The organism is Paenibacillus rhizovicinus (genome assembly GCF_010365285.1).
GTDB lineage: Bacteria > Bacillota > Bacilli > Paenibacillales > Paenibacillaceae > Paenibacillus_Z > Paenibacillus_Z rhizovicinus.
In genome coordinates this window covers 5,320,001-5,377,671 of sequence record NZ_CP048286.1, presented here as the reverse complement: position 1 = coordinate 5,377,671, position 57,671 = coordinate 5,320,001, and the positions used below count along the sequence as shown (strand labels likewise).

48 protein-coding genes, 2 tRNA genes and 1 rRNA gene (1 of these 51 cut by a window edge) are annotated in these 57,671 nt (G+C 55.7%); 16 read left to right on the top strand and 35 right to left on the bottom strand.

What is annotated here, in order from left to right:
- From GZH47_RS24050 to GZH47_RS33885, 3 genes are all read left to right on the top strand, one after another.
- Positions 1-933, top strand: partial view of a cytochrome d ubiquinol oxidase subunit II gene (locus GZH47_RS24050; RefSeq protein WP_162643562.1) — the 3' portion only. 93 nt of this gene lie to the left of the window's left edge; 933 of the gene's 1,026 nt are visible here — the last part of the coding sequence; the start codon falls outside the window, past its left edge; its stop codon occupies positions 931-933.
- Between the two features lie 29 nt (positions 934-962).
- The gene (gene cydS, locus GZH47_RS34680; RefSeq protein ID WP_404823715.1) at positions 963-1,073 is read left to right on the top strand and encodes a cytochrome bd oxidase small subunit CydS family protein; all 111 of its coding nucleotides are present in this window, start codon (positions 963-965) and stop codon (positions 1,071-1,073) included.
- A 104-nt stretch (positions 1,074-1,177) separates the two neighbouring features.
- Positions 1,178-1,330: a DUF6254 family protein gene (locus tag GZH47_RS33885; RefSeq protein ID WP_192043540.1), complete on the top strand. Its 153-nt coding sequence runs from the start codon at positions 1,178-1,180 to the stop codon at positions 1,328-1,330.
- 187 nt (positions 1,331-1,517) lie between these two features.
- Here the strand turns inward: GZH47_RS33885 and GZH47_RS24045 are convergent, their stop codons facing one another.
- Positions 1,518-3,554 carry a beta-galactosidase gene (locus GZH47_RS24045; RefSeq protein WP_162643561.1) on the bottom strand — a complete coding sequence of 679 codons (2,037 nt, stop codon included), beginning with the start codon at positions 3,552-3,554 and terminating at the stop codon, positions 1,518-1,520.
- 228 nt (positions 3,555-3,782) lie between these two features.
- On the opposite strand from GZH47_RS24045, the gene GZH47_RS24040 reads away from it, so the two are divergent.
- Positions 3,783-5,147: a TrkH family potassium uptake protein gene (locus tag GZH47_RS24040; protein ID WP_162643560.1), complete on the top strand. Its 1,365-nt coding sequence runs from the start codon at positions 3,783-3,785 to the stop codon at positions 5,145-5,147.
- A 187-nt stretch (positions 5,148-5,334) separates the two neighbouring features.
- Here GZH47_RS24040 and GZH47_RS24035 read toward each other — a convergent pair whose 3' ends face one another.
- The gene (locus GZH47_RS24035) at positions 5,335-5,970 is read right to left on the bottom strand and encodes a prolyl hydroxylase family protein (RefSeq protein ID WP_162643559.1); all 636 of its coding nucleotides are present in this window, start codon (positions 5,968-5,970) and stop codon (positions 5,335-5,337) included.
- 245 nt (positions 5,971-6,215) lie between these two features.
- On the opposite strand from GZH47_RS24035, the gene GZH47_RS24030 reads away from it, so the two are divergent.
- The 4 genes from GZH47_RS24030 to GZH47_RS24015 are packed head-to-tail and all read left to right on the top strand — an operon-like array spanning position 6,216 to position 8,119.
- Positions 6,216-6,662, top strand: a complete 447-nt coding sequence (locus tag GZH47_RS24030) for a hypothetical protein (protein WP_162645401.1) — start codon at positions 6,216-6,218, stop codon at positions 6,660-6,662.
- Position 6,663: 1 nt separating this feature from the next.
- Positions 6,664-6,885 (top strand): helix-turn-helix transcriptional regulator, encoded by a 222-nt coding sequence (locus GZH47_RS24025; protein WP_162643558.1) that lies wholly within the window; start codon positions 6,664-6,666, stop codon positions 6,883-6,885.
- Between the two features lie 20 nt (positions 6,886-6,905).
- A complete protein-coding gene (locus GZH47_RS24020; protein ID WP_162643557.1) occupies positions 6,906-7,625 on the top strand; it encodes a DUF4386 domain-containing protein in 720 nt (239 codons plus the stop codon).
- Positions 7,626-7,684: 59 nt separating this feature from the next.
- On the top strand, positions 7,685-8,119 hold the full coding sequence (locus GZH47_RS24015; RefSeq protein ID WP_162643556.1) for an SET domain-containing protein: 435 nt from the start codon (positions 7,685-7,687) through the stop codon (positions 8,117-8,119).
- A gap of 86 nt (positions 8,120-8,205) precedes the next feature.
- Here GZH47_RS24015 and GZH47_RS24010 read toward each other — a convergent pair whose 3' ends face one another.
- On the bottom strand, positions 8,206-8,379 hold the full coding sequence (locus tag GZH47_RS24010; RefSeq protein WP_225446184.1) for a hypothetical protein: 174 nt from the start codon (positions 8,377-8,379) through the stop codon (positions 8,206-8,208).
- Positions 8,380-8,404: 25 nt separating this feature from the next.
- Positions 8,405-8,869 (bottom strand): phage tail protein, encoded by a 465-nt coding sequence (locus GZH47_RS24005; RefSeq protein ID WP_162643554.1) that lies wholly within the window; start codon positions 8,867-8,869, stop codon positions 8,405-8,407.
- Between the two features lie 376 nt (positions 8,870-9,245).
- On the opposite strand from GZH47_RS24005, the gene GZH47_RS24000 reads away from it, so the two are divergent.
- Entirely contained in the window at positions 9,246-9,563 is a 318-nt protein-coding gene (locus GZH47_RS24000) for a hypothetical protein (protein ID WP_162643553.1), read from the top strand.
- Between the two features lie 37 nt (positions 9,564-9,600).
- Here the strand turns inward: GZH47_RS24000 and GZH47_RS23995 are convergent, their stop codons facing one another.
- The 11 genes from GZH47_RS23995 to GZH47_RS23945 form a co-directional block, all read right to left on the bottom strand.
- The gene (locus GZH47_RS23995; protein WP_162643552.1) at positions 9,601-10,893 is read right to left on the bottom strand and encodes a hypothetical protein; all 1,293 of its coding nucleotides are present in this window, start codon (positions 10,891-10,893) and stop codon (positions 9,601-9,603) included.
- A 12-nt stretch (positions 10,894-10,905) separates the two neighbouring features.
- Entirely contained in the window at positions 10,906-11,364 is a 459-nt protein-coding gene (locus GZH47_RS23990; RefSeq protein ID WP_162643551.1) for an RNA polymerase sigma factor, read from the bottom strand.
- A gap of 178 nt (positions 11,365-11,542) precedes the next feature.
- The gene (locus GZH47_RS23985; protein ID WP_162643550.1) at positions 11,543-13,024 is read right to left on the bottom strand and encodes a DHA2 family efflux MFS transporter permease subunit; all 1,482 of its coding nucleotides are present in this window, start codon (positions 13,022-13,024) and stop codon (positions 11,543-11,545) included.
- A gap of 291 nt (positions 13,025-13,315) precedes the next feature.
- On the bottom strand, positions 13,316-15,055 hold the full coding sequence (locus GZH47_RS23980; protein WP_162643549.1) for an ABC-F family ATP-binding cassette domain-containing protein: 1,740 nt from the start codon (positions 15,053-15,055) through the stop codon (positions 13,316-13,318).
- Positions 15,056-15,333: 278 nt separating this feature from the next.
- Complete coding sequence (locus GZH47_RS23975; RefSeq protein ID WP_162643548.1) at positions 15,334-15,570, bottom strand: hypothetical protein; 237 nt, start codon at positions 15,568-15,570, stop codon at positions 15,334-15,336.
- The gene (gene hydA / locus GZH47_RS23970; RefSeq protein ID WP_162643547.1) at positions 15,570-16,997 is read right to left on the bottom strand and encodes a dihydropyrimidinase; all 1,428 of its coding nucleotides are present in this window, start codon (positions 16,995-16,997) and stop codon (positions 15,570-15,572) included. The genes GZH47_RS23975 and hydA overlap by 1 nt, the downstream gene beginning before the upstream one ends.
- Before the next feature lie 3 nt (positions 16,998-17,000).
- Positions 17,001-18,302 carry an NAD-dependent dihydropyrimidine dehydrogenase subunit PreA gene (gene preA / locus GZH47_RS23965; protein ID WP_162643546.1) on the bottom strand — a complete coding sequence of 434 codons (1,302 nt, stop codon included), beginning with the start codon at positions 18,300-18,302 and terminating at the stop codon, positions 17,001-17,003.
- Positions 18,303-18,366: 64 nt separating this feature from the next.
- Positions 18,367-19,749, bottom strand: a complete 1,383-nt coding sequence (locus GZH47_RS23960; protein WP_192043539.1) for an NAD(P)-dependent oxidoreductase — start codon at positions 19,747-19,749, stop codon at positions 18,367-18,369.
- Complete coding sequence (locus tag GZH47_RS23955) at positions 19,739-21,025, bottom strand: M20 family metallo-hydrolase (protein ID WP_162643545.1); 1,287 nt, start codon at positions 21,023-21,025, stop codon at positions 19,739-19,741. Before GZH47_RS23955 ends, GZH47_RS23960 begins: the two co-directional genes overlap by 11 nt.
- A gap of 100 nt (positions 21,026-21,125) precedes the next feature.
- Complete coding sequence (locus tag GZH47_RS23950; protein WP_162643544.1) at positions 21,126-22,502, bottom strand: aspartate aminotransferase family protein; 1,377 nt, start codon at positions 22,500-22,502, stop codon at positions 21,126-21,128.
- A 125-nt stretch (positions 22,503-22,627) separates the two neighbouring features.
- Positions 22,628-24,094, bottom strand: a complete 1,467-nt coding sequence (locus GZH47_RS23945) for a CoA-acylating methylmalonate-semialdehyde dehydrogenase (RefSeq protein ID WP_404823714.1) — start codon at positions 24,092-24,094, stop codon at positions 22,628-22,630.
- A 382-nt stretch (positions 24,095-24,476) separates the two neighbouring features.
- Between GZH47_RS23945 and GZH47_RS23940 the strand changes: the two genes are divergently transcribed.
- Complete coding sequence (locus GZH47_RS23940; protein WP_162643541.1) at positions 24,477-24,866, top strand: hypothetical protein; 390 nt, start codon at positions 24,477-24,479, stop codon at positions 24,864-24,866.
- 118 nt (positions 24,867-24,984) lie between these two features.
- Here the strand turns inward: GZH47_RS23940 and GZH47_RS23935 are convergent, their stop codons facing one another.
- Positions 24,985-26,064: a Gfo/Idh/MocA family protein gene (locus GZH47_RS23935; protein ID WP_162643540.1), complete on the bottom strand. Its 1,080-nt coding sequence runs from the start codon at positions 26,062-26,064 to the stop codon at positions 24,985-24,987.
- A gap of 215 nt (positions 26,065-26,279) precedes the next feature.
- Here GZH47_RS23935 and GZH47_RS23930 point away from each other — a divergent pair, with 215 nt between their 5' ends.
- Positions 26,280-27,149 (top strand): AraC family transcriptional regulator, encoded by an 870-nt coding sequence (locus GZH47_RS23930; RefSeq protein WP_162643539.1) that lies wholly within the window; start codon positions 26,280-26,282, stop codon positions 27,147-27,149.
- Positions 27,150-27,194: 45 nt separating this feature from the next.
- Here GZH47_RS23930 and GZH47_RS23925 read toward each other — a convergent pair whose 3' ends face one another.
- The 5 genes from GZH47_RS23925 to GZH47_RS23905 all read right to left on the bottom strand — a co-directional run bounded on the left by GZH47_RS23925 (position 27,195) and on the right by GZH47_RS23905 (position 33,559).
- Positions 27,195-27,959 (bottom strand): sugar phosphate isomerase/epimerase family protein, encoded by a 765-nt coding sequence (locus GZH47_RS23925; protein WP_162643538.1) that lies wholly within the window; start codon positions 27,957-27,959, stop codon positions 27,195-27,197.
- Positions 27,960-28,105: 146 nt separating this feature from the next.
- Positions 28,106-28,825 carry a response regulator transcription factor gene (locus GZH47_RS23920; RefSeq protein WP_162643537.1) on the bottom strand — a complete coding sequence of 240 codons (720 nt, stop codon included), beginning with the start codon at positions 28,823-28,825 and terminating at the stop codon, positions 28,106-28,108.
- A 116-nt stretch (positions 28,826-28,941) separates the two neighbouring features.
- The gene (gene pnpS, locus GZH47_RS23915; RefSeq protein WP_162643536.1) at positions 28,942-30,753 is read right to left on the bottom strand and encodes a two-component system histidine kinase PnpS; all 1,812 of its coding nucleotides are present in this window, start codon (positions 30,751-30,753) and stop codon (positions 28,942-28,944) included.
- A 52-nt stretch (positions 30,754-30,805) separates the two neighbouring features.
- Positions 30,806-31,768 carry a bile acid:sodium symporter family protein gene (locus tag GZH47_RS23910; RefSeq protein WP_162643535.1) on the bottom strand — a complete coding sequence of 321 codons (963 nt, stop codon included), beginning with the start codon at positions 31,766-31,768 and terminating at the stop codon, positions 30,806-30,808.
- Between the two features lie 246 nt (positions 31,769-32,014).
- Positions 32,015-33,559, bottom strand: coding sequence for a fumarate hydratase (locus GZH47_RS23905; RefSeq protein WP_162643534.1), 1,545 nt, complete (start codon positions 33,557-33,559; stop codon positions 32,015-32,017).
- Positions 33,560-33,720: 161 nt separating this feature from the next.
- Between GZH47_RS23905 and yfbR the strand changes: the two genes are divergently transcribed.
- Entirely contained in the window at positions 33,721-34,317 is a 597-nt protein-coding gene (gene yfbR, locus GZH47_RS23900) for a 5'-deoxynucleotidase (protein WP_162643533.1), read from the top strand.
- On the opposite strand, the gene GZH47_RS23895 is transcribed toward yfbR, so the two are convergent.
- From GZH47_RS23895 to pdxR, 3 genes are all read right to left on the bottom strand, one after another.
- Positions 34,286-35,017: a lysoplasmalogenase gene (locus GZH47_RS23895; protein WP_225446183.1), complete on the bottom strand. Its 732-nt coding sequence runs from the start codon at positions 35,015-35,017 to the stop codon at positions 34,286-34,288. The genes yfbR and GZH47_RS23895 overlap by 32 nt on opposite strands.
- Positions 35,014-36,384: an aldehyde dehydrogenase gene (locus GZH47_RS23890; protein ID WP_162643532.1), complete on the bottom strand. Its 1,371-nt coding sequence runs from the start codon at positions 36,382-36,384 to the stop codon at positions 35,014-35,016. Before GZH47_RS23890 ends, GZH47_RS23895 begins: the two co-directional genes overlap by 4 nt.
- A 78-nt stretch (positions 36,385-36,462) precedes the next feature.
- Positions 36,463-38,070, bottom strand: coding sequence for a MocR-like pyridoxine biosynthesis transcription factor PdxR (gene pdxR, locus GZH47_RS23885; protein WP_225446572.1), 1,608 nt, complete (start codon positions 38,068-38,070; stop codon positions 36,463-36,465).
- A gap of 38 nt (positions 38,071-38,108) precedes the next feature.
- Here pdxR and GZH47_RS23880 point away from each other — a divergent pair, with 38 nt between their 5' ends.
- Complete coding sequence (locus GZH47_RS23880) at positions 38,109-38,705, top strand: DJ-1/PfpI family protein (RefSeq protein WP_162643530.1); 597 nt, start codon at positions 38,109-38,111, stop codon at positions 38,703-38,705.
- Complete coding sequence (locus GZH47_RS23875) at positions 38,702-39,160, top strand: RidA family protein (RefSeq protein WP_162643529.1); 459 nt, start codon at positions 38,702-38,704, stop codon at positions 39,158-39,160. The genes GZH47_RS23880 and GZH47_RS23875 overlap by 4 nt, the downstream gene beginning before the upstream one ends.
- A gap of 28 nt (positions 39,161-39,188) precedes the next feature.
- On the opposite strand, the gene GZH47_RS23870 is transcribed toward GZH47_RS23875, so the two are convergent.
- Positions 39,189-39,728, bottom strand: coding sequence for a YfiT family bacillithiol transferase (locus GZH47_RS23870; protein ID WP_162643528.1), 540 nt, complete (start codon positions 39,726-39,728; stop codon positions 39,189-39,191).
- 155 nt (positions 39,729-39,883) lie between these two features.
- Between GZH47_RS23870 and GZH47_RS23865 the strand changes: the two genes are divergently transcribed.
- Positions 39,884-40,624: an alpha/beta hydrolase gene (locus GZH47_RS23865; protein ID WP_162643527.1), complete on the top strand. Its 741-nt coding sequence runs from the start codon at positions 39,884-39,886 to the stop codon at positions 40,622-40,624.
- 162 nt (positions 40,625-40,786) lie between these two features.
- Here the strand turns inward: GZH47_RS23865 and GZH47_RS23860 are convergent, their stop codons facing one another.
- The 3 genes from GZH47_RS23860 to GZH47_RS23850 form a co-directional block, all read right to left on the bottom strand.
- Positions 40,787-42,640, bottom strand: a complete 1,854-nt coding sequence (locus GZH47_RS23860; protein ID WP_162643526.1) for an ABC transporter substrate-binding protein — start codon at positions 42,638-42,640, stop codon at positions 40,787-40,789.
- A gap of 452 nt (positions 42,641-43,092) precedes the next feature.
- The gene (locus GZH47_RS23855) at positions 43,093-44,139 is read right to left on the bottom strand and encodes a Leu/Phe/Val dehydrogenase (protein ID WP_162643525.1); all 1,047 of its coding nucleotides are present in this window, start codon (positions 44,137-44,139) and stop codon (positions 43,093-43,095) included.
- Between the two features lie 98 nt (positions 44,140-44,237).
- A complete protein-coding gene (locus GZH47_RS23850; RefSeq protein WP_162643524.1) occupies positions 44,238-45,467 on the bottom strand; it encodes an MFS transporter in 1,230 nt (409 codons plus the stop codon).
- 326 nt (positions 45,468-45,793) lie between these two features.
- On the opposite strand from GZH47_RS23850, the gene GZH47_RS23845 reads away from it, so the two are divergent.
- On the top strand, positions 45,794-48,751 hold the full coding sequence (locus GZH47_RS23845) for a family 78 glycoside hydrolase catalytic domain (RefSeq protein ID WP_225446182.1): 2,958 nt from the start codon (positions 45,794-45,796) through the stop codon (positions 48,749-48,751).
- 220 nt (positions 48,752-48,971) lie between these two features.
- Here the strand turns inward: GZH47_RS23845 and GZH47_RS23840 are convergent, their stop codons facing one another.
- From GZH47_RS23840 to GZH47_RS23810, 7 genes are all read right to left on the bottom strand, one after another.
- Positions 48,972-51,458 (bottom strand): alpha-mannosidase, encoded by a 2,487-nt coding sequence (locus GZH47_RS23840; RefSeq protein ID WP_225446181.1) that lies wholly within the window; start codon positions 51,456-51,458, stop codon positions 48,972-48,974.
- On the bottom strand, positions 51,458-52,444 hold the full coding sequence (locus GZH47_RS23835) for an ROK family protein (protein WP_162643520.1): 987 nt from the start codon (positions 52,442-52,444) through the stop codon (positions 51,458-51,460). The genes GZH47_RS23840 and GZH47_RS23835 overlap by 1 nt, the downstream gene beginning before the upstream one ends.
- Positions 52,441-53,076 (bottom strand): D-sedoheptulose-7-phosphate isomerase, encoded by a 636-nt coding sequence (locus tag GZH47_RS23830; RefSeq protein WP_162643519.1) that lies wholly within the window; start codon positions 53,074-53,076, stop codon positions 52,441-52,443. The genes GZH47_RS23835 and GZH47_RS23830 overlap by 4 nt, the downstream gene beginning before the upstream one ends.
- A gap of 31 nt (positions 53,077-53,107) precedes the next feature.
- Positions 53,108-54,010: an AraC family transcriptional regulator gene (locus GZH47_RS23825; protein ID WP_162643518.1), complete on the bottom strand. Its 903-nt coding sequence runs from the start codon at positions 54,008-54,010 to the stop codon at positions 53,108-53,110.
- A 185-nt stretch (positions 54,011-54,195) separates the two neighbouring features.
- Positions 54,196-54,270: transfer RNA gene (locus GZH47_RS23820), tRNA-Gly, on the bottom strand.
- Between the two features lie 18 nt (positions 54,271-54,288).
- A tRNA-His gene (locus GZH47_RS23815) sits at positions 54,289-54,364 on the bottom strand.
- Positions 54,365-54,466: 102 nt separating this feature from the next.
- Positions 54,467-57,393, bottom strand: a 23S ribosomal RNA gene (locus GZH47_RS23810).
- Between the last annotated feature and the right edge of the window lie 278 nt (positions 57,394-57,671).

Here is a 57,671-nt window from a genome sequence, read left to right as displayed (position 1 = left end):
AGCTATTACAGCGCGGTGACGGGCAAACGGCATCTGATCAACAACATCATCGAACGTTACTTGTCGCCGGTATGGGAAGTCACGAACGTCTTTCTCGTCTTCTTCTTCGTCGGCATCGTCGGCTTCTTCCCGGACACGGCCTACTATTACGGCACCGCCCTGCTCGTGCCGGGCAGCGTCGCCATCGTCCTGCTTGCCGTCCGGGGCTCGTACTATGCCTTCAATACGTACGGGACGAACAAGAACAACCGCTTCTACATGCTGCTTTACGGCGCAAGCGGCCTGCTTATTCCGGCCTCGCTGTCCACGGTAATGACGATTTCCGAAGGCGGCTACATCAAGGAAGTCGCGCCCGGCAAGGTGACGTTCCTGTACGGCAAACTGTTTGCGTCGACGTATTCGTGGACGGTCGTGCTGCTCGCGCTCGTCAGCGTACTGTATATCTCGGCCATGTTCCTGAGCTATTACGCCCATCGAGCCAATGACCGCGGCGCCTTCGAGGTCGTTCGCAAATACGCGCTCGCTTGGAGCGGACCGACGATCCTGTGCAGCCTGCTCGTGTTCTTCGCGATCCGCAACCACAACCCGGCTCACTTTGAGCGGATGCAGCATTTCGCCTGGATGTTCGTGCTGTCCTTCGCCTGCTTCCTGATCGCGGTCTATCACGTATGGACGCGCAAACGGCTTGGCGTCGCCTTCGTCTTCGTCATGCTGCAGTTCGGCTTTGCGTTCTTCGGCTACGGCGCGGCCCACATGCCGTACGTCCTGTATCCGTACTTGACGATCCACGACAACTTCACCAGCGAACCGATGGCCATCGCGCTCATCTCGGTGTTCATTCTCGGATTGCTGCTGCTCATTCCGTCGCTGTACCTGCTGATGCGGCTGTTCCTGTTCGATACGAAGTATGTGCAAGGCAAGCGAGCCAAATAAGGCAAATTAACGTCTGGAGGAGATCGTTCATGCTCGAAAAATTTCTGATTTTCGTCGCCCCGTTCCTCGTCGTCGCCTTGTCTGTCGGCTTCCTGTTCTGGTGGGGTGCCCGCAAGCCGAAACCGAATCAGCCGTTATAAGTTCGGACGGTTACGCGCACGCTATAGACGTCGCTGAACCCGCAGCCGGAAATGCCGAGGCAGCACGGAACGACAACTATAGAACGCGAAGGAGCAGCCACGAAATGACATCATCCAAGAACCGCCGCGAGAACGCGTGGAAGAGCCGCAAGCAGAACCAGCAGCCGCACGGCGAGGTTAAATCGCTGGCCGAGATTTCGGACGAAGGCTCTTCCGGCGTAGCCGGCTACACGAACGCCCGGAATAACGGCGACTAGCCGGGTAACCTGCTAAGCTGCTGAGCTGCCGAGGCTAGCAGTTCCAGCAACTATGACAAACAAAAGCCTGCCTCGCAGCCGATTGGCTTACGAGACAGGCCTTCTTTATGATTGCTGATTCGCTCACATTGTTTTGCTTATTATTGATGTGCTTGCTATTGTTTTGCTTACTCGATACGCCATTAAGCTAGTAAGCGATCATCTCAATCTCTTCCGCTTCGACCGTCGTCGGCTGCCGTTCCCCGGATGCGACCGCATAGATCGTCCTGTGCGTCTCCTGCGCAGCCTCGACCATTTCCGGGTGCGGCTGCTGGCAGATATTCACGAACCCGACACTGTAATTCTCCCCATCGCCCCGGCCGAGCGCAGCTTGGTCGTTCAACACGAAATAATGATTGCCGACGCAATAAGGCGTTGCCGCGGCATTCTCCACGTAGAAACGGTACGCCTTGGCCCTGTCTTCCTGAGAAGCGACGCCTCGCAGTCCCGTAGCCGGGGACCCGCGGTCCAGCGCTCCGAACTGGTACTCGCCGATGATGACCGGCAAGCCCGTCTTGTCGCCGATCCACATGATATCGTTGCGCGGATCCATCCGGTAGCAGTTGATCGAGAACACGTCGAAGTGCTCGTAGCCGGCGATCAAGTCCTCGTCCGCCATGTAGGCGTAACGCATGCCGAGATTGAGATGATGCGGGTCGACCCGTTTCGCCGCCTGACTCGGAATGCCCACATACCGCTCGATCATGATCCGCGAGAACGCCCGCAAATCCGCCGCCGTTTGCGTGGACTGCCTCGCGGCCTTGCGCATCGGCCGGCGCAAATCGTCAAAGCTGCCGAATCCGCTCCGCCATGCTTCGTTCAATCGGCCGATATCGCCGCCGTACTGCTCTTCGAGATAACGGATCAGTTCCCGCTTCGACACGAGGTCGGCCGGATTGGCCAGCAGTTCTTCGGCGATGATCAAGCCTTCGACGAACGCCCAGTGCGGCTCATTGCGCAGGAAATAACCGATCAGATACCGGTCGTCCCGGTACGCCTCCAGCTGCCGGGCGAAACGCTCCGCATTCTCCTGATATTCCGTGCTGAACACATCGGGAAAGTCGCGGAACACCTTCCGCTCCGTTTCCGGAAACCCGTTAAGCGGCAGCACGTACGGCAATTTCGCCTTGCGAATGAACGGCCCGTCCGACCAGTTGGCGATCGTGTTGAAGCCCCATTCGACAAGCCGGCGGCGGGTCATTCGTTCCCACGCCTCGCGCCAGTCCGGCCCGAAAGCGCGAATCATGTTCACGATCGCGAAATCGATAAAATGCGCGCTGCTCGCGTAATGGTTGAGATTCCACGCGTCGGCAAACTCCCCGTCCTTCTCCGGCAGCCACTCGAAGAACGACTCGATCCCCGTCGCCGGACATTCGATATCCGGCGTAACGCAGTCCAGGCCGTTGCTGTAGAATACGCAGCCGTCCGGATCGACCAGCCACCACCGCTTGCCGTCATGCTCGGTACGGAAGAAACCCGTCGCATCGAATCGCTTCCCCGTCCATCCCCCGTAAGCGCTCCACTCTCCTGCAAAGTCAGTCAGCGTCTCCCCGCCTTCGCAGCCGGCGAGATAGGTCCGCATCTGCTCGACCATCGCCGCTTCCGAGGCGACTTTGCCCGGCCAGTCTCTCGGCAGCCATTGGCCGAGCGGGTCGATTAGCTTGCGATCCGGCAGCGGATACTCCGGCTCGCGATCCGATACATGCACGTTCGAGAACGCGATGGTCTGATCGAATGACGAAGGCGCAAGCCCGATCTGAATGCGGTTCACCCGCGCAAGATCGACCTTCTTCCCGAAGAGCACCATCTTCAGCCGGCCCGGCCGGCGCGGCTGGAACATCACTTGCGAATCGAGCGCTTCCAGCGGAATCGCCACCCGCGTGGTCAACTGGGGCAGCACTCCGACGATGAAGTACAAGTCGCCGCGTTCCGCGGAATCGCTGTCTTCTTCCCAGAAGTCGATTTGCAGCACCGCGCAGTGTTCTTCGCGAACCTCCACGTCAAAGACGAGATAGCGCGCCGCTTGCCAATCGGCTCCGCCCAGCCGCAACGGCTTGCCTTCGACCACCATGCCCGAGCGTCCAGCCTTCGTGTGCAACGTGATACGATCCGGTCCTTCCCCTTCGCCGCTGCAGTTCACATAATGGAGGCCCTCAAGGCCGATCGCTTGCTCGTTCGACGCCATCTTACCACGCTCCTTACCGGCTGCCGCATGGCAGCCAATCCTTTTTCTTACATTATAGGAGCAGCGCCGGAGGGCGAATATAACAAGATTCGATCATTCATTGCCCTTTCTTGTGCAATCGGCCGCAGGACGATTCCCGACAGCCGCTTCGCCGTATAATCCTCCGGTCATATGGGCAAAAAATGGTTATCGCACTTCATCCCAAACGACAGACAGGTTGCAATGATCATGTGGAAATCCCTGCGGAAATCGATCGAAAAGCTCTCCCCTGCGCAAGCCATGACCGCATACTACCTAATTGCCGTTACCCTGTCCATCGGCCTCTTCAGCATACCCGCCGTGCGCAGGCCAGGCGTTTACGTCTCGTTCTTCGACACGGTCTTCACCGCGGTCAGCGTCGTCAGCGACACGGGCCTGGGCGTATTCAACGTCGCGGAAACCTACAGCGAATTCGGCTATTTGGTCATTATTCTGGTCCTCCAGTTCGGGGGAATCGGCATCATGGCGATGAGCACGTTCTTCTGGCTGCTCATCGGGAGAAGAATCGGACTTCGCGAACGACGCCTGATCATGGTGGATAACAATCAGTTCGCGCTGTCCGGACTCGTGAAGCTCGTTATCGAAATTTTGAGAATTACCGTCGCAGCGCAGATCATTGGAGCCATTGTCTTGGGCGTCCGTTTCCTGCGCTATTACGACACGTGGGAGGAAGCGGCCATGCAAGGCTTGTTCGCATCGGTCAGCGCAACTACGAATGCCGGCATGGACATCACGGGCCAGTCCCTCGTGCCTTACGCCGGGGATTATTTCGTGCAGCTCGTTACGGTTGCCCTTATCGTCTTCGGCGCGATCGGATTTCCCGTGCTAATCGAAGTGAAAACCTTCCTCACCGGCAGAAGGAGAAAACTGACGCCGCCATTCCGCTTCTCCCTGTTTACCAAGCTGTCGACTTCTACCTACTTCATCCTGCTGGCGATCGGAACGATGCTCATCTGGCTGTTCGAGCGCTCCTACTTCTTGATAGGCAAGTCATGGCACGCAAGCTTCTTCTACGCCTTCTTCCAAGCCGCAACGACGAGAAGCGCCGGACTCACGACGATGGATATTAACGAATTCTCGATTCCGACGCTGATGCTCATGAGCCTCTTCATGTTCATCGGCGGTTCCCCGAACTCCGTGGGCGGGGGAATCCGGACGACCACGTTCGCGCTGAACATGCTGTTCCTGTACAACTTCATCCGGGGGAGACGTTCGATCAAGGCCTTCAAGCGCGAGCTGCATCCCGACGATATTTTAAAATCGTTCGCCATCTCGATGCTCGCGGTCCTCATGTGCGTCAGCTCGATCGTCGCCATCAGCGTCGCGGATAAGCAGCATCCCCTCATCGCCGTCGTGCTCGAGGTGTGCTCCGCCTTCGGAACGGTCGGCCTGTCCACCGGGATCACGCCGGAGCTCAGCCCGTTCTCGCAAGCGATACTAATGGTGCTGATGTTCCTCGGACGCATTGGCCTGACGAGCTGCCTCTTCCTCATCGGCGGCGGCTTGAAGGATCCCAAATACCGCTACGCGGTGGAGAGGGTCATTACGGGCTGATGCGCGTTGATGTACGCTGATGTGCGTTGATGCCGTGCGTTGATGCACGTTGACGCGCGCACTTGCACGCTGGCGCGGACGGATGGGCGACGCGGGAGACACGGGACCAAGCCCTATGCAAGCACGCCGCAAAAGGGCCGGAAACCCCTCTGCTGTTGAGGTCTCCGGCCCTTCTCTGTGGCATGTATTATAGATAACGGTGTCGCTGTCTTCTCATCCACTGCGTCGCGACCCATTTCTCGCCGGCCGCGACGGGATTGCCTCCATGCAGGGTACGTTCATTCATGTCGTTATCGTTATAGAAGTATTCGAAGTAGACGGCGCTTCCTTTTCGAGGCGTGACCGTTAATTGAAGCGCGGGGAAATACGTTTCGCCGCCCTCTTCCACGTCATTCAAATAAATCAACAAGGTGCTGATGCGATTGTTGGCCACATTGGCGGACGTGAAATAGTCGTAATGCGGCTGATACTGCTCACCGGGTTGATAGTTCAAAATTTGCAGCGATTCCGCATGGGCAACCGGGATATTCATCAACTCGGAAACTCTCGTCTCGATCGTTCGAATCAAGTCGTTCTCGCTTTCCTCGAAGAACGCGCTGCTGCTTGTTCGAATATCGCTTTCCGTGTGGGATTGGCCGATTTTCGCCCGCTGCATGCGGTCTTCGGCTAACGCGATCAACGCATCGCATTCCTCGGCGCTTAATACGTCTCCCAATAGTAAAACCAGCGGTTCCTCGATTTTCCCGACAATCGCGATTTCTTTATCCGTCGTCCTGATCTTGTTCCCCTGTGAACGTAGAATCGTCTGCTCCTTCATCGCCATAGCTGCATCTCCCAATCGGAATACTGAGGACGTATTCGGTTTCACTTTAAACCAGCTACGTATATCATTCTTCGCGCAGCTGGAAAGTCCTTTTACCGCGAACGGAACGATGCTCGTCTGACTGCCCTGGAGCTCCAGCTTCACCTGCCCTTGTGTGTAAAATAAACTTGACATAATGAATGGTATTTCATACATTATGTATATCAAGCTTAACTTGATAAAATTACCATGCGGGGGTGTCGGCGATCACCTATCAAGAAAAGAAGAGCATCGTATCGATCATCAGCACGAGCGTCATTTTCCTATCTTTCAGTGCGTATAAGCATGCGCGCTATCCGGCGGAAGGACTGAATGCGCAGGAAACCTTGCATTATTGGGGCTCCTTCGTGCTCGTCCTGACTTTGGTCTCGATCCTCGCGCATATCGCGATCAGCATCGCGTTCAACATGATCTATCGCCTGACAACGGGGGAGAAGGAGCCGTCATTCGCGGATGAACTGGATAAATTAATTGAATTGAAGGCGAATCGCTTAGGCTTCTTCGTATTTATCCTCGGCTTTCTGCTCGCTATGGGTTCGCTGGTCGCCGACCAGCCTTTACAGGCGATGTTCATCATCTTGATTATCTCAGGGTTCATATCCGATCTCGCCGGATCCATATCCAAGCTGTATCACTATCGGAAAGGAGTCTAGGATGGGCAAACATCTTGTCGGCAATCACATCCGCAAATTACGATTCAACCATGATGAAATGACGCAGCAGCAGCTGGCCGACAAGGTTGGCGTAACCCGGCAAACTATCGTGGCGCTCGAGAAGGGCAACTACTCCCCCTCGCTGGAGCTGGCTTTTCGCATTGCTCATGCCTTCGGTTTACAGATCATCGATGTATTCTTTTACGGGGAAGAGACTAATTAAGATCACGATGGAGGTTAACTATGAAATCAGGCCAAGCAGCCGGAAAAGTCGTAGGCGTTCTGTTTATATTAGCTGCGGTTTCATCGATCGCGGGACTTGTGCTGTACGATCCGATCCTGAGCGGTTCCGATTACCTGAATAACGGCGCGGCGCATGCCAACCAAGTGATTCTCGGCGCGCTGATGGAATTGATTCTTGTCGTTTCGGCGATCGGCACGTCCATTACCATGTTTCCGTTCCTGCGCAGGTACAATGAAAGCCTGGCTCTGGGCCATGTTTGCTTTCGGTTTATGGAAGCCGTCATCATCATCATCGGGATCGTCAGCATGCTGGCCCTGTTGACCATGAGTCAGGAGTATGCGGCTAACGGAGCTGCGGACGAGGACGCCTACCTAGCTTCGGGCACTGTATTGCATGCCGTTCACGACTGGACCTTCTTGCTTGGCCCTAATTTCATGCTGGGGATTAATACGATGATGTACAGTTATATTTTCTATCGAACGAAGCTCGTACCGCGTTATATCTCCATCCTGGGCATGACGGGAGCAACGCTCGTATTCGCGGCGTCGCTGCTTGAAATGTTCGGCGCGTTCGCTCAGGTTTCCGTCTGGGGCGCGCTATTGTCGCTTCCCGTGGCGGCGAACGAGATGATTTTGGCGGTATGGCTGATCGTTAAAGGGTTTAATCGCTCTGCCCCGGCCCAAGCGGATCCAAATCCAAAAGGAAGCATTATGTTATGAAATATGCTATCATGGGGCAAACATCACAGAATCGATAAATAAGAAAGACGGTGCCACCATTGATTGAAATTCGGCAATCCCCGCTTACTGACGGAGAATTCAACCGAGGCGTATTCGCATCGGAGGCGATCCCCAAGGGTACGATGATTCATCGTGCCCCCGCCATCACTTACCTGGCCGAAGAGCATGACGACATCGAGAAAACGATTCTCGGCGATTATGCCTTCAACTTCGGCGCCAATCACGGCGCCATCGCGCTCGGTTACGGCAGCCTGTTCAACCATTCGTATACGCCCAATGCGTACTATGAGATCAACTTCGACCAACTAGCCATCGATTTCTTCGCGTATACGGACATCGCCGCAGACGAGGAAATTCTCATTAATTACAACGGCGAAGTCGATTGCGACGACGAACTGTGGTTTACCCAGGGGAATGAGCAAACGGCGCCCGAGCCGGAGACTAATCCTAAGTCCGAGCCTGATTCGGACTGAGCCTCCGGGTACTCGGGCTAGCAGAACGCACGCAAAACGGCCTCGCCGCGAAATCCTTCGCAGCGAGGCCGTTTCTCCCCCGTTATTCATGACATCGAGTTAAGTCCGCTCTTCGCCAGCTCCGCCTGCCAAGCTTCGGGGCAGCCGACATCCGATACGACAACGTCCACCTTATCGATCGGAATGATTTTGGCGAACGCTTTCACGCCGACCTTGGATTGATCCGCCAGCACGATCACTTCGCTTGCCGCTTCCGGCACGGCTTCGATCGGGCTTGTCCTCGCTCTAGTATTCGCCTTTGATGACGAAGAACGAACCTCGAATGGTTCCCGCAAGTTTCGACTTCTGCCTGGCGAATTTGAACTTCGGTTCTAATTCCTTGGGAATCTCCATCCCCTCGGACAGCTTGAACCCAACGGCCCGTTTCTTCGGATCGTCCACCGTGTACATGACATTGATTGAGAGGCCATCCTCGTAGAAGACGTAGGTGAATTGGATGTTTTCCACTTGAAAACGCGATGTTTCCAACGGCTTGGCCGCAAACACGATGTCACGCTCTTCTTTCAGGATCCGGTTCGCATAATCAAGGGCCTCCTGGCTTTCGCTAGCGGGTACGACCGTAAACTCATGCTTGTATTTGTTCATGAAATAACGGGCTTCGTTCGCTCGTAAACCGGCAAGCGCTTCTGCTACGGGCGAAGACTCCAAACCAACCGTAGACACAGTTTTAAAATCAACGACATACGACATGTGCATCCCTCGTTTTCTCTCTTTTTTTACAAGTAACAAGATTCCGCATTTCCTGATCCTCTAACCATTCTTCACAATTAACAAGCCATATTATACCAAAAATGTCGTCTTGGCGGCCAACATGTCCGCGCACAGCAAGCAGACTGCGCCCGGCTGATGTACGCTTATCGTTTCCTTGCCTTGATAACGAACGTTAGAGGCAGCATCCTTGCCTTCCTCGCAAGCTCGCTGTCGTTATCGTCCAGCGCTCGTATCCGTTCAGCATCAGGCTGCTCGATCATTTGCTCAATGACGAATCCCGCTCCCGCCAAGCGGACAGTCGCTTCCCGGGACAATAGTAAAGGCTGGCAAGACGAGCAATATCGATTATTCCTACATGATTGAAAGCAGCGACTTGTCCATCGTGTCGGTCAAGCTGTCGCCTTCTAAAACCGGCGCGCAGTTTGTCATCGTCTATAAGAGCAAGGAGAGCCGTTATATGGACGTCTTTAATCCACCGAACGGCAACCGTCTGTTGAAGTACCAAGACAAAATCGCGAACCCGGTCAACGGACAGGCAACTTTCACGTTCAACCAGAAGGAAGTGGCGACATTGCTTGACGTCGGCCTCGTCGCCTTCAAGTTCGGCAACAAGAGCGACTTCCTTTTCGTCACTAGCAGCGATATCGCAGTTATATTGAATAACAAAGCTTAATATTTAAGGGCCATCCTGTGGGATGGCCCTTTCCATTTCATAATTTATAATACGTCGTGTTGATTCGCGTCTCGGCAATCGTCTCTGATTTTGTTGCTGTTTCTTGCTGCGGTTTAGGTTGCTGGCTATGCTCGCGAATCATGAGATCACTGTTATGATTCTCGATTTTCTTGTGCAGCGCTTTATGTTGATCGAGTCCCAAGGTGAGAGAACTGTCTTGCAATAGGATGCCGTGCAGATGCTTTGACAACAGCTCAACCGGAATATCGATCGCAACCTCGACAATGGATTGTTCGAATCTAAATGTTGCCCCGTCCACTAATGTCTCCAGCATCTCACGATCCAGAAGCACTTCCGACCCGACATGCTCGATCCATTCCCCTTTGTAAACGCTAAGCTCTCCGTAGTGCGAACACTTGGCAAAAAAAGCATCGGCAAGGCTGTCTGCTACTAAGACGCTTCCGTTGACTTGCAATTGTTCAATTGCTGCGAGCGCATCTGCTTCCCCCGCATGGATTTGCAGATCGCCGTCAACATAAATCCGGTTGCCGAACCTGCGAATGGCCAAGCTGTCCAATACGCCGCCCCGCATGAATTTAAAGCCCGAAGGTATGATCGTCATACCGATATAGCCTTCTATGAGCGGCAGCAGCTGCTCGGCATTCTCTTCGCTAACCGTTACCCAGCAGGTGTCGAATCGGATGTTTTTGTTGCTCAACACTTCAAGATCCAGCGGATCAACGGCCGTAATTCCGGCTTCTTTCAACATGACCTGAGATTTTCCCAACAATTCATTTCCGAAATTGTCCATATTCGAGGGGATTCCCAGAACGAAATAAACGGATCCCTGCGAAGCCGATTTTAGAAACGCGTTCGTAAGTTTGAGTCCCTGAAACAGAAGAACGGCACCGTCAGGGTAAGGAATCATCGTTCCATTGATTACAAAATTAGAAGTATCGAGGGTCCTCGGGTGAAGTACGAAACCGTTCACGTAAATGCCCTTGTACTGATCGAACGTTTTTTTGTCGCTGTCCTCGATGATTAGCGCGCCATTAGCAACAACGATTGTCGGCTCCGTTGGAGCGGTCACCTTGGCATTCAATACCTCCAGCCCGTTATAAGTCATCACTCTAATTGGCTCTTCGGTACCGACATCTACCAGCTGCGTCGTGTTCACAGCGAATTTTGTTCCCGCCAGAAGCTCTCGCGTTCTTGAAGTGGTCAGGCAGATGGTGCAGTTCACCCTGATCTCGTCGTAGGCGTTGATGATTTCCGGCGTTGTGGAGATCATGTCGAAAATGGTTGTATTCACCGTTAAATGTTTTTCCATGCTACTTCCCTCCTAATTGATCGTCCAATACTTTCGCAGCAGAATGCGCGCTTTGCGCAGCTGGGTTCGCACCGTTGCTGGCGAAAGTCCCAATTGCTGTCCGATTTGCGTACTGTCCAAATCCGAAAAATATCGCATCACAAAGATATCCTGCAATTCTTTAGGGAGGCGTCCAATGGCCTGCGAAACGGCCATGCCCGATAAATCGTCCTCAACCCGTTCGGGAACCGGCTGAACTCTCGTTTCCAGCCTTTTTTTGCGTGCCAGATCAATCACGATTCGTTTGGCAGTTGTGTACAACCATAATCGGCACTGCTTGTTCGTCATCCCTGCCAACAGGACCTCGCTTTTCCATGCACGCAAGAACACCTCCGAGGTAATGTCTTCGGCATCTCCGGCATTCGGAGCTCTATTGCGCAGATAGCCGGTCAGTTCTCCTCCATATTCCTCCCATAACCTGGCTATCTCCATTCTTTCACCCTTTCCTGCCGCTCACCAATGGAGACGAATGAGAAGATTGAAGTGTTTTAACTAATTTATCCGCAGTCGGCAAGGCTACAAAAAAGACCTCATCCTCCACTGAAGCAGCGGAAGTCGAGGTCCATTTGTGCATGAAAACAGTTATCGTCGATTCATTTAAAACAGCTTCTCAATGTCCCATGCCTTGGCGTGGCTCTTCGCCTTCAGGCGGACTCGTGCGCCGAATGAACAGCCCGATCACGAGCGCGAGAACGCCTATGCAAAGACCTACCCAGAAAGCATTGTGCAAGCCCTCAACCATACCTCTTAACGATTCAAGCGGATCTGCAGGGTTGCTCGACTTTGCGAGATAATCCTTCGTACCGTTGGACATGATACTGATGAACAGCGCCACGCCGATCGCCCCTGCAACCTGCTGAAGCGTATTCATGATCGCCGTTCCGTGCGGATACAACGAACGCGGCAGCTGGTTCAGCGCCGTCGTCTGCGCAGGCATCATCACCAGCGAAATACCGATCATCAAAATGATATGCACCATGATCAGGTAGCCTTTCGTCGTCTCCATATCAACGCCAGTGAACATGTAGACGGCAAGAACAACGATAGCAAGCCCTGGAATAACAAGGACGCGCGGACCGAATTTGTCGAATAGCACGCCGGCTACCGGCGCCATCATCCCGTTGACAATGCCGCCTGGCAGCATAATCAGTCCCGAAGTGAACGCCGTTAACATCAGCGGGCCTTGCAAGTACAACGGCAGCAAGGTCAATGTCGAGAACAACGTCATCATCATCACGAGCATAAGCACCGTAACGAGCGCGAACATGGGAAACTTGAATGCGCGCATATCCATAACCGGACTTTTCAGCGTCAGCTGACGCACGACAAAAATCAGTATACCAAGGATCCCTACCGCAACCATCGAATACACTTGGGGATCGCTCCAGCCAAGGTCGCCTGACTTACTGAATCCGTACACGACGCCGCCGAAGCCGATCGTCGATAGAATGATCGACAGGATGTCAACCTTCGGCTTCGTAATTTTCGATACGTTCTTCATATAGATCGATGCAAAAATAATCGAGAAGGCCGCAAGCGGAATAATGAGGTAGAACAACCAGCGCCATTCAAGCTGATCGAGGATGAGACCCGATACCGTCGGTCCGATTGCCGGCGCGACCATGATTACCAGACCGATTAACCCCATCGCTCCGCCGCGCTTTTCAGGCGGGAAAATCGCAAGAATCGTGTTCATCATAACCGGCAGCATCAATCCGGTACCGAGCGCCTGTACGACCCGCCCTACCAGCAGCATTTCAAACCCCGGGGCCAACGCCGCAATAATCGTACCGATTAGGAATAACGTCATCGCGCCGATGAACATTTGCCGCGTTGTGAACCACTCTTGCAGAATCGCCGTTATCGGTACGAGCACGCCGACTACAAGCATATAAGCGGTAGACAGCCATTGAATCGTAGAAGGAGTTACTTTTAACGCCGTGATTAAATCCGGAAAAGCATTACCGAGCAACGTTTCGTTCAGAATCGCAACGAACGCGCCGATGATCAGCGCGATAACGATCGGGGCTCGTTTGATCGTGCTCAAATCCGGCCCTTCTGCATGTATTGCAGCTTGACTTGCAGCTTCCATTTTAATCGGTTCCCCCTTAATGTGTATGTCGTTACGACATCGGATTATGTAGCGGCAGAAGCGAAAGCTGATCTGGCACACCTACTCTTCCCTATCGAATTACGCGAATGCTACGCTGCCACCCTTACATTTTCCAATAATCGCCGACCTACCGGAAAATGTCAACCAGCGTTTCATCTTTAATAGAGACACGCGCTGCTCTGTCAAGATCGAAAGGACCTCAGCCTCCACTGAAGCAGCGGAAGCCGAGGTCCTTTGGCGTACGAAAACAGTTATCTATAATCGGTTCAATTAAAGCAGCTTAATCAACGCTTCCAGCTCATCAACCAAACCTTTGGCACGTTCAAAATCAGTAGCTTTCAAAGCCAATTCTATTTTCATCTCGACCGATTTTTTATTCTGTTCGGCTTCCAGATAGTCTTTATCGAAGTGACTGGCGTAAATCATCTGCCTGAATTTTCGCATGCTCATTTTTCTGATCGTCTTATCGTTAATGATAAGAACATAATCCATGCCGTTCACGACCGTGTAGAAATCATGGGAAATCATGATAATCGCACCTTTATAGTCGACGATGGCTTTCTCCAGCGCGATTTGCGTATAAGTGTCTAAATGGCTTGTCGGTTCATCAAGCAGCAGTACGTTAGCATTACTGGCAGAAACCTTAGCCAATTGAAGCAAATTTTTCTCTCCGCCGGATAAAGAGGCTATCTTCTGATTAACGATTTCTCCTTCAAAGCCGTAGTTTGAAAGATACGATCTAACCTCATCGTAAGTTGCAAACCCGGCATCGATGAATTCTTCTACGATTGTATTGGAATCCTTGAGCATCTCGTCTTGAACCTGAGATAAGTAAGCCACTTTAACATCGGCGTTTATTTCAATGGAATCCTTATTATTCTTAAAGATATCCCGGAGCAAAGTCGTTTTCCCGGTACCGTTGGAACCAATAATGGCTACCTTATCCGTAGACTTTATCTCAAAGTTAACATTGTCTAATAGCAACTCATCGAAGGTAACGCTGTAATTATTGACATTGACAACAACGGCGTCCTCAATTTCATTCTCGATACCAAACCTGATATCAGGCTGCTTAATCGCAACGAATGGCGCCTTAATTCTACGCGCTTCCAATCTTTCTTGGAACCTGACTCTGGCTTTTAACGCTCTGCCTCTAGAGGCTTCTGAATTATACGTTGCGATCACTCTTAGATTATTGATGATTTTCTCGTTTCTCTCGCTTTCTTCTTTCTCCGCGACCGCGATTTCTTGCAGCTCGATTTTAGTCTGAAGCAAGGAGAAGTTATAATCCAGATATCGCCCGTCGAATTCTTGGATCTCCATGTCTTCAAGGTGGATAACTTTGTTGAAACAATGATTCAATAAGTACCGGTTGTGCGTAACGACCAGCAGTATTCCTTTGTGAGAATTAATAAGATTCTTAAGCGCATTTAGGTTATCGAAGTCTAAAAACACGTCAGGTTCGTCCATGATCATGACGTCCGGGCGATGAAGCATTTCCTTCATCACTTGAATAAGCTTGAATTCCCCGCCGCTCAGGTCGGATACCCGAAGATCTTTGAGCTTCATGAGGTTTGCTAGATTCAGTTTCTTATTCATGTTGCTTTCAAAATCGTCCCCGCCGATTGCATCGAACGCGTCCAAAGCCAATTGATACTTTTCGAGCAACGATTCAATATCCGATGATGTTTCCATCTCCATGCAAATCGATGTGATTTCATTTTGTATTTTAATAAATTGTTCCCCGATATATTCAAAAACGGTCGTTTCTTTCGTTTTGTCCAGTTGCGAGAATTGGCTTACATGCCCGATTTTGCAAGTCGGGTCTATTTCTAACTTGCCCTCGAACAGATATCTGTCCGGATCCATCAATATATCGATCAAAGTGCTCTTCCCATTGCCGTTCGTGCCTATAAAAGCGCAATGCTGCGCCTCTTCAAGCGTAAATGAAATGTTTTTAAATAGTTCTTTTTGCGGGAAGGAGAAGGATAAGTTATCAACTTTTATCATCGTATGACCTTTCTTATAACAAAAATGGGGACAAGTATGAGGTGAATGGCATCATCTAGATTTCGAGTTTACCGTTGTAAGAGTAACACGGTTTACAACCAACTTCAATCGGAGTTGTATCCCATCCCTTGTGAGTCATAGCTCGATTCCCCCTCAACGCTTCACATAGGTTGTCTCGCGATTGATTTTGATGCACGCAAAATACAGAGCAACGGCATTCAATTGACCGCGCTCTGTATGAATCTTCGCATTTTATTAGACCCCCTGCTGCCCTTCTGCTATCCCCCCGCAGCCTTGCGCTGCCCCGCAACCAACAACGAGCCCACATGCTTCCGCGCATCCGCGTTCCGGATCCGCAGCTCCTCGGCAGCCCCCGGCACCTCCAGCGACGGCGGCCTCTTGAACTGGACCGTCATGCCATCCAACTGATCGGCGACGCCGACAATGGTATACCCGTCCGCAAGCAGCATCTCCACGGCCCGCTTCTCACGCAGAAACTCCGCATAGGCCGACATCAGCCGGAGCCTCCCGCCGGCGGCTTCTTCACGGCCTGCTTCTCGGCATCGCCGAACCGTCTGCGGTGCAAGTAGCGTCCCGAGCCCGGCTTGCCGACGAAGGCGCGGTCACGGATGACGAATTCGCCGCGAACGAGCACGGATACCGGCTCGCCGAACACCTGCATCCCCTCGAACGCGTTGTAATCCACTTTCATATGATGCGTTTCGGCCGATAAAGTCCGCTCGACCGACGGATCGAAGATGACGATGTCCGCGTCGCTGCCGATGGCGATCGTCCCTTTTTGCGGAAAGAGCCCGAACAGCTTCGCGCCCGCCGTCGCGATGATATCGACGAACTTGTTAATGGACAGCCGTCCTTTGTGAACCCCTTCCGAATAGAGCAGGCTGAAGCGGTCCTCGATCGTCGGCCCGCCGTTCGGAATTTTCGAGAAATCGTCGATGCCGAGCTCTTTTTGCCCTTTGAAATCAAACGAGCATTGATCCGACCCGACCGCCTGCAGCTGTCCGTTCCACAGCGCGTCCCACAGCACCTGCTGGTTCCATTTCTCGCGCAGCGGCGGGGACCAGACATACTTGGCTCCTTCGAAATCCGGCTTCTCCAAATCGGTTTGATCCAACACAAGATATTGGGGACAGGTCTCGCCATATACGCGAAGCCCTTTCTTGCGAGCTTCGGCGATCTTCCACACGGCTTCGGCACAGGTGACATGCACGACGTACAGCTGGGAGTCGGCCAGCTCCGTGAGGGCGGCCGCGCGTCCCGTCGCCTCGCCCTCCAGAACCGCCGGCCTCGTCAGTGCATGATAGATCGGCGCCGTATTGCCAGCCGCCAGCGCCTCGCGGATAAGGTAATCGATGACGTCGCCGTTCTCGGCATGCACCATGACGAGAGCGCCTTGTTCCTTGGCGACCTGCAGCATCCGGTACAGCGTGCCGTCATCGGCCTGCAGCACGTTCTTGTACGCCATGAACACTTTCAGCGACGTAATGCCTTCCTCTTCGATGATGCGGGGAAGCTCGAGCAAGACATCGTCGGTCACTTCGGACACCATCAGATGAAAGCCGTAGTCGATGACCGCTTTGTCCCCCGACTTGGCATGCCAGGTTTGCACCGCATCGGCGAGCGGCTTCCCTTTGGCCGTCAGGCAAAAGTCGACGATCGTCGTCGTACCGCCGAACGCCGCCGCGATCGTGCCGGATTCGAAGTCGTCGCGGGTCACCGTCCCGCCGAACGGCATATCCAGATGCGTATGCGGATCGACGCCGCCCGGAAACACGTAGCAGCCCGATGCATCCACGATTTCGGCATCGTTCGCGTTGAGACCGATGCCGATCATCGCAATTAAACCGTTATCGATTAGAATATCGCCGATATACGTATCTGCCGCCGTAACGATCGTCCCGCTCTTAATCAATTTGCGCATCGATCAGACCGCCTCCTTCTCGCTCGTTGAAGTCGGATCACTTCCGTTCGTCCTTGCAACGGCCTGCTGCATCTCATTCCATGACATTGGCTCATGCCCGCCGCTTACCTCGACCATGGCAATTGCACCGTCGACTGGACAGACGATCGCGCACAGATTGCAGCCGACGCAGTCTTCCTCGCGAACCTGAAGATAGCTGCCGCCGGCTTCGTCCGTCAGCATATCGATGCATTGGTGGGACGTATCCTCGCAGGCGATGTGGCATTTGTTGCACTTGATGCAGGTCTCCGTATCGATGCGGGCGACCACTTGATAATTCAGGTCCAATTCGCCCCACGTGGAATAGCGGCTGACGACCTGTCCCGTCAATTCCGCGGCGGACGCGATGCCTTTGTCGTCGAGGTAGTTGTTCAGCCCGTCGATCATCTCCTCGACGATCCGAAAGCCGTGATGCATCGCCGCCGTGCACACTTGCACGCCCGACGCGCCCATTAGCATAAACTCGACGGCGTCCTGCCAGGATGAAATGCCGCCGATGCCCGAAATCGGTACGCCGATCGCCTTGTCCTTCGCGCATTCCGCGACCATGCTGAGCGCAATCGGCTTCACGGCCGGTCCGCAATAGCCGCCGTGCGCGCCTTTTCCGCCGACATGGGGAATCGTATTCCACGTATGAATATCGACGCCGGCCAGGCTGTTGATCGTATTGATCAGGCTGATCGCGTCCGCCCCGCCCATGACGGCATGCCGGGCGACGACCGTAATATCCGTAATGTTGGGCGTCAGCTTCACGATGACCGGCGTCTCGGCGACCTCCTTCGCCCACATCGTCTGCTTCTCGACGAGATCGGGCTGCTGGCCCGAAGCAGAGCCCATGCCCCGTTCCGCCATGCCGTGCGGGCAGCCGAAATTCAGCTCCAGGCCGTCGACGCCGACCGCCTCCACCCGCTTGACGATTTCATGCCATTTCTCCCTCTTCGGCTCCACCATCAAGGATACAACGAGCGCATGGTTAGGAAACCGCTTCTTCGTCTCGTATATTTCCCGCAAATTCACGTCCAGCGGCCTGTCCGTGATCAGCTCGATGTTGTTGAAGCCCGCTACGCGCTGCCCGTTGAAATGAACGGCGGCGAACCGGGACGACGTGTTGATAATGGGATCGCCGAGCGTCTTCCACACCGCGCCTCCCCAGCCGGCATCGAAGGCGCGCTGTACCTGGTAGCCGGTATTCGTCGGAGGCGCGGATGCGAGCCAGAACGGATTGGGCGATGAGATGCCCGCGATCGAGATGCGCAAATCTGCCATTGAAACAGCCCCCTTCAGCTCGTTATTCTCGCCTCGGCATCGCTGCATTGCTGCATCAGCCGCATCACATCGCTGCCGATCGATGCGGCGCGTCAAAATGCCGCACGATCGCATACGCTGCCCGTTTGCCCTGTTCGGCTGCCGAGACGACCATCGCTTCGCCTTGCCCGTAGCCAAAGGCGACGTCGCCTGCCGCGTAAATTTGCGGATGCGAAGTTCTTCGCGTCTCTTCGTCGACAAGAACGACGCCCCGGTCATGCCGGACGCCGAATTGCTCGATCAGCTCCAGATGCCGGGTTTGGCCGATTGCGAGAATAACGGCATCCACCGGCAGCCGAAACTCCGAGCCTTCCACCGGTACGGTCAACGCCCGGCCGTCTTCCCCCGTCTCTCCGGATAACGCCATCCGAACGCAGGCCAGATGCGATACACGGCCGTCCGTGCCGCCGACAATTCGGACGGGAGCGGTCAGCCAGCTGAATTCCACGCCGTCCTGCTTGGCGAATTCATATTCGAACGCATACGCCGTCATCTCTTCTTTCGTGCGCCTATAGATCATCTTCACATTGGCTGCGCCGAGCCGCACGGAGCAGGTCGCGGCGTCGACCGCCGTATTCCCGGCTCCGATTACCGCCACCCGCGCTCCCTTCAGCGGAATAAAAGGATCGCCCGCCTTGGTCGCTTCCACGAATTGTATCGCGTCGTATACGCCGGCAAGCTTCTCGCCCTCGATGCCAAGGTTAGGCACCTTCCCCATGCCGACAGCCAGCACGATCGCATCATATTGCGCGATGAGCTCGATCGCGGAGATGTCGGCGCCGACCTTGATCCCCGTGCGGATCTCGACGCCGAGCTTCCGCACCTGCTCGACTTCCCACAGCGATACGCTTTGCGGCAGCCGGAAGGAGACGATGCCGTACGTATCGAGTCCCCCTGCTAGTTGCTTCGCTTCGAAAATCGTGACCGCGAAGCCTGCCCGGGCTAACTCGCGCGCTGCCGACAAGCCGGCCGGTCCGCCGCCGATCACCGCAACTCGCTTCCCATTCGAGGTGCCTGCCTGGAAGAGCGCCCGGCCGTCTTGCATCGCCCAGTCCGTCGCATACCTCTGCAGCAGCCCGATCCGGATCGGCTCCGAGGCATCGTTCAAGACACAGGCGCCTTCGCACAATTCTTCCGTCGGGCAAACCCGCGAGCAGCTGGCACCGACGGGATTCGCATTCATTATGGCCGTCGCCGCCCCTTTTAAATTGTCGGTCGCGATCCGTTTAATAAAGGACGGAATATTGATGCCGGTCGGACATGCCTTGATGCAAGGGGCATCGTAACAGTACAGGCAGCGGTTGGACTCCTCCATGGCGGCCCGCCGGGTCAAGGCCCGCTCCGTCTCTGCAAAATTCGCCGCGTACGCTTCCGGCGACAGCTTCGTCAAACTCCGATCATGGTCCATCCTGCAGCCCTCCTCCCGTCGGCATGGATGATGATGCGCCGCACAGCTTCAACGCCGTCCGGTAAAGCAGCTCCGTTCCCAGCGCGATATCGTCTCCGCTCGCGAATTCCTTCGGATTATGGCTGATTCCCTCCCGGCACCGAACGAAAATCATCCCGTAATCGCAGTAGTAGGACATCGCGAGTGAATCGTGAAAAGGACCGCTCATCAGCTCCGGAACGGTCAGGGACATCTCGCTCGCCGACGCTCTGATCGTCTCGAGAATCGGTTCGGCGCAATAGCGGGGTTCGCTGTTCGTATCCTCTCGGATTTCCGCCCGGAGTCCATTCTCTTCCGCCGCCGCGGCGATCAGCTGCCGCAGCTTCGCTTCCAGCTCATTCCTTCGCGCCAGATCGATGTCGCGCAGGTCGATCGTGAACTGCACATGCTCCGGAATGATATTCCGCGAATCGGGAAAGACGCGCAGCGAACCCACCGTGGCCACCGTCGGCGCCCCCGGCTCGCCGGAGGCCAGCTCCTGCAGGCCGACAATGATTCGCGCGGCGCCGACCAGGGCGTCCTTGCGCAGCGGCATCGGCACGGATCCGGCATGCCCGGCAAATCCACGCAGGTCGACCGTCCACCAGAGCGGTCCGGAAATGCCCGTCACGATGCCTACGGGGCTGCCGAGCGACTCCAGCACCGGCCCCTGCTCGATGTGCAGTTCCAGGAATGCATTTATTCGACCCGGCGGGTATTGCGATGCCGAGAATCGTTCCGGATCGCCGCCGAACGCAACCAGCGCCTCCCTGCGCGTGACGCCGTTCTTGTCGGCCCGCTCCAATTCCCCTTCTTCCAACCGGCCAAGCAGCCCTCTTACGCCGAACAAGCCTTTGTTGAAGCGACAGCCTTCTTCATCGCAGAACGCGGCCACTTCAATCGGAATCGCAGGCACGATGCGCTGTTCCGCGATCGTTTGCACGACCTCAATGGCCCCCAGCACGCCAACCGTCCCATCGAACCGGCCTGCATAGGGCTGCGTATCGATATGGGAACCGAGCATCAAGGCGGGCGCGTTAGGATCTTGCCCCTCTATGCGGCCGATCAGATTACCGAATGCATCGATGCGGACGTCCATCCCCGCTTCCTCCATCCAGCTCTTCGCCAGCTCCGCCGCTTCCCTGTCTTCCGGCGACAAGGCCAGGCGGCAGACGCCCGTCTCGCTGATTTTGCCAATCGCGGCAAGCTGTTCGATGCGCCGTTCCATCCGCTCCGCCTGAATCGTCAGCTGATGCATCGCTATCGCCTCCCGCCATTTCATGGAATGAGAAAGTCTATGCGAAGCGCCTTGGAAAATGCGCCTTCGGCGTTTATGCCGATGCTGCCAACTTTTACACCTACGCTACCGGCGTTCCCTTCAACTGATTGTTCATCACGTCCGTGAACGTCGCGCATAGGAAGTTCATGTCCTCGTCCGTCGAGGACAGCGGCGGACAGAACGTGAGGACGTTGTTATAGCCGGCGACGGTATCGCCGTTTCGCCCGATGATCAGACCGCGGCTTTTGCACTGGCCGATTATGCCCTTCACCGTTTCAGCAGAAGCAGGCTGCTTCGTCGCCTTATCCGCAACGAGCTCGATGCCGAGCAGGAAGCCGAAGCTCCGGATATCGCCGACGAGCGGATGCGCGCGCAAGCCGCGCATTTCCGACTCCAGCCTTGCTCCCAGCTCCCGGGCACGATCCACCAGGCCTTCCTGCTCGAGAATCTCCAGGTTCTTAAGCGCCAGCGCGCAAGCCGCCGGATTTCCGCCGAACGTATTCACATGGCGGAAATGCCCGTACTCGCCATCACTGGCAAACCGTTCGTAAATCGTCCTGCGCACTGCCGTCGCCGACAACGGCAGATAGCCGCTCGTCAGCCCTTTGGCCATCGTGACGATATCCGGTTTCAGCCCGAAATTGTGATGGCCGAATTTGCGCCCGGACCGGCCGAAGCCGCAGATCACTTCGTCAACGATCAGCAGCACGCCGTGACGCTTGCATATCTCCTGCACGCGATCCACATAGCATTGCTGCGGCACGAGCATCCCTCCGCCTGTAATGACCGGCTCCATAATAACCGCGGCAATCGATTCGGCCGCTTCCCAGACGATCGTCTCTTCGATCTCCTGCGCGCAGAGCAGGTTGAACTGCTCCTCCGTCATGCCGTCCGGACGACGGTAGCTGTCCGGCGGCCGCACATGCAGGAAACCGCCGCCAAGCGACTCGTACTTGAACTTCCGCTGTGCCTGCCCTGTCGCGGCTAAGGCGCCCGTCGAACCGCCATGATACGCGCGGTACCGGGAAATAATCTTGTGCCTGCCCGGATCGCCGTTCTGCTGATGATACTGCCTGGCGATCTTGAAGGCGGCCTCGTTAGCTTCCGAGCCGCTGTTCGAGAAGAAGATGACGTAGTCGTCTTCCAGCCATTCGCTCAGTTTCTCCGCCAGCTGAATGCCCGGCACATGGCTTTGGGAAAGCGGGTAATACGGAAGCGCAAGCAGCTGTTCATAGGCCGCTTCCGCCAGCTCCTTCCGGCCGTATCCGGCATTGACGCACCACAATCCGGACATCGCATCCAAATAGCGGTTGCCGTCGATATCCGTAATCCACGAGCCGGCGCCTGCGGTCACGACCATCGGCGGAATTGCGGCATTGCAGGGCGCCATGCTATGCCACAAATACTTCTTGTCTTTGTCCAGCAGCTCATCCCGTTCCGGAGAGAAATCCGGCATTTCATCAGCCCCTTTGCTCAGCTTCGTTTGTCATTTAACTTCCGGCTTCCGGCTTTCGGCTTTCGTATTCGGTGCTCGGCTTACAGCACTCGACTCTTACCGTTCGGCGTTCGACCTTCGTCTGATTAATACCGCGCCGTAATCATCTTCTTCCGCGTGTAGAACTCCACGCCGTCGCGACCGTTCGCATGCAAATCTCCGTAGAACGACTTCTTGTAACCGGAGAAAGGGAAGAACGCCATCGGCGCCGGCACCCCGAGATTGACTCCGAGCATTCCGGCATCGATTTCCTCGCGAAACTGCCGGATCGCCTTGGCGCTGTCCGTGTAGATGCACGCCCCGTTGGCGAATTCCGAACGATTGGCGACGGCGATCGCTTCCGTTAAGTCCTTGGCCCGCACCACCGCCAGCACCGGCGCGAATATCTCGTCCTGCCAAATCCGCATGCCCGGCTTCACGTCGTCGAACAGCGTCGGACCGAGGAAGTAACCGTCCCCCTCCGACTTCGGATGCGTCCGACCGTCCCGGACGAGCCGCGCGTTCTCCAGCAGCCCGGCTTCAATATAATGCAACGCCCTATCCCTATTTCCCTGTCGTATGAGCGGCCCCAGAAAATGCTGCTCCATCCCGTCCCCGACCGACATGCCGTCAAGCGCGTCCGCGAGCATGCCGACCAGCCGATCCCCGACGTCGCCGACCGCGACGACGACCGCGCAAGCCATGCATCGCTCCCCGGCGGAGCCGAAAGCGGCGGATACGATATTCCGCACCGCATTGTCCAAATCCGCGTCCGGCATAACGATGGAATGGTTTTTCGCCCCAGCGAGCGCCTGAACTCTTTTGCCTGCAGCCGTGCCCGCCTTGTAAACATGCTCCGCCACCGGCTGCGAGCCGACGAAAGAAATCGCCTTGATGGCCCGGTGCTCGAACATCGCCGTAACGACGTCCCTCGCGCCGTGAACGACATTCAGTACGCCTGGCGGAAAACCTGCTTCCCCGAACAGCTCCGCCAGCCGATTCGCCAGCAGCGGCGTCCGCTCCGACGGCTTCAGCACGAAGCAATTGCCGCAGGCAATCGCGAGCGGGAACATCCAGCACGGCACCATCATCGGAAAGTTAAACGGCGTAATGCCCGCGATCACGCCGAGCGGGTAGCGGTACATGCCCGATTCAACGCCTGTCGCGATATCCGGCAGCTGCGTGCCCATCATGAGCGACGGGATACCCGCAGCAAACTCCACGCACTCGATGCCGCGCTGTACCTCCCCGTACGCTTCCTCGTAGTTTTTACCGTTCTCCGCTGTAATTAGGGCAGCCAGAGAAGCCCAATTATCAATCAGCAGCTGCTGATAGCGGAACAGATAGCGCGCCCGCCTTGGCACCGGCACTTGCCGCCATTCCTGGAATGCACGGTCTGCCGCTTCGACGGCAAGTTCAACCTGCGCGCGGCCTGATAACGGCACGTGCGCCAATAGCCCGCCGGTAGCCGGGTTCACGACCTCCTCGAAGACGCCGGCGCCGGATTCCGTCCATTGACCGTCAATGTAGTTCTTCAGCTGTACCGCCGTTTCCGATGCATCAGTTACCGCCAATTTCATCACCTCCATCAAGATTCGCCGCGATGCTGCCGGTCATATCAAATGTATACGCCTGTATAGGCCCAAGCAGTATCGAATAGAGATCACCGAGCTGTCACTGCACAAAATAATTTTGCTTCTGAAGCCGATTCTCCATCTGCTTCTGCCAGCTGCTTTGCGAACATACAGCAAGCTTCCAGATCTTAACGTGATAGCTAGCTTTAGCATTCGCGATCAGCTATTCGTTCTCCTTTAATATTCATAATTTTCTGATAATTTAATAGTTTTAAATTTCAGCTTCTACCTCTTGCCCTTGCCTTCCCCTTACCCGAAGCAATCACCAAATCTAGCAACATTTCATATGCTGTCCTATTCAGAACTAGAAGAGGTGATAGAGTTGCCTTCGGTCATCAATTATAATAGCGCCAGATTGAACAATGTGCCTGACGGAACGATCTTGACCATCACGTCGGATGCTCCTCAGTTGCTGCTGACCATGGGAATTTACGTATCCGCACCAGTGTCTTCGCTTGAGATTATGTCTACGATCGGTACCGAGACTCCCGTCGAACCTACCCTGCTGACCGGGACCGTTGTAGTAGATACCGTCGAGCAAGGGGCTGCCCGGATGTTCGTTGATCCGCCGAACTCGGTAGTGCTCTCCTTCCATACGATCCTCCAAAACCTGCCTGTCGGCCACCACGTGATTCAATTGTTCGTATCGACCATCGATTCGGATATCGGCCTGGGTGGCCCTGTCACGATGTCGGCATGGGTGCTCGCTTAAGTCTCGATGAGCTAACCGAGCCATGTACCACAACAATAATAACTACAATAACAACAACATCAAAAGCAAAAGAAGCCCAAGGCATTATCCGCCTTGGGCTTCTCTCTATGGGTAAATCCTATTCGAAGTAAACTGCTTTGCCTGTTTGGGACGATTCGTAGATCGCTTCAAGAATTTCGGAAACGACGAGCGCTTGCTCTGGTTTCACGAACGTTTCTTTGTCGTTCAGTACGGCATCGATCCACCAAGCTGCTTCAAGAACTTCAGCCGTTTCGCTTGCGCCTTCGTAGAATGCTACGCCGCCGCTGTTCAGCTCAACGTTTTTCACGTACAGACGGCTGTTTTGCTCGCCGTTGATGCGAAGGCCGTTCTTCATGTCGGCGCCGGCTTTCGTACCGCTCAGGGATACTTTAGCTTCGTCGATATCAAGGGAGTTCAGTGCCCAGCTGGATTCGAGGATAACGGTTGCGCCGTTTTTCATCGTGATCATAGCGAACGCGGAATCTTCTACCGTGAATTTCGCTGGATCCCAAGGGCCCCATGCGTTAGCAGCATTCTCGGTTTGGGACAGCTTGTGGTATGCACGGCCGAGCACGACTGCCGGCTCGTAGTTGTCCATCATCCAGAGGACGAGGTCAAGCGCATGCGTGCCGATATCGATCAACGGGCCGCCGCCTTGTTTTTCTTCGTCCAGGAATACGCCCCAAGTCGGAACGGCACGGCGACGGATCGCATGTGCTTTTGCGAAGTAGATTTCGCCCAGCTCGCCGGCTTCGCAAACTTCTTTCAGGTAACGGCTGTCAGCACGGTAACGGTTGTTGTAGCCGATGCTGAGTTTTTTGCCGGTACGTTTTGCAACTTCAAGCATTTTACGAGCGTCAGCAGCTGTTTTAGCCATTGGCTTCTCGCAAAGTACGTGTTTGCCTGCTTCCAGAGCGTCGATGGAGATGACAGCGTGGGAGTCGTTAGGCGTACAAACGTGAATGACGTCGATCGAAGCGTCTTTCAACAGTTCTTTATAGTCAGCGTATACTTTCGATTCTTCAGTGCCGTATTTCGCTTTCGCTTGCTCGGCTTTCTCAACGATGATATCGCAGAACGCTACGATTTCGGCTTCTTTCACTTGCGCCAAGCTAGGAAGATGTTTGCCGTTAGCGATACCGCCGCAGCCGATAATACCTACGCGTGCCTTTGCCATTAAATTTCTACCTCCATAAGTCGGGAAATGATATAATTTGTTGTATGTGCGTTATCAGCGAATGGGGTTGCGTTCACAGCCGAAACTATGATTGACGCTTACATAGCAAATAACGAGACGTACACTAGGTTTAGTATAGTGCAAGATTCAATCAAAAATATAGGCGCTTTAATGGCCTGCTTTTATGTGATTTTGCTGTCGAAGGGAATGGTACCATGGAATTCTTCAATGAGAAGGTCATTTATGAAAACCCTCTATTGTCAATCAAAGTGTTTCAGTCCCAGCGCAACAACGACTTGTTCATTAATTGGCACTATCACCGGGAAATTGAACTGCTGCTCGTCCTGAACGGGGAGCTTGACGTGAATATCGAAGAAGAAGTCGTTCGGCTTCAGAGCGGCAACGTGGCCCTCATCGGCTCCAAGCAGCTTCACCGCGACCGGAGCTTGAGCAGTCCCCTGGACTACATCGTGCTGCAGTTCGACCTGGAGCAGTTTATCGACCAAAGCTCGATGCCGTACATGCGGTTTTTCTCCGAGACGAAGAATCCGCTGAGCCGGGCCAATTATATTTTCCAGGAAAACGAAACCGCCCGCGCCGAGGCCGCGTCCTGCATCCAGTCCATACTTCACGAAGTGACGGTCAAACAGAACGGCTACGAGCTTGCCGTCAGCATGCTGATCAAACAGTTCCTGCTGCTGCTCATCCGCAACGACGAGAAACGCGTGCTGGCCGATCATGAAGACTTCGACCGCGCTCGTCTGCGGGGCGTCCTCGATTACGTGGAAGAACATCTGACCGACCGCATCCAGGTCGAGGAAGTATCGAAGCTGGCGAATATGAGCTACTACTACTTCGTGAAATTTTTCAAGAAGGCGATCGGCATGTCCTTCACGGAATTCGTCAATTACCGCAAGATTAAGTGGGCGGAGCGCATCCTGTTAACGAAAGACCTCAGCATCTCGGAGGTCGGCGACCGGATCGGCATGCCGAACATGGCGCATTTCTACAAGATGTTCAAGAAATACAACGATTGCTCGCCGAAACAGTTTCAGAAGAAAATGCTGGAATGGAACCGCGCATAAGCCGCGCTGCCGGCATGCGATGCACGGACCTACGGCTCCGGCTGCTTAACCGAACGTTCGCTTCATGAACGTCAAGCCGGCTTCCAGTTCCCGTTCCGGTTCACTCACCGAGCATTCCGCCGAGATCATCCCGTCGTAACCGGCTGCCTTCAATTGGGCGACGAATTCCGCATACGGATACTCCCCCGTTCCAGGCGACAGCCGGCCCGTATCCGCCAGATGGATATGCGCCAGCCAGTCCCGATTCCTCGCGATCGTATCCAGCGCCTCGTTCTCCTCGTCCATATGGTAGAAGTCGGCCAACACGCGGATTGCAGGATGGTTGATCTGCTTCGCAAGCGCGACGCCGTCGTCGACGCTGTTGATGAAATTGCACTCTTTCTTGTTCAACGGCTCCAGGGCAAGCGTGAGACCGGTGCCTTTGAAGTCCTCCGCGATCCACTCCAGCGTATGCAGCATCTGCTCCTCGCCTCTAGCACGCTCCCAGCCTTCCGGAATGTTGCGCGAACGCCCGCTTCCCAGCACGACGGTCCGGGCTCCGATCCGGTGCAGCGCTTCGGCGGCGGCATGGATGTACCTTCTCGTCCGTTCCGCGTCGCTCTCGGGTCCAATCAGCTTCAAATCCCCCGGGAAGAAAACATTGAATGCGCTTGCAGGAAGCGGACTGTCCAAATAAGCCGGCAACGCCTCTCGGCATGCCGCCGCGTTCTCTACATTCAGCGCAACGACCGCGCATTCGATGTAATCGAAACCCAGACGCTTCAACAATTCCGCATCCTCAATGCCCCTGCACCATCCATAAGAAATCATGTCCCAACACCTCCAAGATTATGTACGCGACACTTGCATGTTCCTGCCTGACAACTTCCATAGAAAATGTACCACTTTTTGGCGCTTGGTCATAGATAAAAAAAGTATGGACTTCTATAATTAAATAACAAAAAAACCCGAACCATCTACTTCGATGATCCGAGCTTCTTGGGCATGACTAGTTTGTAACCGACACCTCGGATGGATTCGATCTCCACCGACTGTTGTCCGAGCTCCAGCTTCTTGCGAAGGGAACTGACATGCACGTCGACTGTCCGTTGTCCGCCGATGTAATCGAAGCCCCATACGACGTTCATGAGATCGTCGCGCGTAATGACCATGCCGGGACGCTGCACCAAATAGAGCAGCACTTCGAATTCCTTCGGCCGAAGCGGCACCGTCTCGCCGTTCAGGATAACTTCGTAACGCTCCGGATAGATCGAGAGATCACCGGCCGTGATGACTTTGTCCGTCGTTTCCGTCAGCTTCCCGTCGTCTTGCCCTGTCCGCCGCAGTACCGCGGATACTCGTGCGAGCAGCTCCGCAACGCCGAACGGCTTCGTCATATAATCGTCCGCGCCGCGTTTCAAGCCCTGCACGACTTCCTCCTCGGCGTTGCGTGCCGTAAGTACGATCACCGGCGTGCGATTGCCATTCTGACGCAGACGTGACAAGATTTCGAATCCATTCATTCCGGGCAGCATAATATCCAAAATTATAAGGTCAAACGAGCGCTGCAGCGCAACCTGCAAGCCTTCCGCGCCGTGATCGATTACCGTTGTATCGTAACCCTCTTGCGACAGGTTGTACGATAGCAGTCTAGCCAATGTCGGCTCGTCCTCAATGACCAACACTTTTTGTGTCATGTTGACCCCCTGGCTGCCATGCTGCTTCAACGCAACATGGATTAATACGTTCTATATACTCTTCTATCATAGCATTGTTTATGGCGAGGGGGAACCCCTCGCCACGCCGGTCTCCGCTATTGCAGGACAGGAAGATCGATCGTGAACGTCGAGCCTACTCCCAATTTGCTGTCGACCGTAATCGTGCCTTTATGCAGCTCGACCAAGTGCTTGACGATAGAGAGGCCCAAGCCGGTTCCGCCGGAGCTTCGGGATCTGGCTTTATCGACGCGGTAGAACCGCTCGAAGATGCGCGGAAGATCCTTCTTCGGTATACCCATGCCCGTATCCGAAATATGAATTCGGATATGCTCATAGTTCTCGTGTCCGTTGTCGTCCAACGTCGCGTCCGGATCATGCACGGGCTCCACGACGATCGAGACGCTTCCGCCTTCCGTCGTATAGGCGATGCTGTTCGCGAGCAAGTTCATGACGATTTGCCTTAAACGGTCTTCGTCCGCTTCCACGTAGAGATCTGGTTCGACTTTCGCCGTCACGCGGATCTGCTTGCGCACCGCTTCCGCGCTCATCAGCTCGATCGTCTTGCCGATGAACGACGAGAGCTCGACCGGCGAGAACAGCAGCGGTACTCTGCGCGATTCGATCTTGGACAGCTCCAGAATGTCGCCGATGAGCCGGTTCAGCCTGTCGCTTTCGTCGAAGATGATCTGCAGGAAGGAGCGAGCCGTTTCAGGATCGTCGACCGCGCCGCCGAGCAAAGTCTCGGCGAAGCCTTTCACGGCCGTAACCGGCGTCTTCAACTCATGAGACACGTTGGCGACAAACTCGCTGCGCATCCGCTCCAGCCGGCGAATCGCCGTAACATCCTGCAGGACGAGCAGCACGCCGCCGAATTCCTCGTTGTCATCGAAGATCGGCACGAGATTCAAATCCAGCAGCCGCTCCTCCGGAAAATAAAACGTGATTTCGTCCCGCAAATGTTCTCTGCATTCCAGCGCTTCTTGAATGATCTGCGCCAGCTCGTATTGCTGCTTGGCGGACGCATAATGCCGGCCTACCAGATCGCGCGCGGAGAATCCGAGCACTTCCTCCGCCATCCGGTTGAGCAGCACGATCTTGCCTTCTTCGTCGATCATGACGACACCGTTGATCATATTGTCGAGCACAGTGGCCAATTGCCGCTCATTCTGGTGAATGCGCGTCATCTGAATCTGAAGGCTGTCCGCCATCGCGTTGATCGATGAACCGAGCTCGCCGATTTCATCATTGCTCTTCACGTCGACCCGGGCGCGGTAATCCAGATTCTTGATACGCCTCGACACCTTTGAAATCTGTTCCAGCGGACGGGTCAAACCTAGCGCAACCCGGTAACTGATCAACGCCGCGACGACGAACAGGACGACAAGCCCTCCCGCAAGCCCCACCCAGATGCGTTCCACGCTTTGGTCGGCCTTCTTCAGGCTGAGAGACGTTCGAATAATATCCGACTTCGGGTCGGACGGATTAACGAGCATGGCGACGTACAGCATATTTTGCTTGACGGTGTCGCTGAACCGCGTCGCCCGCCCGATGCCGTCCTTCTTCGCCTTAACGACTTCTACCCTCGTCGCATGATTCTCCATCGTCTTCGGATCGCTGTCCGAATCGCCAAGCACGACGCCGTCGCTCCGGATGAACGTTATCCGCGAATCCATGATGGACTTCAGATGCTTCGCTTCCTCCGTGTAATACCCGTTCAGTTCGTCCAGGTCGCCCGTCTTCCACTGCAACTCGTCCAGGATGATTTTCATTTCCCGCACCATGTTGTCCTGAAGTGCTTCCAGATGGTTCTCCCGGTACACCTTGCCCATAAATAATCCAGATGCCAACACCGCGAGTCCGATCATTACGATCAGGATCAGCGTCAGCCGCACACGAAAACTGTTCATAGTCTGTGTCTACCTCCAAGGCCAATTCCTACAGTCCCAATCGTACTGCCACTTAGCCTTCTGCGCCAGCCGTCGTTTTATGAAGTTTATGTAAAACATAATGGTGAACCGTTGCCAGCGGCTGTTGAATCAGAATGGAAAGCACGACCGGAACGGCCGTGAGCGGGCTGAAATAGCTCATCGCGAGCACGATGCCAAGCGAAATGTTCCTCATGCCCGTCGCGTACGATACCGTGACTTGCAGCTCGTTGTTTCGGTAAAACATCGTGCCGAAATAGCCAACCGCATAGCAGATGCCGACCATCGCGAGCGACAGCGGGACGAGCCGCAGCAAGTCCCCGCTCAGCTTCTCCGTATAAGGCGCGATCGCAGCGGCGTTCAGCATCACCACGGCGACGAAACACAGCTTCGACAACGGCGCCGCTATGGGCTTGACGGCCGCTTGGACACGTCCCTTGGACAGCTCGTAGAGCGCGACGCCAATCAGGGTCGGCACGACGATAATGAGCAGCAAATCGTTGATCATTTTGCCGGTATCCGTATCGACCGCCTGATGGAACAGCAGGTGAATGCCGCCGGGAACGACGAGCGGGCTGAGCGCCGAATCGATGACCACCATCGCCAGCATGAGCGGGACGCTGCCCCCCGACATGCCGACCCATAAGACGGTGGACACGCCGAGCGGGATGATCGTGAACAGCACGAGGCCGACGACATAAGGCGAATCCGCGCCGAAGAACAGCAAGCCAATGCCGTAAGCGATCAGCGGAGACAGCACATGCGCCAGCAGGAACGTCAGCACCAGTACGCCGGGCCTCCTGACAACCGCGCGCAGCTGGGCCAGACCGCAGCCGATCGCCATCGTCAGCGTTACATAGGCGAACAAATACGGTACCGCCGGCACGAACCGCTGCATCGGCGAAGAAAAAAAGAATCCCAGGACGAGTGATCCGGGGATAATAAGAAACATCCATTGCTCAAACTTGGCGTTAAAAGCGAGTCCGAAGCTGCGCATAAGGCATTCCTTTCTTGAATAAAAAGAAGCGCTGGAGATCGCCGCTGCGCGTGCGGATCATTGTTACGATCGCTGTTGTCCCCGAATTTTTTGAATTAGTATCAAGCTGATAATATTCGGGGACAAAGGCTGATTGATCGGTGTAAATTCCAGCTACGCCGATCATTCAGCCTAGGCGAACGCTGATGCTTCTCCACAACGACCGCTCGCTCCGCTTTGTTCTAGGCTCATTTTTTATTCATAAACTCATTTAAACACTGGCGCTTTGAACTGCTCCAGCTTCGCGAAAGAATCCTTGTCGACTTCCGCATGCAGGCTGTTGCCGTGCGAATCCATCGTGACGACGGCGGCGAAGCCTTCCGTCTTCAGATGCCACATGGCTTCCGGAATGCCGAATTCCATGAAATCTACGCCGTTGACGTTCTTGAAGCATTCCGCGTAGTATTGCGCGGCTCCGCCGATTGCGTTAAGGTACACCGCGCCATGCTCGCCGAGCGCCGCCAGCGTCTTCGCTCCCATGCCGCCCTTGCCGATAACGGCGCGGATGCCGAACTTCTTGATGATGTCGCCTTGGTAAGGCTCCTCGCGGGCGCTCGTCGTCGGTCCGGCCGCTTTCACATGCCAGCCCGCTTCGTCCTTCAGCATAACCGGACCGCAGTGGTAGATAACGGAGCCATTCAGATCGATCGGCGCGTCGTGATCCATCAGATGGTGGTGAATCGCATCGCGTCCCGTATGCATTTCGCCGTTGATGATAACGATATCGCCCACGCGCAGGCTGCGGACATCCTCTTCGCTCAGCGGCGTATTCAGAATCACTTCGCGGCGCTCCGCGCGTTCCGTAACGGCTTCCGCCGCTGCGTCGGCCGCGGCCGATTTCATTGGCGTATCGGAGCCGCTCGGATAGATCCACGACGTGATCTCGCCGCTCTCCGCGTTGAGCAGCACGCCTTGGCGGCGATAAGCCCAGCAGTTGTACGCGACGGAGACGAAGAAGCTGGCAGGCAGGCGGTTCATGACGCCGACTTTGCAGCCGAGCAGCGTAACCGCGCCGCCGAAGCCCATCGTGCCGATGCCCAGCTTGTTGGCATTCTCCATGACGTACTCTTCCAGCTGCTGCAGCTCGGGAATCGCGTTCGTATCGTCCGTATGACGGAACAATTGCTGCTTGGCCAGCTCGTAGCCCGTCGTGCGGTCGCCGCCGATGCCGACGCCGATGAAGCCCGCGCTGCAGCCTTGGCCTTGCGCCTGGTAAACGGCATGCATGACGCATTTGCGAATGCCGTCCAGATCGCGTCCCGCTTTGCCAAGACCCGGAATTTCCATGGGAAGGCTGTATTGAATGTTCTTATTCTCGCAGCCGCCGCCTTTCAGAATCAGACGGACGTCGATATCGTCCTTCTCCCATTGCTCGAAATGGATAACCGGCGTGCCGGGTCCAAGATTGTCACCCGTATTGGAGCCCGTCAGCGAATCGACCGAGTTCGTGCGCAGCTTGCCATCTTTGGTCGCGCGCGCGATGGCGCTGCGGATTTGTTGCTTCATGATGATTTGGTTCGCGCCTACCGGCGTATGCACGACGAAGGTCGGCATGCCCGTATCCTGGCAGATCGGGGATACGTTAGACTCCGCCATTTCGATGTTCGTAGCGATCGTCGAGAGCGACATGCCCGCGCGGGTTGCGCGGTCCTCGGCCTCCTGCGCCGCTTGAATGACCTTCCGGACATCACCTGGAAGGTTGGTTGAAGTTTCAACGATGAGGTTATAGACGCTTTGTTCAAAATGCTGCATGAGTCCGATATGGCTCCTCTCTCTGGTCGATGTTCGACTTTCCTACTATAATCTATATTATAATCACTATAATCTATCATACCACAATGGCACTTGGCGGGCACGCTGCTTTCACTGTAAGCGCCTGCCTCCTATTTCCAACAGGAAAGGAACATCCCTCCATGACGGACAGTCATTTCACGGCCTACATGTATCGCTTGCGTTACATCGAGCGATGGAGCCTCATGCGCAACACGACCCGCGAGAGCGTCGCGGAGCATTCCTATCATGTCGCGCTGCTCGCGCATATGCTCTGCGAGATTGGCAACCGCCTGTTCGGACGGTCGCTCAATGCCGACCGCGCGGCGTCGATGGCCTTGTTCCACGACGCCACGGAAGTGTTCACCGGCGACATTCCGACGCCGGTCAAGCACCACAACCCGAAGATGCTCGCGAACTTCCGCGAGATCGAGGCGATGGCCGCGGAACGGCTGCTCGCCATGGTGCCGGAGCCGCTGCGCGATGTCTACGAGCCGCTGATTATCGGCTCCCGGCCGGACGCCGAACAGGCCGACCTGCTCAAGATCGTGAAGGCAGCCGACCTGCTCGATGCGTATATGAAATGCTTGTCCGAGCTGTCCTCCGGCAACCGAGAATTCGCCGTGGCCAAGGGCCAGACGGAAACCAAGCTCGCCGCCCTCGGCATGCAGGAAGTCGATTGGTTTCTGACCGAGATGGCGCCGAGCTTCAGTAAGACGCTCGACGAGCTGTCGGAATAGCCGGACCTGCCGGCGGTGCCTGAACGGCGCCTAACGTTCGAATGCTGCGCGCGATGCAGAATTGAGCTGTGTAATAGGTCGTCATGATCAGCACGTTCGCGTACGCGAACTCGGAAACGAACATATTCCAGGAAAGAATCGAGTCCGAGATCGTAAACAGCAAGCTGCCGACGATCGCCCATTTATGGCCTGTCATAATGGCGGACCAGGTCATCAGCGATATCACGCAAACGTAGAACAGCACGGGCACGATCAGCGATTCCTTATCGTCCCGCATTAAAGCGTGAACGATTTCCCGGCCCATGAACGAGCCATACAGGGCAATCGGTACCGCCATGCAGCACCGCAGCTTAGAGAATCGCCAATTGCTGAAGAACCCCGACATGTAGAAGAGATGGCCGATCAGAAAAGCCGACAATCCCGCAACGAACCAATGAAGCAGACCGTCGCCGAGCATGCAGAAGAACAAGCCGGTTAGCAGCAGACCGTGATACCGTTTCCGTTTCTTGGCCGCGGGCAGCCGGAGATACGCATACCAAATTACGAGCCACATGGGAATAAGCTTGAACAGCAGCTTGACGGCCATTGGCTCTGCGGGAATAACGAATATGTAGAGGATGCTCACTAGCAGAATAAGCATGGGTAAACGATTGTTTCCCAAGATCATTTCTCCTTTGCCGATGCCGTGTTCGGCCCTCATTTCAGAAACCGCCTGACTCGCTGCAGCGCATGCTTCATATGTGGATAGCGAAAAGGCAGATCGAATCGGGTGGTCATCTTCAGCACGCTCTTGCGGTGCGAGAACAGCTTGAAGCTGCTTTGCCCGTGATAAGCGCCCATCCCGCTGCTTCCAACCCCGCCGAAAGGCAAATACGGAGAGGTAAAATGATATACCGTATCGTTGACGCAGCCTCCTCCGAACGAGGCGCCGGTTAACACTTTCTTCTGGACCGCTTTGTTTTCCGAGAAAATATAGAGGGCCAGCGCTTTCGGGCGGCTGTTGATGGCTGCAAGCACCTCGTCGATCTCGTCATAGGCAAGCAAGGGCATGATCGGGCCGAATATTTCATCCTTCATGACCTCGTCATCCGCTTCAACCCCGGTCAGAACGGTCGGTTCGATCCGCAAGGTATCACGGTCGCTCGCGCCGCCGATGCGGACTTGCTCTTCATTCAAGTAAGCGAGCAGCCGGTTGAAATGTTTCTCGTTCACGATTCGCGTATAGGACGGATTGTTCAGCGGGTCCACGCCGTACATCTCCTCAATGGCCTGTTTGAGATGCGCAATCAACGATGTCTTCACCGACTCATGAACGTACAGATAATCCGGTGCGATGCACGTCTGGCCTGCATTTATGAATTTGCCCCATACGATCCGTTTGGCTGCCAGCTTCAGGTTGGCGTCCTTGTGCACGATACAGGGGCTTTTGCCGCCTAATTCCAACGTGACGGGGATGAGTCTTCGGGCAGCCGCCTCCATGATCAGCTTGCCGACCGGTGGAGCTCCCGTGAAGAAAATATAATCTACTTTCTCCCGCAGCAATGCTTGGCTCGCCTCTGCCCCGCCTTCCACGACGGCTACATAAGCTTCGGAGAATGTCTCGTTGATGATTTGGACGATCACGGCCGATGTCCGGGGAGTAAGCTCGGATGGTTTGATGACCGCGCAGTTTCCCGCCGCAATGGCGCCGATCAGCGGCATGAGCGCAAGCTGGAACGGAAAATTCCACGGCGCGATAATCAGGACGACTCCGTAAGGCTCACTGTATATGGCGCCGCTTGAGCCGATATGCGTGAGCGGCGTCTTTACCTTCTCCGGCCGGGCCCATGCCCGAAGCCGCTTCATAACGAAACGGATTTCGCTGAGCACGATCCCGATTTCGGTGGCGTACGCTTCGAATTCCGATTTGTTCAAATCCGCTTTCAAAGCATCCATGATGTCCCGCTCATGCCTCCGGATCGTATCGCGAAGCCGGGTCAGCGCCTCCTTGCGCAAAGAAATCGATTGCGTCTGGCTTGTAGAGAAGAAAGCATGCTGCTGCTGGATCAATGCCGAGTAGTCTGTCATTCTGTCATCCTAACCCCCTGAATGGAAAAGCATCTTTATATGTAGGTTGCGGCTTATGGATTCCGAGTCGGTCCGCTTTTACGACAGGACGGATGTCCACGCTTTCATTAGCAACCGTACGCCCCGCTCCATCTCGTCGTCTTTCACGCCCCCAAAGCCCATATAGATCTTCGGGTTGCCGCACGCCAGCCGTGATTGCGGATCTTGACTGCCATACACAAGCACGCCTTCCCGCCTCGCCAATTCCATTAATCGCTCGGCACTGACAGGAGCCTCGATGGATAATTCGACGTGCAAACCTGACCCGCTGCTGTTGACCTGAACAGCGTCCGGCGGCAAATGGCGGTTAATTAGACGAACGAGCGCCTCGTGCTTGAACCGGTATCGCTTGCGCATACGCCTCAAATGCCGGTACCAGTGACCGCGGGCAATGAACAAGTCCATCGCCCATTGATTCATTCGTGAAGGGCAGGAGAATGCAGCATCAATCGTGCACAACTGCTCGGCCAGACGCGGCGGCAATACCATATAGTTCATTCGCAATGCAGGCGTAAACACCTTTGAAAATGAACCCAAATAGATGACAGTGCCGTTCTTGTCCAGTCCTTGAAGCGACGGTATTGGTTTACCCGACAAGCGAAGCTCTCCGTCGTAATCGTCCTCGATGATATAACCGTTATTGTCATACGCCCATTGCAGCATTTGCTGTCTGACCGCGTAGGGCAGCGGCTCGCCCGTAGGACGGTGAGAAGGCGTCGCGTACAACGCATGGATCCGCTTGCGGGCAATCTCTTGCACGAAATCCCCCGTGCTTGCGATGGAGAATGGGACGAGTTGAAACCGGTTCTGCGCAAAATAACGTCCAACCTGCGCGATGCCGGGATGCTCGATCCCGACTGCAAGATTCTCCCCAAGAAGCTTGGAGAGCAGATGGATGCTGGACGAAATTCCGGTGCCGATGACGATTTGCTCTGGTGTACATCGTACTCCTCTAGACTGCCGTAGATAGTGCGCCAAGTTCTCCCGCAACGAATATTCCCCTTGAGAATCGCCGTATTCGTGAAGGGATTCGCTATGGAGCGCAAGGGATTCCCCGACGACCGACTTCCAGATGCGAACCGGAAACGAGTCTCCGTCGATCGTCAGCAAACTGAAGTCGATCGTCGCAGCGCCGCTATGGGTAATTGGCTCGTGTTGAACGACGGCATCGGCGGCAGTCTCGGATGAACGTCCCGGGTATTGATTTGGATTTAAATTTGGCTTGGGGTTTGATTTCGGGCTTGTGCTTGGGTTCGGACTCAAGCTCAGGCTCGGGCTTGGGCTCTGGCCTGGAATCGAGTTCAGCTTCGAATTTGGGTTGACGACCATCATGCGCGCTCTCTCTTTGCCGGTTACGAAACCTTCCTCCAACAACATATGATAAGCGGTCTCGATGGTCGTTTTGCTAATGCTCAGCTGTCGGCCAAGCGAGCGGATCGAGGGAAGCTTCATCCCGTCCGGCAAGACGCCCTCTTGAATTTGTGTTCGGATTTGATGATAGAGCTGACTGTACAGCGGTTCGTCCGCATCGAATGAAAGAGCTAGGTCGATGACGTCTCCCCCTCTCCATCTGACCTCTAAATAATGATGAAATCTGAACCTTTTTAGCGAGTCAACGTTAGTATAAGCTTTGAACAACGCACTCATCAAGATGAGATAAATCATGGTTAAGGAGAGATGTTGCGATGAGAATGGCCTTTATTATGTTCGACGACATGACGACGCTGGATTTGGCCGGGTTCCATAACGCGGTAACATGGTTGAAGAAACGAAATATCCTGGAAAATATTTCATGGGATTATTGCGCCGATGCGAGCGAAGTGACCGATGATCGGGGGATGCGCATTCGCGCGGATCGCGTTTTTCCGGACTTGACCGCCTACGATCTGATTTTCATCCCCGGCGGCATAGCGACGCGCCGGCTTGTCCACGATCCGCTCTTCGTCGATTGGATTCGGACAGCCGCAGGCGTCCCCTATAAAGTCTCGGTGTGTACGGGAGCTCTGTTGCTCGGAGCAGCGGGCTTTACGAAGGAGAAGACGATCACCACCAACCCGCTGGCGCTGGATGAGTTGAAGCCATATTGCAAGGACGTCGTGCAGGTACGGGCGATGCGGGACGGAGACGTGTTTACCGGCGGCGGGATAACGGCGTCCGTCGACCTCGGGTTGTTTTTCATCGAGACGATTACGAACAAGGACGTCGTGCAGGAAATCCAGCTGTATATGGACTATCCCTACTATGATCGCGGACCGTTGAACGAACAGGAGGATCGGCCATGAAAGAACAAACGATAGCCGAACGATTGAAAATGCTGGGCATCGCACTGCCGGACGCCAGCGGACCCGCGGCCGCGTACGCCAATTATGTGAAAGTAAACCACTTGCTCTTCATTTCGGGAAAGGGACCCGCTGGAAATCCGAAGGGCAAGCTCGGAGATGATTTCACGACAGCCGAAGGTTACCGGTTCGCCAGGCTGGCCGGCATCGAGATATTAGCCGTATTGGCATCCGCGCTCGGTTCGTTGGACGATGTGCGAAGAGTCGTTAAACTGCAGGGCTTCGTGAATGCCACGCCACGTTTCGAAGAACATCACAAGGTGTTGAACGGATGTTCCGAACTCATGGTCGATGTTTTCGGAGAGAAAGGCGTTCACGCGCGTTCCGTTCTCGGCGCTGTTTCGGTACGGGACAATCTCCCCATCATTATTGAAGCGATTTTTGAAATCCGCGAATAGATGAGGAGGTCACCCGGGCCGGCTCGGATTACCAGCCGCTGCGTTTAGCAAGCGCTGTAATATGGGCAAGATGATGCTTGCCGTGCCACGCGTAGATGCCCAGATTCGTATCGAGCCTGATTTCCCTTCCGGACTCCGGATGGATGAACACGCGCGAGAATGCCTCTTCGTCCATGCCGAGAAGCAGGTTAACCCAGCGCTCGTGCAGCGACTCCAACAGCGATAGCGATGCCTCGACCGGCGCGCCTTTCGAGTCGGACAGCTCCGCCCATGCGCCTTCGTCGTACGGCTTGATGGTCGGCTTCTCTTCCGTCAGCGCCAGCTTGAAGCGGATGAAACTGTTCATATGGCTGTCCGGCACATGATGAACGACCTGACGGACGGTCCAGCCTCCGGCACGATAGGGCGTGTCCAGCTGTTCGTCGGACAGGCCGCTTACGGCTTCCCGCAGCAGACGCGGCAGCGCCGCGATTTCTGCAATCCATTCTGCCCGAACGGCGGCTGTCGTTTCGCTTGGCGGCGCAAATCGCCCGATCGGATACTTCAATTGCTCCAGCTCTGTCGTCATTGTTCATCCACCTCGATTGTTTAGTCGTAAACCTGTTATGATTATAGCAGGATTGGGCCGCGAATTAGAGCATCCGACAACCCGGCAGCCGAACGATCGGCCGATCCAAGCGCGTGATCACCTACCATTTACGATATAGGAGCTGCCATTTTACCATGGTCAACATCGAACATCAGCATGAGAATCAGCGTACCATTCACAACGTGCCGTGTCTTGCATTGTCTCCTGCCGGCGAGCCAATTGGCCAAGTCGTGCTCGTTCACGGCTGGGGCTCGAGTAGTGACAGCTACCGCTTCTTCGCTTCCTTGATTGCCGGTTGGGGCTATCGCGTCATCGTACCGGAACTGCCGCTGCACGGCGAGCGGGGAACGTTGGATTATTGGAATCCGTCGGTGCTGCAGGAGAACTTCTGGAATGTCGTCGTGCAAGGCGTACGTGAAGCTGGCGGGATCGCCGCCGAGCTGACAAGGGAGTCCGTTCTGCCAGTGACGATCGTCGGACACTCCGCTGGCGGATTCATTTCCGCCGGCGCCTATGCCGATCAAGACGATATCCGCTCCGCGATCGTCATCAACGGTTCTTGCTCCTGGGTGCGCTTCGAGGAGCTCTACCGCGAGAAATCCGGCCTGCCCGCGATCACGCCTGACGAACATGCGGCTCTAGCGGCGCACGACCCGCGCGAGCGCATCCTCGCGCTCTCGAAACCGCTGCTGCTGCTCCACTGCGCGGACGACGCGATCGTCCCGGTCGGCAGCCAGCATGATTTCGTCGAAGAAGCCGCCAAGCGCCGTACCTCGGGGGATGCCGTTCAGTTCCACGCCTTCGAGCGGGTTAATCATGTCATTACGCTCGGCATGCTGCAGCATATTCATGCTTTCTTGACTGGTAATTGCTGATAGACGGCATCACCACTATAAATGGCCCGGCGCTTATTTGAAGCGTCGGGCCGTTTAATGTATTGCGAGAGACTTCAGTGCCGGCAGGTACGACATCTTGCTTCACCGGATTCGGACCGATCATCCGTTCCATGATCTGTTTCCGTTTGTCTTCATTTTCGTTTATTGGAATGCTTCCGCGCTCACGCTTGCCGGCCGCTGCTGCGCCAGCCTTCCTCCGTCGGACTGCACCCATACGTCCTTAAAGTCGATCCAACCGAGTGGCGATAGGGCAATGCCTTTCAACTCGGGTTTGTAAGACGTGTTGCTTCGCTTGTGAAGCAGGAACATCACTTGCGTCTCCTCGCGCAGCCGGTCTTCCATTTCCTCCAGCAGGAACCGCCGCTGATCGGGCGTCTCCGCCGCCAAGGCCAGATCGATTCGGCCAAGGGCCCATGTCAGCAGCCCGGGTTCCATATGAGCGTTAAGGAAGCTGCCCGTCTGTTCGTAGGTTTCGATTTCGCACACCTCGTCCTCCACGAACACAAGACTATACAAGATGGAATCGGCCTGCCCCAGAACGCCTAAATCGCGGCACTCGTCCCCTTCGATCAACCGAATGTCCACCGTGACGCCGAATTCCGCGCAGCGCGCCTGGATCCACCTGGCGTCTCTCTCATGCCATCTTCGCGTATAGAGCGTGATGGGCGTGCCCGAGTATCCCGCTTCCCGCAGAAGCTCCTTCGCTTGCTCCCCGTCGCTTCGGACTTGTCGCAGCGCGCTGTGCGCGTCGGGCCTGAAGCTGCGCGCCGCGTATATCCGGCTCTCCCCGAGCTCGCGAAGCATAAGGGAGCGGTCCAGCAGCAGATCAACCGCCCTACGGAACGACTGGGACTGCTGCGGCCCGGGCTTCTTCCGGTTCCACGTCATGAGCGAACAGCCCTGCAGCATCGTATCCAGCTTTGGCCAGGACTGGTCGCGCTGCAGCTCCCTTGCGTCATGCGCGAGCACAAGTTTTTCCCAGCATTGATCCGAATCGATGCCCTGGTCGGGCGGCACGAACGCGATTACAACCCCGTCCAAATGCGCGCGGCCATTGTAGTAAGCCGGGTTCGCATCCAGCACGAGCCGTTCCTCGTTTAATTCTTTGATTATGAACGGCCCCGTTCCCGAAGGAAGCTGCCAATACGCGTCCTCATCCCTCTGTACGCAATCGCGCGGCAGGATTGACGCAGCCGTCGAGCACATGTATCGGTGAAATATCCGATTGGGCTTCAATAGCGTAACCTGAACCGTTCGCGGTCCCGAAGCTGCGATGGCGAGGACTCCGCGCAGCAGCCAGCTGTTGGATTTACCGGTCCGCAGCCGTTCCAGGGTGTAGACGACGTCGTCCGCGGTCAATTCTTGTCCGTGATGAAAGTAGACGCCTCGGCGCAAATGAAACTGCCACACCGTCGCATCCGCCGAGCTTTCCCAAGCATGCGCCAGCCCGGGGGCGACCTGCCCCGCGTTCGCGTCGAACGTTAACAGCCGGTCGAACAATTGGCGGATAATGTGGGCATCGAACGAGAAGTACACCTCCGCTGGGTCTAACGTGACGAGCGGGACATGGACGGGCAGGCGCAGCATGTCCACCTGCTTCTCGCCTTCCCCCGATTCCGACCGGTAGCCGAAGTGGAACGTCAGCCATTCGTTGAACCTTTCATTGGTCCTCGCGCCGCCGCCATACTGATGAAGCAGCTCGAACGCCTGCTTGTAGCTGCCTTGTCCGGCCAGCTGTTTGGCGATGTCGAGCGCAAGTCCGTCGCGTTCCATATGGAATACGATGTGCGATCGGTTGCCGCGCCCCCGGCCCGGCTGCCATGTAATCCAGCCGTCATCTGCCATGCGCCGCAGGACGATCTTAGCGTTCCGAGGCGTGCAGAATAGCGCCTGCGCCATCTCGTCCAAGGTGACCTCAATCGGCGTGCCGACGCCCGCACCCTCGGCGAAGCGCTGCATTACACTCAGATAGCGTTCCGTTTGCACCGCTTGCATTCCTGATTGCCTCCATCTCCCTAAAAGGGGAAGTCTATTTCACATATTCTACTCTTTTTATCCTCTTTTCGCGAGCGCATAATGGGACCATGACATCGCGAGGAGGAATCGAGCATGCACGGGTATCTGGTCACGTACACAGAAGAAAAGCTGCGACAATACCGAGAGGACGAGAAACAACTTCTCAAGCTCCAAAATAACGGACGAACAGAGCACTCCCCACACCGTAACCTGGGCACCGGCCTATGGACGCTGCTGCTGGGCACAAGAACAAAAAACAGAAGACGGCATGACACTTCGATGAAGTGACGGCCGTCTTTTCTCCTCTATATCCTTGCGTTCTCCTCTGCAGCCGTACGTTTCCCAGAACACTGCATTGCAACTGTATTGAAGACGCATTGTCGGTGCGTTAACACCGTATTGCTTGGCCGGCCCTGCCGCCGCACTGACCCTCATGGCTTCGCCAGCTCCGCCTCCGCCAGCCTGTTCGCCGCGAGCGCAGTCGTTATCCCATCCTGCTTCGCCTGGCTGTATATTTGCAGCAAGAGACCGTAAATCCGCTCCACGTTCCGTTTCATATCCGGCATGGACAGTCCCTGCAGCTCGCAGGCCGTAATGATGAGTCCGCCTGCATTAACCACGTAATCCGGCGCATACAGGATACCGTGCTGATCCAATTCCTCTGCATGCCGGATTTCCTCGCCCAGCTGATTGTTGGCCGAGCCTGCGACGATCGTGCAGCGAAGCTTCGGGATCGTCGCGTCGTTCAGAATCCCGCCGACCGCGCAGGGGGCGAAGATATCGCAGCTCTCGCCGTAGATCGCATCCGGCGCTACCGCTCGCGCATGGAACGTCTTCACCGCCTTCTCCGCCAACGCGTTGCTGATATCCGTCACGATCAGGTTCGCGCCCGCGTCGCGAAGCATGCCGCACAAGAAGTAGCCGACCTTGCCAAGCCCCTGCACCGCAATCGTGCGCCCGTTCAAATCCCCGCTTCCGAGCAAATAATCCGCCGAAGCCTTCATACCGAGGTAGACCCCATACGCCGTCATTTCCGCCGTAAAATCGTTCGTCGCCATGATCGTGCCCGTCGTGTCCGTCACGTAAGCCGTCTCCAGACGGATCCAATCCATATCCCTAACCGTCGTGCCCAGATCGACGCCGGTCAGATAACGCCCCTGCAGCCGCTCGATGAACCGGCCCAGCGCTCGAAATTTCGCTTCGCTCTTGTCCGTGGACGGATTGCCCACGACGACCGCCTTGCCGCCGCCGAAAGGCAGTCCGAAGACCGCTGCTTTGTACGTCATGCCGCGTGCCAGCCGCACCGCGTCCGCGACGGCATCCTCTTCCGAAGCGTATACCCACATCCGGCAGCCGCCGAGCGCCGGCCCAAGCTTCGTGCTGTGAATGGCGATTATCGCCTGCAGGCCGGAAAGCTCCTCCTGGCAGAACACGACCTGTTCCACCTGCAAACGTTTCATTTCCTTCCAGACGTCCATGCCGCACACCCCCAAAAGTAACGAGACTAATGGGTATGAGACGAACGAATAAAATATGTATGGCCAATGTCCGATCGTCCAAGAATCCGAACCACCGGTTATTCCCGGATAAGCCAGAACAGCAGAAATTGACACACCGCCACGGTCGTAAGCACGATCGGCAGCCAATGGGACGTCAGATTCCCGGCCAAGCCGAGCAGCATGATAATCGAGATGACCCGGCCCGTGTTCAGGAAGGTTTCGCGCATGACGACCGATTCCACGCGAAGCTGCCCTTTCAGCGGCAATTTGCCGATCAGCCCGTAATAATAGGACGTAAGCGTATTGACCGCCAGCGGATTGCAGATGGAGAACGCGATCATGAAGACGACTACCGTCCACGCCGAGACGTCGTAGAGGAGGAATATAGAGCCGAGCACGATGCCGGCGGACGAATACAGGACGAATTTTCGCACAGGCTCCTTGCCGACCCGCCTCGATATGAGGTAGCCCGTACCGACCGTCAACGAGGAGAAGAACACGCCTAAATAACCGACGAAGTCCTCGCGCCCGACGGTTTGGAAGAGCAGGATATTGGGCAGGAACAGCATGATGCCCTGGAATAAACCGAGAATGAGAAAGGCGGCAAGCCCTTTGACGAAGAGCGCGTTCTTGCGCATGACCAGTCCCATCAGGTTCAAGTAATAGGCCTTATGATGCGAGACAAGCTGCGGAATTCGGAAGCTGATCACCGATGCCGTGACGAACATGAGGAAGGCGATCAGAAACACGAAGATATATCCCTGCAAGCCGCCGCTCAATTGAATAATGAATCCAGCCAGCGCCGGCCCGATCAACCCCGCCGAGTTGAAGACGACCATATTGACTGCCAGAAACCGTACCCGATTCTGCTCCGTCGATACGTCGTACATGAGCACGAGATAACCGGTCCAATACAAGCCGCCGGCGATGCCGTTGAAGACCGCGAACGGGATATACCACGACGCGACATGTTCCTGCGCAATGATGACAAGGAGATAAAATAAGGCAATCGTCATGATGCCGAGCCGGTAGGTGACCATGCGGTCCTTGCGCTTCGTAATCAAGCCGCCGATCGCGAACGCGACCGGGGTAATCAAGAAATTGATAATATTGTACACGCCGTTGACGTACAAATCCTGCGTTAGCCGCCATAAATACAAATTCAGAAAAAGCCCGGACATGGAAGCCCCGAATTGAAAGCAGCCATGAATCATGAGCGCGGTAATCGCATCTTTCCCCAAACGTCTTTCCGGCGCGGCGGCAGCCGATCTCCTTGCTTGCCATTGAACCCCGATTCCAGCCCTCATTCTCTCTATGTCCTCCCTGTTGCGCTTCGCCGTTAATCGGCATGTTGATGCCATTGTAAGGCACAGCCGTCGGAAGAGGAAAGCGCTTCCCAGCGGGGTGACAGGCTGAATTACGCGTTCTCCCGCCCTAATCTTCCATTATTGCTGCAAAATAGGTCTTTCTGCCACGATCTGTCCGCATCGGTACGACAGCCGGCGCTTGACGTAAATTTTCCCAACTGGAATGTCTGATTAGACCATCAATAATGTCGGTATCAAACCCTATCCGGAGAGAGCTTGTCGTTTACAATGGAGCTAGAATAACGATTTCAAGGAGGCAATTCACGATGTGGCAGGCAGCATGGATTTGGGCGCAGGGCGAGATCAGCCCGCGAAATGAATGGCGTTGTTTCCGCAAAACTTTCACTTGCGAGGAGACGGACAACCCAGGGACGGCAACGAAGCTGAAGCTGACCGCGGATTCCCGCTACGTGCTGTACGTCAACGGAACGCAGGTAGGACGGGGGCCGGTGCGCGCCTTCCCTTCCAATCTGCCTTATGACGAATACGATATCGGCTATCTGCTGAAACGAGGCGAAGAGAATGTGATCGCGGTCCTCGTGCTGCATTATGGCCTGGCGACGTTCCAATACTTGCGCGGACGCGGCGGATTGCTGCTTCAGGTCGACCGCTGCACGGAAACGAACGACAGCGGCGGGACGAACGACAGCGGCGAAACGACGACGATCGTCAGGACGGATGCTTCCTGGCAGACGGCACCGCACGGCGCTTATGATACCACCTCTCAGCGCATCTCCTGCCAGCTGGCATTCACCGAGCGGTTCGACAGCCGCGTCTGGGACGAGGGCTGGAAGCTGGCCGGCTTCGACGCATCGTCATGGGAACAGGCGGCGATCATCGGAGAGCCGGGCATGGCGCCTTGGACCACCCTTTCGCCGCGGCCGATCCCGTATTTGACCGAAGAGCCGATCTACCCGGCCCGCGTGGAAGAAATGAATTTCGTGAAGCCGGTGCCTTGGAGCGCGGCGTTCGACCTGCGCACGATTCTTGTGCCGGAGAGCGTCAACAACGCCAACCCCGTCACGCTCATCGGCTTCTTGGCCACGGTCGTAACGATGGCGGCCGACGGCGAGCTGACGATCGGCAGCGTCGACAACGGACGCATGCCGCTGCGGGTCAGCCTCGACGGACAATGGTGCCCGGACGAAGCCTATTACGGAGAGTCTCCGCAGCAATTCGTCAAAGTCATTCTTGGTGCCGGCGAACATTTGCTGCTCCTCGATCTGAACCGGGGCATGCATGGACATGCATACCATTTGGGAATCGACAGCGACGTAACGTTCGAGCTGCGTTCGCCGCTTGCGGCGGCTGACGGCGGCTTCGGCGAACGAGCGGGGACTGAAGGCAGCCACGATATGACGGTACCGTTTGCCGCCGTCGGGCCATTCGGCTGGGCGGAACATATCGATCATCAACCGGAGCAGCACGTCGACCGGAACCCGGCCGTCTATGAGGAAATTAAATCCGTTGCTACTTTGCAGCGCCTACTGGCGGATTACCTGGCATGGATACGGCCGATCGAGCCGCAGCTGTATCATACGGCGGATGTCTACAGCCAAACCGCTTGGCGCGTCGTCGATCAACCGCAGCCGATGCCGGCTTCCTTGCAGCGCGCCGTCTTGGCCAGCTCCGATCCCGGCGTCATCCCGCTGCACCCGGAGCTGGACACGGAAATTCTAATCGATTTCGGCCGTGAATTGACCGGCTATCTCGCTTTCGAGCTTGATGCCGGCGAAGGGACGATCGTCGATTTCTACGGCTTCGAATACATGCGCGACGGCTGGCGCCAATATACGTACGAGCTGGACAACACGCTGCGTTATACCTGCCGCGAAGGCCGTCAGTCGTACGTATCTGTAGTCCGCCGCGGCCTGCGCTACTTGGCGGTGACCGTGCGCGGAGCCTCAAGGCCCGTGAAGCTCTACGATGCGAAGCTGCTCCAGAGCAATTTCCCGGTTTCCAATGCAGGCACGTTCCAGTCCAGCAATGCCATGCTGAACGAAATCTGGCGCATCAGCCGCGATACGACGCGGATGTGCATGGAGGATACGTTCGTCGACTGCCCGGCATTCGAGCAGACGTTCTGGGTCGGCGATGCGCGCAACGCGTCGCTCATCAATTACTACGCGTTCGGGTCGACGGAGATCGTCGAACGCATCCTGCGTCTAGTTCCCGAATCGGCATTCCAATCACCGCTTTACGGGGATCAAGTCCCGAGCGGCTGGAGCAGCGTCATTCCGAACTGGACCTTCTTCTGGGTGACGGCTTGCCTCGAGCATTATCACTATACCGGCAATACGGCTTTCGCCCGCGAGATGTGGCCGCATGTCCGCTTCACGCTGGAGCATTACCTGGAGAAAATCGACGATCGCGGTCTCTTCAAATACAAGGGCTGGAATCTGTTAGATTGGGCGGGATTCGAGCAGCCAGGCGACGGCATCGTGGCCCCGCAAAACATGTTCCTCGTGAAGGCGCTGCGCGATGCGGGCCAGCTGGCCGCCGCAGCGGACGACACCGCCGTGCAGGCACGGTTCGAAGCATCGGCGGACGCCCTTCGCGACGCGATCAACGCCAACCTGTGGGACGAAAGCCGTCAAGCTTATCTAGACTGCATCCACGTCGACGGCAGCCCGTCTGCCACGACAAGCATGCAATCGCAGGTCGTTGCCAGCCTTTGCGGCATTCCCGACGAAGCGAGATCCGAAGTGCTGCAGCGTTATATCGTGGAGCCGCCGGCTTCGTTCGTGCAGATCGGCAGCCCTTTCATGTCGTTCTTCTACCACGAAGCGCTGACCCGGCTCGGCCTGCAGGATGTCATGACGAGGGATATCGTGAAGGAATACGGCGCCATGGTCGATAAAGGCGCGACAACAGTATGGGAAGTATATGCCGGCAGCCTGTCGCTCAACGATAACATGCTGACGCGCAGTCACTGCCACGCCTGGTCGGCCGGTCCCGTCTTCTTCCTCGGTTCGGAAGTGCTAGGCGTCCGCGGTATCACGCCGGGCTGGACGAAGGTTCGGATCGCGCCGCATCCGTCGGGACTCCTCTGGGCTCGCGGTTCTGTACCGCTGCCGGGGAGCGGCCGCATCGACGTATCCTGGGAGCTTGATGAAGCTGCGCGGATCGTGAAGATGCGCGTCGTCGCGCCTGCTGCCGTGGAGCTTGATATCATCGCTCCGGACGGATATTCGCTGGAATTAAACCAGGTTGCAATTGGATAAATAGCAGCACTTTATAAAAAGAGCAAGAGAAGCGTGCAATACGCCCTCTTGCTCTTTTTATTGATCTTTTGCATGTTCTTTTGCGCGATCTTTTCATGTGCTTTTGCACGATCTTTTGCATGATCCTATGGAATGACCCTATGCGTGATCTTTCGCATGATGTTATGCACGGCCTTATTCATGACCGTGCATATTCTTTTCCCTTTTCCTATTGCTCCGCTCAATCCCCGCACGGAAACTCAACCAAATTCACTTCCCGGACCGGAAGCGTCTCGTCGAACGGGATATGGAACGTCTTGATTTCGCATTTGCCGAACCGGCTGGACCACGTGCGATTCAGCAGCGGAAGCTCGATCGACGTTTCGGCCGAACGTCCCGACGTCTCGTAGCAGCGAAGGATCCAGCCATCGCCGTCCTCGGCCTGTTTGAACGCGGTGGACACGATTTGCTCCGACGATATTGCTAGGCCATCCAGCTTCTGCGACAGCGGACCTTCATGATACGTTTCCCATACCGTCGTCGGCGGGACGTTCAATTCGTACGCTTTGCGCACGATGCCGGCATCCTGCCAGCCGCCGTCATGCGGCACGAGCGAATACGCGAATTCCTGCATTCCTTGGTCCATGAACTCCACAAGTTCGTCACGTACTCCGTAATGGTCGGCGAAGATCGGACTGCGCACCACGGTCATTCTCGCTTCGTTCTCCAGTACATCGTAGCCGTATTTGGCATTGTTCAAAATCGCCAGGCCGCGCCGCCCGTCATCCGATTCCACCGCCAGGCCGCTAACGTCGATCCACTGCTGGCCCGGAACTTCGCGGCCGTTGGCCTTCCGCTGAATATGACCGTACGGAATCTCCGATACCGCTTCCGGCTGCTCCACGGCGACCGGGAACGACAGCTTGAGCATCTTGTGCTTCTCCCGCCAGTCGAGTTGAACCTTGACCTGCAGTTCCGCTGCATGATGATGGAGAATAAAATCTTGCCGAAGCACGGATCCGTTGTACCGGCTCGTGACGCGAATCGTTCCGCGCAGCGGCCCCTCCTCCAGCACCTTCACCTCCGCATCGCTGAAATAGCCGATCAAATCGCGGTAACTATGAAGACCGTGTCCCCACGTATCGCTATGATGCTCATCGATGATGACAGGCACGGCTCCCGGACCGCTGAGCATTTCCGCGTTCGTCCGTTTGTCCACCAGACGGGAGATATAGCCCGTATGCTTCTGAATTTCCACGCGCAAGAACGCATTCTCCAGCACACACGATACCGCTTCAACAGGCGATGCGATTGCCGGTGCCGGAAGCTCTTTCGTCATGAAGCACCAGTATACCCGGTAGCCCATCGCCGGAATACGAGCCATGAACAGCGTATCCCATTTATCTTCGCCGTTCGTACGTGATGCGCGCACGGTCTGAATGGGCACGGCATTCCCTTCGTCGTCCGTAATGCTCGCGAAGCGGCGGTTTGCCGTAACCGGCAGCTCGACGTCCCAAGATAACGGATTGAATACGACGAACGGCGTACCGACATCCGCATGCTCCCACGACAGCCAATCCTTCTCTTTGCTCAGCGATTTCACTTCCGGCTTCATCGTATTAATTGACCACGAAAGCCTTTGCAGCGCGGCGTTCAATGTTTTGGCGCCGATATTCAATGCTTCTCCGTATGCTTCCCTTGCGTCCTGGAACGCCTCGCGGATACTGCAGCCGCCCATAATATCATGGAATTGGTTGAACATGACGTTCTCCCACGCCAGCTGCAGCTTTTCTTTCGGATAAGGAAGCCCGACAAGCTGGTTCGCCATTGCCGAGAACTTCTCCGCATTCAGGAGCCGATGTTCTGCCCGGCGGTTGTTTTCTTTGGATTCCGAATGCGTGGAGTAACAGCCGATCGCATGCATTTGCATCTCGTCTTTGACGACCGGCAGCTCCGGCCCCGCAGCCGCAAGCTCTGCGAAATATCGGTTCGGAGAGCTCAGCACGACATGCTCCTCGCCGTATTTCGTTTGCATCGCTTCAATGGTGCGCAAGTTCGAGATCGTCGGTCCGCCTCCATGATTGCCGACGCCGTAGAACGTCATGTGCGCATGTCCGTCCTGCTGCGCCATCGCGTCGTGCCTGAGCACCTTCTCCTCGATGGAATGTCCCCGGTTCGTCAAATACGCTTCCGACAACCGGTAGGCCATCACGCGGCTGCCGTCCTCCGATTCCCACCAGAACAAATTGCGTTCCAGCTCCTTCTCGTTTTTATCCGGACGCATGAATACATAGTAATCCATGCCGCTTTTCTTCAGCAGTTGAGGCAGCATGCCGTTATGTCCGAACGAATCGACGTTGTAGCCGACCTTGGCCGTCACGCCGAACCGATCATGGAAGTACCGCTGACCATACAAACTGTGCCGGGCAAAAGACTCCCCCGAAGGCAGGTTGCAATCCGGCTGAATCCACCAGCCTCCGACGATGACCCAGCGGCCTTCGGCCACACGGCTCTTGATTTCTTCGAACATCTCCGGCGCATTCTCTTCGATCCAGCGGTAATAAGCCGCGCAGGAACGCGTGAAGACGAAGTCCGGAAATTCGTTCAGCCGGTCGAGCGCCGATCGGAACGTCGCCTTGATTTCTGCATAGCCCTCCTGCCACTGCCATAACCAAACGGGGTCTAGATGCGCATTGCCGATCAGATGGATACGATTCTGCATTTCCATTAGACGTCCTCACCCTTCTCGATTAAATCATTCAAGGCCACCGACAAACTCGCGTAATCGCCGATCGCTTCGCCCAGCCCTGCTTGCACCACCTCGCACACGGACAAGGACAGCGGGAGTGATTCCCGTTCCAGCTCAGCCCGCATATAAGGTTCCATAATTGCTTTCTGGCGTCCGTAAATGCTGCCGATCACGATTTTCTCAGGGTTCAGCACATCCACCAGCACCGCCAGCGTCTGTCCGAGCTTCCGCGCCGATAAGCGGTAGATGTCTTGAGCGAGCGGATCGCCAAGTTCTGCCGCGCGTCCCACGTTCTCTGCGCTCAATAGCGGAAGCTCCTCATAGGTCTGGCAAAAGGACGGCCTGTCTCCCGCATCCAAAGCGCGGCGCGCCATATGCTGCGCCAACTGCGCGATACCGCCTCCGCTGCAAAAGCCTTCAAAGGAACCCGCCTTCCCGTATCCGACGGGGCCAGCCGGTTCAAGCCGCATATGGCCGACCTCACCGGCCATGTCGTTCGTTCCGGCATAGAGCGCGCCGTTCAATATCAACCCCGCGCCCATGCCCGTGCCGAAGGTCAGAAATATCATGTTGCGGCATCCTTGCCCCGCCCCCCAATTCCATTCCGCTAACGCGCAGGCGTTGGCATCGTTCTGGAGCGCGGCCGGAACGCCGAAACGTCCGGTGAACGGCGTCACGATATCGACCGCGTCCCAGCCCGGCAAGTTCGGCGGCGAAAGGATCAGCCCCCGCCGGCTGTCGAGCGGTCCGCCGCAGCTAATGCCGACCGCGGCCAGCTGACCTTCGGGATGCTGGCTCGCTACATCCTCAAGGGCCTGAATCAATTGCTCGATCGCGGCTTCCGGCGAAGGCGGCGTGGCCATTTTCACCTTGACGACAATGTCGATTCCACCGCTGCCGTTCAACTTTCCCAGACTGACCGCGCATTTCGTTCCTCCGATATCCACTCCGGCTAACAGCTTCATGTCCCGAAGAACGCCTCCTTCACCATCATGCAGAGCGCATGGTAAATCGGCAAATGCCGTTCCTGTATATCCGGCGTCCGCTCATGCGGAACTCGAATCGTAACGTCGCACAATTCCTTCAGCAAGCCGCCATCGCGGCCGGTCAACCCGATCGTGCGAACGCCAAGCGCACTAGCCACCTGCATCGCGCGAACGACATTCAACGAATTGCCGGATGTGCTGAGCCCGATCAACACATCCCCGGCGCGGCCGTAGCCATACACCTGCTGGGCGAATACCGTTTCCGCGCTGACGTCGTTGGCGAACGCGGTCATCAACGCCGAGTGGCTGACCAGCGAAATCGCCGGCAGCGCTCCCTGAAGGCGGTCGGCCAACAGCTCGCCGTCATCCGGGAAAAGACGTGTCAACGTATCCCGAAAGCTTGCCGGCACGGGCCGCTTTGACATGAAACCCTTCATCATTTCGCCGACGATGTGCTCGCTATCCGAGGCGCTGCCGCCATTGCCGCACGCCAGCAGCTTGCCGCCGCCTTTGTAACTATCTACGAGAAGCTCATATGCCTGTTCCGCATCCTGAATGCAAGCTGTAAGCTCCGGATACCGTTTGACCATCGATCGTAATATGGGATGCATGTCAGCCGATCCGTCCTCTCTTCTGCTAACCTTATTTGCTAACGCTTCGATCGCGTGCTTCTCCCCGAAGGCCGCGGAAGTCCGATGGCGTCGTCATTGCGATTTGCTTAAACAACGTCGAGAAATAATACTCGTTCTTCAATCCTACGGCCAGCGCGATCTGTTTCATCGGCATATCCGTTTCCAGCAGCAGCTTCTTCGCCTGCCGCACGCGGATGTCGTTCAATTGCTCGACGACCGTTAAACCGGTCTGCTTCCGGAACAGCCTAGCCAAATTCCGATAGCTGACATGCAGCGCCGTAGCGATATCCTGCACGCGAAGCTCATTCGCGTAGTACGCATGCAAGAACAGCATCGTCTGCCGGACGACAAGATCGCCTGGATCCTGCGATTTCACCTGCGGCAATGCCGAAGCGGCGCGCCAGTCTTCGAACAAGCCCGTCAACCAATTCGCGAAAGCCGTCTGTAGGGCAAGCAGACTCATATCCGGCCGAAGGCAGAGCAGCCCCGCAACGATCTCCGGTTTAAGCGCGTAGGGCCGCACGAGCGAAAAACATTGCATAAACTCCGCTTCTTCCGCCATCCTGACCCCCGAATAGCTTTCTTCCTGCACGATCTGCCATCGCAGGCAAAAGCCGTCGTCCGATTCTCCCGGCAAGTGCCGATGCGAATGAACGACGCCCGGAGGAATCAGATACGCTTGTCCGGCTTCGATCTTGAAGTCAACGCCAGCCGACGTCGTGTAGAGCCGACCCTCCGATACATAATTGAATTCATACCAGGGATGACGATGAGGCGGATGCGCCCAATCCATCTCATGCTCCGCTGAAAGCGCATCCAATAACATGGTCGTAAGCCCGCCGATCCGAATCGGCTGCATAATGAGCCGCTGCAGCTGTTGCAGCGGTATCGCATAAGAAACTTCGTCCGCCAAGTAAGCTCACCTCTCACAAGCATAGGCTTCTAGAAACATTATAGAGCATCCCCGCACGGCCGGTATGACAATTACGTCCATTCATTTATAAAATCATGCCAACTTCGATTAAGCTGCGGCAACAATGTTGAAAACACAAAAAAGCCTTTATCCGCAAAAAGCAGATAAAGACTTGCGTTTAAGTATGGAGCGGAAGACGGGAATCGAACCCGCGACCCTCGCCTTGGCAAGGCGATGCTCTACCGCTGAGCCACTTCCGCATACTTGCTAGGAATAAATGGGGCGACCGATGGGACTTGAACCCACGAATGCCGGATCCACAAACCGGTGCGTTAACCCCTTCGCCACGACCGCCATATTCCTACATAGAGATGCAATACTTTGAAGCATCACACTCTGAAAACTGGATACGAACCTTTGCGAAGGTTTCTTGCATTAGCTGAAACGAGCATGTTCTTGGATAAGCCCTCGACCGATTAGTATTCGTCAGCTCCACGCATTGCTGCGCTTCCACCTCGAACCTATCAACCTCGTCGTCTTCAAGGGGTCTTACATACTGGGAAATCTCATCTTGAGGGGGGCTTCACGCTTAGATGCTTTCAGCGCTTATCCCGTCCGCACTTGGCTACCCAGCGATGCTCCTGGCGGAACAACTGGTACACCAGCGGTGCGTCCATCCCGGTCCTCTCGTACTAAGGACAGCTCCTCTCAAATTTCCTGCGCCCACGACAGATAGGGACCGAACTGTCTCACGACGTTCTGAACCCAGCTCGCGTACCGCTTTAATGGGCGAACAGCCCAACCCTTGGGACCTACTTCAGCCCCAGGATGCGATGAGCCGACATCGAGGTGCCAAACCTCCCCGTCGATGTGGACTCTTGGGGGAGATAAGCCTGTTATCCCCAGGGTAGCTTTTATCCGTTGAGCGATGGCCCTTCCATGCGGTACCACCGGATCACTAAGCCCGACTTTCGTCCCTGCTCGACTTGTAGGTCTCGCAGTCAAGCTCCCTTATGCCTTTGCACGCTACGAATGATTTCCAACCATTCTGAGGGAACCTTTGGGCGCCTCCGTTACATTTTAGGAGGCGACCGCCCCAGTCAAACTGCCCACCTGACACGGTCCCTGTACCGGATTACGGTACCAGGTTAGAACTCCGATACGATCAGGGTGGTATCCCAACGATGCCTCCATCGAAGCTGGCGCTCCGATTTCTAAGGCTCCCACCTATCCTGTACAGATCGTACCAAAGTCCAATATCAAGCTGCAGTAAAGCTCCATGGGGTCTTTCCGTCTTGTCGCGGGTAACCTGCATCTTCACAGGTATTAAAATTTCACCGGATCTCTCGTTGAGACAGCGCCCAAGTCGTTACGCCATTCGTGCGGGTCAGAATTTACCTGACAAGGAATTTCGCTACCTTAGGACCGTTATAGTTACGGCCGCCGTTTACTGGGGCTTCGGTTCATAGCTTCGCCTTGCGGCTAACCACTCCCCTTAACCTTCCAGCACCGGGCAGGCGTCAGCCCGTATACTTCGCCTTACGGCTTCGCACAGACCTGTGTTTTTGCTAAACAGTCGCTTGGGCCTTTTCACTGCGGCCCCCTCGGGCTATTCACCCTACCGAGGCACCCCTTCTCCCGAAGTTACGGGGTCATTTTGCCGAGTTCCTTAACGAGAGTTCTTCCGAGCGCCTTAGCATACTCTGCTCGACTACCTGTGTCGGTTTGCGGTACGGGCACCTTCACCTGGCTAGAGGCTTTTCTTGGCAGCCTGAACTCATGACCTTCGCTACTGCAATTTTCGCTCCCCATCACAGCCCAGCCTTATCGATGTGCGGATTTGCCTACACATCAGCCTCACTGCTTGGACGGACATCCATCAGTCCGCGTCACTATCCTTCTGCGTCACCCCATTGCTCGTAACGGCTTACGGTGGTACAGGAATATCAACCTGTTGTCCTTCGACTACGCCTTTCGGCCTCGCCTTAGGTCCCGACTTACCCTGAGCGGACGAGCCTTCCTCAGGAATCCTTAGTCTTACGGCGGACAAGATTCTCACTTGTCTTTTCGTTACTCATACCGGCATTCTCACTTGAATGCGCTCCACCAGTCCTTACGGTCTGACTTCAACGTACATTCAACGCTCCCCTACCCCTGATGCATACGCATCAAGCCATAGCTTCGGTGGTGTGTTTAGCCCCGTTACATTTTCGGCGCAGAGTCACTCGACCAGTGAGCTATTACGCACTCTTTAAATGGTGGCTGCTTCTAAGCCAACATCCTGGTTGTCTTTGCAACTCCACATCCTTTCCCACTTAACACACACTTGGGGACCTTAGCTGATGGTCTGGGCTGTTTCCCTCTTGACAATGGATCTTAGCACTCACTGTCTGACTCCCGGATATAAGTACATGGCATTCGGAGTTTGACTGGACTTGGTAACCCTTGGCGGGCCCCGCACCCAATCAGTGCTCTACCTCCACGACTCTTACTCCGAGGCTAGCCCTAAAGCTATTTCGGGGAGAACCAGCTATCTCCGAGTTCGATTGGAATTTCTCCGCTACCCCCACCTCATCCCCGAATTTTTCAACATTCGTGGGTTCGGGCCTCCAGTGCGTGTTACCGCACCTTCACCCTGGACAGGGGTAGATCACACGGTTTCGGGTCTACGTCCACATACTATGTCGCCCTATTCAGACTCGCTTTCGCTGCGGCTCCGGCTCTTCACCTTAACCTTGCATGGGAACGTAACTCGCCGGTTCATTCTACAAAAGGCACGCCATCACCCATATAGAGGGCTCTGACTTTTTGTAAGCGCACGGTTTCAGGTTCTGTTTCACTCCGCTTCCGCGGTGCTTTTCACCTTTCCCTCACGGTACTGCTTCGCTATCGGTCGCTAGGGAGTATTTAGCCTTGGCAGATGGTCCTGCCGGATTCCCACGAGGTTTCACGTGTCTCGCGGTACTCAGGATCCGTCTCGGAGAGTGCTGACTTTGGACTACAGGGCTTTTACCTCTTATAGCGGGCCTTTCCAGACCTCTTCGTCTAATCAACACCTTTGTAACTCCATGTGAGACGTCCTACAACCCCAAGGAGCAAGCTCCTTGGTTTGGGCTAATCCGCGTTCGCTCGCCGCTACTGACGGAATCACTATTGTTTTCTCTTCCTCAGGGTACTTAGATGTTTCAGTTCCCCTGGTGTGCCTCCATGCTACCTATGTATTCAGTAACAGGTGACTGGACATTACTCCAGCCGGGTTTCCCCATTCGGACATCCCCGGATCAGCGCCTGCTTACGGCTCCCCGAGGCATTTCGTCGTTCGCCACGTCCTTCTTCGGCTCCTAGCGCCTAGGCATCCTCCGTGCGCTCTTAGTAGCTTAACCATGGCTCCGGTTTACGGTGCCATGAAAAATGGCTTCTATGTTCGTTTGCTTCGCTACAGTCCCGTCAGATTCGATGAGCACTCCCGTTGTGCTGCGCACAAAAGTCGTTCTCCTTCGAACTGCCGGCGCTTTCGCTCCGTACGAACATCCGCTTCTTCATGACAAAACCTTCGCTAACATGCAGTGCGTGTTAACGCGACTGCGTTTCTCGTTAATCTCAGCTAAGAGATATTTCGCAAATTTCATATCCAGTTTTCAAAGTGCAAGGTTGTTTTCTG

Coding starts and splice junctions, on each gene's coding strand:
- GZH47_RS23850 (WP_162643524.1), bottom strand. CDS start 45,467: ATGAGGGCTGGAATCGGGGTTCAATGGCAAGCAAGGAGATCGGCTGCC.
- GZH47_RS23920 (WP_162643537.1), bottom strand. CDS start 28,825: ATGACACAAAAAGTGTTGGTCATTGAGGACGAGCCGACATTGGCTAGA.
- GZH47_RS23855 (WP_162643525.1), bottom strand. CDS start 44,139: ATGGACGTCTGGAAGGAAATGAAACGTTTGCAGGTGGAACAGGTCGTG.
- GZH47_RS23975 (WP_162643548.1), bottom strand. CDS start 15,570: ATGTCGGCCTATGCGGAGTTTCTGCGTGAGAAGCGGGCCGTGGAGATG.
- GZH47_RS23870 (WP_162643528.1), bottom strand. CDS start 39,728: ATGACGACAGAGCTGGAGCAATTGAAGTATCCGATCGGGCGATTTGCG.
- GZH47_RS23835 (WP_162643520.1), bottom strand. CDS start 52,444: ATGAAGCTGTTAGCCGGAGTGGATATCGGAGGAACGAAATGCGCGGTC.
- GZH47_RS24040 (WP_162643560.1), top strand. CDS start 3,783: ATGTGGAAATCCCTGCGGAAATCGATCGAAAAGCTCTCCCCTGCGCAA.
- GZH47_RS23905 (WP_162643534.1), bottom strand. CDS start 33,559: ATGCAGCATTTTGAACAAAGCGTCTATAACCTCATCGTTGAAACTTCA.
- GZH47_RS24045 (WP_162643561.1), bottom strand. CDS start 3,554: ATGGCGTCGAACGAGCAAGCGATCGGCCTTGAGGGCCTCCATTATGTG.
- GZH47_RS23865 (WP_162643527.1), top strand. CDS start 39,884: ATGGTCAACATCGAACATCAGCATGAGAATCAGCGTACCATTCACAAC.
- GZH47_RS23960 (WP_192043539.1), bottom strand. CDS start 19,749: ATGGACCATGATCGGAGTTTGACGAAGCTGTCGCCGGAAGCGTACGCG.
- GZH47_RS33885 (WP_192043540.1), top strand. CDS start 1,178: ATGACATCATCCAAGAACCGCCGCGAGAACGCGTGGAAGAGCCGCAAG.
- GZH47_RS23985 (WP_162643550.1), bottom strand. CDS start 13,024: ATGGAAGCTGCAAGTCAAGCTGCAATACATGCAGAAGGGCCGGATTTG.
- GZH47_RS23880 (WP_162643530.1), top strand. CDS start 38,109: ATGAGAATGGCCTTTATTATGTTCGACGACATGACGACGCTGGATTTG.
- GZH47_RS23860 (WP_162643526.1), bottom strand. CDS start 42,640: ATGCAAGCGGTGCAAACGGAACGCTATCTGAGTGTAATGCAGCGCTTC.
- GZH47_RS23935 (WP_162643540.1), bottom strand. CDS start 26,064: ATGGCAAAGGCACGCGTAGGTATTATCGGCTGCGGCGGTATCGCTAAC.
- GZH47_RS23995 (WP_162643552.1), bottom strand. CDS start 10,893: ATGGAAAAACATTTAACGGTGAATACAACCATTTTCGACATGATCTCC.
- GZH47_RS23910 (WP_162643535.1), bottom strand. CDS start 31,768: ATGCGCAGCTTCGGACTCGCTTTTAACGCCAAGTTTGAGCAATGGATG.
- pnpS (WP_162643536.1), bottom strand. CDS start 30,753: ATGAACAGTTTTCGTGTGCGGCTGACGCTGATCCTGATCGTAATGATC.
- GZH47_RS24020 (WP_162643557.1), top strand. CDS start 6,906: ATGAAATCAGGCCAAGCAGCCGGAAAAGTCGTAGGCGTTCTGTTTATA.
- GZH47_RS24025 (WP_162643558.1), top strand. CDS start 6,664: ATGGGCAAACATCTTGTCGGCAATCACATCCGCAAATTACGATTCAAC.
- GZH47_RS23950 (WP_162643544.1), bottom strand. CDS start 22,502: ATGCCGGATTTCTCTCCGGAACGGGATGAGCTGCTGGACAAAGACAAG.
- GZH47_RS23830 (WP_162643519.1), bottom strand. CDS start 53,076: ATGCATCCCATATTACGATCGATGGTCAAACGGTATCCGGAGCTTACA.
- hydA (WP_162643547.1), bottom strand. CDS start 16,997: ATGCGCAAATTGATTAAGAGCGGGACGATCGTTACGGCGGCAGATACG.
- yfbR (WP_162643533.1), top strand. CDS start 33,721: ATGACGGACAGTCATTTCACGGCCTACATGTATCGCTTGCGTTACATC.
- GZH47_RS24035 (WP_162643559.1), bottom strand. CDS start 5,970: ATGGCGATGAAGGAGCAGACGATTCTACGTTCACAGGGGAACAAGATC.
- GZH47_RS23890 (WP_162643532.1), bottom strand. CDS start 36,384: ATGACAGACTACTCGGCATTGATCCAGCAGCAGCATGCTTTCTTCTCT.
- GZH47_RS23955 (WP_162643545.1), bottom strand. CDS start 21,025: ATGCATCAGCTGACGATTCAGGCGGAGCGGATGGAACGGCGCATCGAA.
- GZH47_RS23990 (WP_162643551.1), bottom strand. CDS start 11,364: ATGGAGATAGCCAGGTTATGGGAGGAATATGGAGGAGAACTGACCGGC.
- GZH47_RS23930 (WP_162643539.1), top strand. CDS start 26,280: ATGGAATTCTTCAATGAGAAGGTCATTTATGAAAACCCTCTATTGTCA.
- GZH47_RS23845 (WP_225446182.1), top strand. CDS start 45,794: ATGTGGCAGGCAGCATGGATTTGGGCGCAGGGCGAGATCAGCCCGCGA.
- GZH47_RS23875 (WP_162643529.1), top strand. CDS start 38,702: ATGAAAGAACAAACGATAGCCGAACGATTGAAAATGCTGGGCATCGCA.
- pdxR (WP_225446572.1), bottom strand. CDS start 38,070: ATGAGTGCGTTGTTCAAAGCTTATACTAACGTTGACTCGCTAAAAAGG.
- GZH47_RS23895 (WP_225446183.1), bottom strand. CDS start 35,017: ATGAGGGCCGAACACGGCATCGGCAAAGGAGAAATGATCTTGGGAAAC.
- cydS (WP_404823715.1), top strand. CDS start 963: ATGCTCGAAAAATTTCTGATTTTCGTCGCCCCGTTCCTCGTCGTCGCC.
- GZH47_RS23980 (WP_162643549.1), bottom strand. CDS start 15,055: ATGATAAAAGTTGATAACTTATCCTTCTCCTTCCCGCAAAAAGAACTA.
- preA (WP_162643546.1), bottom strand. CDS start 18,302: ATGGCAGATTTGCGCATCTCGATCGCGGGCATCTCATCGCCCAATCCG.
- GZH47_RS24005 (WP_162643554.1), bottom strand. CDS start 8,869: ATGTCGTATGTCGTTGATTTTAAAACTGTGTCTACGGTTGGTTTGGAG.
- GZH47_RS23925 (WP_162643538.1), bottom strand. CDS start 27,959: ATGATTTCTTATGGATGGTGCAGGGGCATTGAGGATGCGGAATTGTTG.
- GZH47_RS24000 (WP_162643553.1), top strand. CDS start 9,246: ATGATTGAAAGCAGCGACTTGTCCATCGTGTCGGTCAAGCTGTCGCCT.
- GZH47_RS23840 (WP_225446181.1), bottom strand. CDS start 51,458: ATGGAAATGCAGAATCGTATCCATCTGATCGGCAATGCGCATCTAGAC.